The organism is Pseudomonas sp. 3JA (assembly GCF_036961705.1).
Taxonomy (GTDB): Bacteria; Pseudomonadota; Gammaproteobacteria; order Pseudomonadales; family Pseudomonadaceae; genus Aquipseudomonas; species Aquipseudomonas fluorescens_Q.
This window is the reverse complement of sequence record NZ_JBAMDJ010000047.1, coordinates 1-45,938: the sequence shown is the minus strand read 5'-3', so window position 1 is coordinate 45,938 and position 45,938 is coordinate 1. Positions and strand designations below refer to the sequence as shown.

The following is a 45,938-nucleotide window of genomic DNA, read 5'->3' as shown; positions in this document are numbered from 1 at the left end:
CAGCCCAGCGGGAGCAAGCTCCCTCGCCACAAAAGCAGGCTCAACCCAGGTGGGGATCAGACGTACTGCGCGGCGGCATACCCCGAAGCCCACGCCCATTGGAAGTTGAACCCACCCAGGTGCCCGGTGACATCCAGCACTTCGCCGATGAAATACAGGCCGGGGCTTTTCAGCGACTCCATGGTCTTGGACGAGACTTCCCGGGTATCGACGCCGCCCAGGGTGACTTCTGCGGTGCGGTAGCCTTCGGTGCCAGCGGGGACGACGTTCCAGCTCGCCAGTTTTTCGGCGATGTCTGCCAGCTCCGCATGGGTGTATTGCTTCATGGGTTTGGAGACGAACCAGGTGTCCGCCAGCAGGTTGGCCATTTTCTTGGTGAACAACTCGCCCAGCAACGTCTTGAGCTCGCTATTGGGGCGTTCGCTCTGCTGCTGTTGCAGCCATTGCGGCACGTCGTGGTCCGGCAACAGATTGATCTGTACCGTGTCCCCCGATTCCCAGAACGAGGAAATCTGCAGGATCGCCGGACCGCTCAGGCCGCGATGGGTGAACAGGATGTTCTCGCGAAAGCTCTGGTCGTTGCAGCTCACCAGGCAATCCACCGAGGTGCCTGACAACTCGGTGCACAGCGCCTTGAGCTGATCGGTGATGGTGAACGGCACCAGCCCGGCGCGGGTGGGCAGCAGTTCATGGCCAAACTGTTTTGCCACCTGATAGCCGAAACCGGTCGCCCCCAGGGTCGGGATCGACAGCCCGCCCGTGGCGATCACCAGGGACTGGCAGGTGATGGCGCCAAGGGTGGTTTGCAGCAGGTAGCCGCCGTCGGCTTTTTCGATCTGTGTAATCGAGGTGTCCAGATGCAGGCTGGCGCCGGCTTGGTCGCATTCATCCAAGAGCAGGCCGAGGATGTCGCTGGATTTGTTATCGCAGAACAACTGGCCGAGTTTTTTCTCGTGATAGGGCACGCCGTGCTTGGCCACCAGGGCAATGAAGTCCCATTGGGTGTAGCGGGCCAGGGCCGATTTGCAGAAGTGCGGGTTCTGCGAGAGGAAATTGCCTGGCTCGGTGTACATGTTGGTGAAATTGCAGCGTCCACCGCCCGACATGAGGATTTTCTTGCCGGCCTTGTTGGCGTGGTCCAGCAACATCACCTGCCGCCCGCGCGCGGCGGCGGTCAGCGCGCACATCAACCCTGCGGCGCCAGCGCCAATGATCACGACTTCGGTAGAGCGCAAAACGGTGTCCTCTGCATATCTGGGGTCTGACAGGAGTTCGCTCTTGTGGCGAGGGAGCTTGCTCCCGCTCGAGCGCGAAGCGGTCGAAAAGCCAGCGAACTGTCTGAAGCATCGCGTTCATGGTTTTCAGGGCTGCTGCGCAGCCCAGCGGAGCAAGCTCCCTCGCCACAGGGTGAATCAACAGCGGTCAGAGGATCCGCACCCGCAACGACCGGCCCTTGATCTTGCCATCGTTCAGGCGTTGCAGGGCCTGTTTGGCGATGCCGCGTTCCACGGCCACGTAGGCCTGGAAATCGAAGATCGCGATTTTGCCAACCTGGGCGCCGGGGATGCCGGCCTCGCCGGTCAGGGCGCCGAGGATGTCGCCGGGGCGGACCTTGTCCTTGCGCCCGGCGCCGATGCACAGAGTGCTCATGGCCGGCAACAACGGGCCGCCGCCCTGAGACTTGAGGTTGTCCAGTTGGTCCCAGCTCAGCGGTGACTTCTGCAGTTGCTCGATGGCCTGGGCGCGGTGGGCTTCGGACGGCGCCACCAGGCTGATGGCGATGCCTTTCTCCCCGGCACGGCCAGTGCGGCCGACACGGTGGATATGGATTTCCGAGTCCCGGGCCAGTTCGACGTTGATCACCATGTCCAGTGCATCGATGTCCAGGCCGCGGGCCGCCACGTCGGTGGCTACCAGCACCGAGGTGCTGCGGTTGGCGAACATCGCCAGTACCTGGTCGCGGTCGCGCTGTTCCAGGTCACCGTGCAGGCCGACGGCCGAGATGCCCTTGGACGTCAGGTGATCGACGGTTTCCTGGACCTGCTGCTTGGTGAAACAGAACGCCACGCAGGAGGCCGGGCGGAAATGCGCCAGGACCTTGACCACTGCGTCCATGCGTTCCTCGGGGGCGATCTCGTAGAAGCGCTGCTCGATCTGCGCGTCGGAGTGAAACGCCTCGGCTTTGACTTGCTGCGGGTTGCGCATGAACTTGGACGACAGTTGCTTGATGCCCACCGGGTAGGTGGCGGAGAACAGCAGTGTCTGGCGGCGTTCCGGGGTCTGCTGGATGATGTCTTCGATGGCGTCGTAGAAGCCCATGTCGAGCATGCGGTCGGCTTCGTCGAGGATCAGCGTGTTGAGGCCATCGAGCACCAGCGAACCCTTGCGCAGGTGTTGCTGGATACGCCCTGGCGTGCCGACGATGATGTGGGCGCCGTGTTCAAGGGAGGCGATCTGCGGGCCGAAGGACACGCCACCGCACAGGGTCAGGACCTTGATGTTGTCTTCGGCGCGGGCCAGGCGACGGATTTCCTTGGCCACCTGGTCGGCCAGCTCGCGGGTCGGGCACATCACCAGTGCCTGGCAACCGAAGAAGCGCGGATTGATCGGGTTCAGCAGGCCGATGCCAAAAGCCGCGGTCTTGCCGCTGCCGGTCTTGGCCTGGGCGATCAGGTCCATGCCCTTGAGAATCACCGGCAAGCTCTGCGCCTGGATCGGCGTCATCTGGGCATAACCGAGTGATTCGAGGTTAGCCAGCATGGCGGCGGACAGCGGCAAAGTATTAAAAGCGGTGGCAATGGTGGTCACGGGACTGGCCTGCAAAACAAAATGTCGCGCAGTGTAGCAGCCTCGTGCCACTTTCTTCGAAAGTTCTGGACGAGCGTGGTGTGCCCCCTGTGGCGAGGGAGCTTGCTCCCGCTCGGCTGCGCAGCAGTCGTAACCCAGGCGACGCGATATTTCAGGTACACCGTGTCGACCGATTTTGGGGCGCTTCGCACCCCAGCGGGAGCAAGCTCCCTCGCCACAAGAGCCAGCATGTCCCCCGGTTCGGACAGCGCCCCAAGCGCCTGGCTTAGTGCTCGATATGCTCGTCGTGACGCTTCTGCCGCCGCCCATCCTGCTTGGACAACTGGGAAAAAATCGTCGCCGCCAGCATCGCCATGACCCCCACCGTTACGAAGGTCAGCTGGAACGCGCCCAGCACGGTATCGACCCCGTCGTTACCCACCTGGGCGGTAAAGCCGCCGAGCAGGGCGCCGGCGCAGGCCACGCCGAGGCTCAGGGACAGCTGCGCCACCACCGACAGCAGGCTGTTGCCGCTGCTGGCGCTGGCGTCGTCCAGGTCGATCAGGGTCACGGTGTTCATCGCGGTGAATTGCAGCGAGTTGATCGCGCCCAGCACCGCCAGTTGCGCCAGCAGCAGCCAGTACGGCGTCTGTTCGCTGACCAGGCCCATGCTTGCCAGCATCAGGCCCAGGGCCAGGGTGTTGCCGGTCAGGACGATGCGATAGCCCAGGCGTTCGATCAGCGGTCGGGCCACGGACTTGGCGACCATGGCCGCCGCCGCCAGGGGCAGCATGCTCATGCCGGCCTGGGACGGTGAATAGCCCAGGGCGACTTGCAGCAGCAACGGCACCAGGAACGGCAGGGCACCGCTGCCCAGGCGCGCGAACAGGTTGCCAAGAATGCCCACGGCGAAGGTCCGGGTCTTGAACAGCGATGGCGGGAACAGCGCATTCTCGACGTGCCCGGCCCGCAGCCAATAGGCCGCCAGGCAGGCCATGCCGCCGAACAGCAACAGCATCACCCGCAGGTGCGGCAGGTGCAGTTCACCCAGGCCTTCCATGGCGATGGTGATCAGCACCATCGCCGCACCGAACAGCAGGAACCCCAGGCCATCGAACCGCGTACGCTCGCTGCCGCGCAGGTCGGGGATGAACTTCCACACCGCATAACAGCCGATCACGCCCACCGGCAGGTTGATGATGAAGATCCAGTGCCAGGTCAGGTACTCCACCATCCAACCGCCCATGGTCGGCCCGATCAGCGGGCCGAGCAGGCCGGGGATGGTGATGAAGCCCATGATCCGCACCAGTTCCGAGCGCGGATACGCCCGCAGCACCACCAGCCTGCCCACCGGCAGCATCAGCGCACCGCCCAGGCCCTGGATGACCCGGGCGCCGATCAGCATGCTCAACGAATTGGATAAGGCGCACAGCAACGAGCCGAAGCTGAACAGCAGGATCGCCCCGAAGAAAATCTTCTTGGTGCCGAAGCGGTCGGCGATCCAGCCCGAGGCTGGGATCAGCAACGCCACGGTGAGCATGTAGGCGATGATCACGCCCTGCATGCGCAGCGGGTTTTCCGCCAGGTCGCTGGCCATGGCGGGCAGGGCGGTGTTGAGGATGGTCCCGTCCAGGGACTGCATGAAGAAGGCAATCGCCACCACCCACGGAAGCCAGCGGGCGGTGACGGCGTCGAGCGGTGCGCGGTTGGGCATGGGACCTCTTGTATGAAGTGTTGATCAGGAACAGGTATCGCTGTTGTGGCGAGGGAGCTTGCTCCCGCTGGGTTGCGAAGCAACCCTAAAACCAGACACCGCGGTGTTTCACATGCGTTGGGTCAGCAAGGTTTTGCGACTGCTGCGCAGTCGAGCGGGAGCAAGCTCCCTCGCCACAGGGGTACAACTCCGGTCATTACAGCGTCAAGGTCAACCGCTTCACCAGCGCCCCCGGCAACAACATCGAGGCCGTGGCCCGTTGGCTGTAGGTGCTGGCCGAGAGCAGCAGTTCCCGCTCTCGGGTCAGGCCTTCGAGTTGCGAGCCGAGCAGGCTGTAGACGCTGTCGTCGAAGCGCATGGTGCTGACCGGCGCTACGATCTGGCCGTTCTCGACCCAGAACGTGGCGAAGCGGGTCATGCCGGTCAGGCGGGCGGCCGGTTGGTCCGAGTAGTTCAGGTACCAGAGGTTGCTGATGTACAGCCCGGTGCCAAGTTGTTCGAGGATGTATTTGTGCTCCAGTTGTCCGGCCTGCATGTCCAGCGCCGTGGGGTATTCGTAGCTGCTGGCGCCGTTGGCGGCGAGGCCGTATTCAGCGGCGCTGCGGGAGTTGACCAACTGCGCATTGGCCGTGCCCTTGGCGATCAGCCCCAGGTCATTGCGGGGATAACCTTCGTCGGAAAACGCCGGGCTCAAGGAGCCGCTGACCTGCTCGCTCAGCCACACGTTGGGGCTCAAGCTTGCTTCGTTGGCGTAGAACTTCTGCAACGGGCTCTGCTTGCTGGCAATCGCCCGAGCCGAGAACCCACCCCAACTGAGCATGCCCATGATCTCTTCAAGGGCGGCCGGCGCCAGGTAGGCGCGGTATTCGCCGGGCGGCAACGTGCGCAACGGCAGGCCGAGAAACGCCAGTTGCTCGCGGGCCTGCTCGAAGCGCCGGGAAAATCCCTCACTGCTCCATTCATGCCCGGCGTAACTGGCTTTCACGGCCTGGCCGTTTTCATGGAACAGGCTGAAATCGAAGTTGAAGCTGTTGGCCTGGTGCCAGCCGAACGCCCCCGCAGAACTGGCGAAACCTCGACTGATGGGCCCGGCGGCGTAGAACCCCACCAGGTCCAGGCCTTCGGCGGCGCGGCTGATTTCGGCCACGGCCTGCTCGGTGTCCGGCAACGGATGGTCCTGTACGTTGTGGCTCTGCCAGTGGTTGTGGTTGAGCAGCAGGTACGGATCGCGGGGCAGCAGCGGCAGGGTTTCGCGCAGTTGTTGCAGGCCTTCGGCCAAACGTTGCAAATCCGTCTCGACGTCGCCGGACAAGGTGATCTGCAAGTCGGCGTGGCGTCCGTCGTCGATCAGTTTGAAGCTGACATTGGCTTGCTGCACCTGGCCGGCCTGGCGGACCTTGCCATGGTTGAAACGGACGAAGGCCGAGGACTCGGCGGCGTAGCCCAGGGTGAACTGTTCAGGCTCGTGCAAGGCATCGCGCAGCCAGTCGACCAACGCCTTGAATGCCTCGGCCTGATTCTTGACAGTGCTCATCAGGCATCTCCCCCAAACACATCGACGTTGCTGAACACGCAGGCCGGCGAGGCATGGCCGACGCGGATGACCTGGTTCGGTTCGCCCTTGCCACAGTTCGGCGTGCCCAGGACCTGGAAGGTGCTGGCATCGCCCACGGCGCGCAGGCTCTTCCAGAATTGCGCGGAAATACCCCGGTAGTTGGGGTTCTTCACCACGCCCTTGAGCTCGCCGTTCTCGATCAACTGGCCCCATTCGCAGCCGAACTGGAATTTGTTGCGGGCGTCGTCGATGGACCAGGAACGGTTGGTGCGCATCAGCACGCCGTGCTCGGTGCCTTGGATCAGTTGTTCCAGGGATTGGTCGCCGGGTTCGATGTTCAGGTTTGCCATGCGGTCGATGGGCGGGCGATTCCAGCCGCAGGCGCGGCTGTTGGCGACACCGTCCAGGCCAGCACGGAACTGTGACAGTGCGCCGCCCAGTGGACGCAGCAGCAGGCCTTCACGAATCAGGAACTGTTTGCTGGCGGCGCTGCCATCGTCGTCATGGCTGTAGCTGGCCAATTCTTCGGGAATGTTCGGGTCGAAGGTCACGTTCAAGAGGTTGGAGCCGTATTGCAGGTGTCCGAAGTCGCTGGCCTTGACGAAGCTGGTGCCGGCGTAATTGCGCTCGTCCCCGAGGATGCGGTCCAGTTCCAGCGGATGGCCGATGGATTCGTGGATCTGCAACATCATCTGGTCCGGCATCAGCAGCAGGTCGCGGGGGCCTTGCGGGGTGTTCGGCGCCAGCAGCAGTTGCAGGGCCTGGTCGGCGATTTTCAGCCCGGCGCCGAGCAGGCCGCTGCGGCTGATCACATCGAAGCTGCCTTGCTGGCCGAAATTTTCCCGGCCCAGGGTGCGGGTCTGGCTGTCGTTGCCGTCGAAGGCGGTGACTTCCAGGGCCGGGTAGATGAAACGTTGGGCCTGGCGCAATTCAGCGCCGGCACTGTTGAGGTAGATCTGCTCGACCTGGGTCAAGCCGATGCTGGCTTGCCAGTTCACCAGGCGCTCGTCCTGAGGCACTGCGGCTGACTCGTCGCCGAGCAATTGGTAGCAATCGCTCAGTGGCGGAAAGGCCTGGTCGAAATTCGGCGAGAAGTAATCGGCGCGGTCGCTGGACACCGCTTGCTCGCGCAGGTCCAGCAGGGCGTGGGGCTTGAGCCGGCGGGCCTGTTGCTCGGCTCGATCCAGCGCCGCTTGCAGGCCGGTTTGGGACAGATCGTTGGTAGCGGCATACGCCTCGACCCCGTTGACCCGCACCGTGAGCATCGCCCCTTCATCACGGCCCAGGCTGGGCGGTTCGGCGACATTCTTGCGCACCGACAAATGCTGGCCGGACTCGCGCACGTAACGCAGGGAAAAGAATTCAGCGCCCGTGCGCAAGGCAGCAAAACGCTGCTTGAGCTGGGGGTGGAAGTCGAACATGGAACCTCCTTGTCTGGAGCGAGGGTGCGGCGCAGTGCGGTGATTTGACGCGGCGGCTCTAGATTAGGCCTGGGGTGGGGGTGGGATCAAGGTAGAAGGGAATTTGAGGGCCTGGTCGAGCGCCATCGCGAGCAGGATGCTGCTGTGGAGATCGTTCCCACGCTCCGCGTGGGAATGCATCCCGTGACGCTCTGCGTCACATCCCGAAGGCGGAACGCAGAGCGTCCCTGGCAGCATTCCCACGCAGAGCGTGGGAACGATCTTTATCCAAGCGAGCTTGAGTCTTACTGGGCCATAGGCCCGACTTCCCGCAGTGGCTTGCCGCGCACCGGCGCATCGCCAGCCACGTAGTACGGGGCAGTGCTGCGTGGCAATGGCTTGCGACCACGGATCTTGTCGGCGATTTTCTCGGCGATCATGATCGTCGGCGCGTTCAGGTTGCCGGTGGTGATGATCGGCATGATCGAGGCATCCACCACCCGCAGGCCCTGCATGCCATGCACGCGCCCTTCGCCATCCACTACCGCCATATCGTCGGTGCCCATCTTGCACGAGCAGGACGGGTGGAACGCGGTTTCGGCATGCTCGCGGATGAACTGGTCCAGTTGCGCGTCCGTCTGCACCTCGATTCCCGGGCTGATCTCGCGGCCACGAAACGGATCGAGCGCCGGCTGTTGCATGATCTCGCGGGTCAGGCGGATGCCATCGCGAAACTCCTGCCAGTCCTGCTCGGTCGCCATGTAGTTGAACAGGATGCTCGGGTGCTGGCGCGGGTCCTTGGACTTGGCCTGGATCCGGCCGCGGCTTGGCGAACGCATCGAGCCCATGTGCGCCTGGAAGCCGTGTTCCTTCACGCCGTTGCTGCCGTTGTAGTTAATCGCCACCGGCAGGAAGTGGTACTGGATGTTCGGCCAATCGAATTCCGGGCGGGTGCGGATGAAACCGCCGGCCTCGAACTGGTTGCTGGCGCCGATACCGGTGCCGTTGAACAGCCACTCGGCACCGATGGCCGGTTGGTTGTACCAGAGCAGCGACGGGTACAGCGAGACCGGTTGGGTGCAGGCGTATTGCAGGTACAACTCGAGGTGATCCTGCAGGTTCTCACCGACACCCGGCAGGTCGTGGACCACCGGGATGTCGAGGCTCTCCAGCAATTTGGCCGGACCGACCCCGGAACGCTGGAGGATCTGCGGCGAGGCGATGGCGCCGGAGCACAGCAGCACTTCCTTGCGCGCCCGGGCTTCGACCCGCTCTTCGGCGGCGCCCACCAGGTAACGCACGCCGACCGCGCGCTTGCCTTCGAACAGGATCTTGTCGGTCAGGGCGTGGGTGACGATGGTCAGGGTCGAACGCTTCTTGGCCACGTCCAGGTATCCGCGCGCGGTACTGGCACGACGGCCATTGGGGGTGACGGTACGGTCCATCGGGCCGAAGCCTTCCTGCTGGTAGCCGTTGAGGTCTTCGGTGCGCGGGTAACCGGCCTGTACGCCGGCCTCGACCATGGCGTGGAACAACGGGTTGTTGCCGGCCTTGGGGGTGGTCACGCTGACCGGACCGTCGCCGCCGTGGTAATCGTTCGGACCGATGTCCCGGGTCTCCGCTTTCCTGAAGTAGGGCAGGCAGTCCAGGTACGTCCAGTCCTCGAGGCCAGGCAGTTTTGCCCAGTTGTCATAGTCCAGGGCGTTGCCGCGGATGTAGCACATGCCGTTGATCAGCGAAGAACCGCCCAGGCCCTTGCCTCGACCGCACTCCATGCGGCGGCCGTTCATGTGCGGCTCCGGGTCGGTCTCGTAGGCCCAGTTGTAGCGCCGGCCTTGCAGCGGGAACGCCAGGGCGGCGGGCATTTGCGTACGGAAGTCGAGGCGATAGTCCGGGCCGCCGGCTTCGAGCAGCAGGACGGTGACGCCTTCGTCTTCGGTCAGGCGGGTGGCCAGGGTGTTACCGGCCGAGCCGGCGCCGATGATGATGTAGTCGAATACGTGGGACATGAAATGCACCCTCTTTTGAATTGGGTTCAGGTCGCGGTCGCCGAGTGCCCTTGTGGCGAGGGAGCTTGCTCCCGCTCGGCTGCGCAGCAGTCGCATGCAGAGCGACCGTGTTCTGTCTGGATGACCTCGGCGCCTGGTTGGGGGCCGCTTCGCGGCCCAGCGGGAGCAAGCTCCCTCGCCACAACAGCGTTCACTCAAGGCCTGGTGTCAGATCAGAACACCGACGCGTAATCGCCCAACTCGACCTGTACCGATTTGATGCGGGTGAAGTTGTTCAGCGAACTGATACCGTTTTCCCGGCCCACGCCCGATTGCTTGTAGCCGCCCACCGGCATCTTGGCATCGGACTCACCCCAGGCATTGATCCAGCAGATGCCGGCTTCGAGCTGGTGGATCACGCGGTGGGCGCGGTTCAGGTCGCGGGTGACGACGCCGGCGGCCAGGCCGAAGTCAGTGTCGTTGGCGCGGCGGATCACTTCTTCTTCGGTTTCATAAGTGAGGATGCTCATCACCGGGCCGAAGATTTCTTCACGCACGATGGTCATCTCGTCGGTGCAATCGGTGAACACGGTCGGGGCGACGAAAGCGCCCTTGGCCAATTCACCGTCGGTCAGGCGACTACCACCGCACAGCAGGCGCGCGCCTTCGGCTTTGCCTTTCTCGATGTAGCCCAGCACGCTTTCCATGTGGGCGAAGCTCACCAGCGGGCCGAAGTTGGTGTTTTCGTCCTCTGGATTACCGATGCGGATGCGCGCCACGCGCTCGGCGATCTTGGCTTCGAAGGCAGCCTTGAGGTGGCTCGGCACGAACACGCGGGTGCCGTTGGTGCAGACCTGGCCGGAGCTGTAGAAGTTGGCCATCATCGCGGTGTCGGCGGCGCGATCCAGGTCGGCGTCGTCGAAGATGATCAGCGGCGACTTGCCGCCCAGTTCCATGGTCACGTCCTTGAGCGAAGAACTCGAGGCGCTGGCCATGACTTTCTTGCCAGTGTCGGTGCCGCCGGTGAAGGAGACTTTCTCGATGCGCGGGTGCTCGGTCAGCCAGGTGCCGACTTCACGGCCGCTGCCGGTCAGGACGTTGAAGACGCCTGGCGGAACGCCGGCTTCGGTATAGATCTCGGCCAGTTTCAAGGTGGTCAGCGAGGTGACTTCGCTCGGTTTGAAGATCATCGCGTTACCGGCTGCCAGGGCCGGTGCGGATTTCCACAGGGCGATCTGGATCGGGTAGTTCCACGCGCCGATACCGGCCACCACGCCCAGGGGCTCGCGACGGGTGTAGACGAAAGACGTGTCGCGCAACGGGATCTGCTCGCCCTCGATAGCGGGCACCAGGCCGGCGTAGTATTCCAGCACATCGGCACCGGTGACGATGTCGACATAGCGGGTCTCGGAGTAGGCCTTGCCGGTGTCCAGGGTTTCCAGGGCGGCCAGTTCATCGTTGCGCTCGCGCAGGATGTCCACGGCGCGACGCAGGATGCGCGAACGCTGCATGGCGGTCATGGCGGCCCAGACTTTCTGGCCCTTCTCGGCGCTGACCACGGCGCGCTCGACGTCCTCGAAAGTCGCACGCTGCACTTGGGCAAGGACCTCACCGTTGGCAGGGTTGATGGCTTCGAAAGTGGCGTCGCCGCTGGCATCGCTGTACGCGCCATCGATGTAGAGTTTTTGCAGTTCGAAACGGGCCATAAAGTCCTCGCAAGTGCATAAGTGGTTGGCTGGCCACCGGAGCGTGTCGTTTATAGCTGACTACGCGGTTCGGCGGCGGTTCAGGAGTCGAGCGGTTCTGTGTGCTCTGGTGCCCCTGCTTTGGTCAGTTGGAAATCCATGTATTCGTAAGCGATCCGGTGCGCCTGGGCGGTATCGAAAGCGTCTCCCGACAGCGCTCCGCGCAGCCACAAACCGTCAATCAACGCGGCCAGGCCCCTTGCTGCGCTGCGCGCCTGATCGACGGGCAACACGCGGCGGAACTGGCTACACAGGTTGGAATACAGGCGGTGATCGTTGATCCGCTGCAACCTGTGCAAAGACGGGTGGTGCATGCTGGTGGCCCAGAAGGCCAGCCAGGTTTTCATTGCCGGGCCGTTGACCTGGCTGGCGTCGAAGTTGCCTTCGATGATCACCTTCAGGTGAGCCCGGGGGCTTGTGTCCTCCAGCGCCTGGCGGCGCGCGGTGACGTTCTCGCTCAGGACAGTCATCAGGTACTGGGCCGTGGCCGCGATCAGGCCATTCTTGTCCTGAAAGTAGTGACTGATGATGCCGTTGGAGACACCGGCCAAACGGGCGATCAACGCAATGCTGGCGTCCCCCATGCCGACTTGATCGACCGCTTGCAGCGTGGCTTCGATCAGTTGTTGGCGGCGGATGGGTTGCATACCGACCTTGGGCATCTAGCACATCTCCTTAGGCCATCCGGCGGGCGAGAGTCGTCTGCCGGAATGAAAGCCAGTCTATTTTGTTTTGATTGAACGTTCAATCAACAAAAAACAGGTTCTATGACAAGTCGTCGCTGTCTGTCGGGATTTCCATGCGTAAAGGGCGCTTGAAGGCACATGGGAAACCCGCCGTGCGGGGCGAGGACTTTTTCGGGATGTCTTTATAACACTCGTCGGTCGGTTGCCGGGCAAACGGTTGTGGCGAGGGAGCTTGCTCCCGCTGGGTTGCGAAGCGACCCCAACCAGGCACCGGGGATTTTCAGGTGTACCGAGTCAACCGGTTTACGGCTGCTGCGCAGCCGAGCGGGAGCAAGCTCCCTCGCCACAGGGGGCAGTGTCAAGGCTGCAAGTCTGCACAAACAAAAACGCCGCGATCATCTCGCGGCGTTTTCGTGTGCAGGCTTAGCCCAGGTTCTTGCCCAGCAGTGCGTGGTACAGCTCGCTGTCGCCCAGGATGCCGACGACTTGCTGGTTATCGTGGAGCACCAGTTTGTTGCCGGTCTGGTAGCGGATCTGCAGCGCGTCGCGCATGCCGATGTTGGAATCAACCAGGGTCGGACGGCGGCCCAGGTCTTCGACGGCTTGGCCCGGTACCCAGTTCTGCAGGTCCAGCGCCGCGCCATTCTGACGGGCGCCCTTGATGGTGTTGCCTTCGGCCAGGTCGAGCCAGGAGTCGCCGCCTGGGTCCAGGCACACCGAACCGTTGATGCGCTTGCAGTTGTCCAGGGTGCGCATCAGGCTGCGACCGCACAGGACGTTGAGTGGGTTGGTGTGGGCGACGAAGGTGCGCACATAGTCGTCCGCCGGGTTGAGCACGATCTCTTCCGGCTTGCTGTACTGGATGATCTTGCCGTCTTTCATGATGGCGATCCGCGTGCCCAGCTTCAGGGCTTCGTCCAGGTCATGGCTGACGAACACGATGGTCTTTTGCAGTTTGCGTTGCAGTTCCAACAGTTCGTCCTGCAAACCCTGGCGGATCAGCGGGTCGAGGGCCGAAAACGGTTCGTCCATCAGCAGGATGTCGGCGTCCATCGCCAGGGCGCGGGCCAGGCCGACCCGTTGCTGCATACCGCCGGACAGCTCGTCGGGTTTCTTGTTGCGCCACTGGGTCAGGCCCACCAGCTCAAGCTTCTCATCCACCAGCTTGCGCCGTTCCTTCTCGGGACGGCCCTGCATTTCCAGGCCGAAGCTGATGTTCTCGCGCACGGTCAGCCAAGGCATCAGGGCGAACTTCTGGAACACCATGGCGATGCGCTTGGTGCGCATCATCTTCAGTTCGGCAGGGGAGCAGGAAGCGATGTCGATCTGCCGCCCTTCATGCTCGACGAACAACTTGCCACGACTGACCGTGTTCAAGCCGTTGATGCAGCGCAGCAGGCTGGATTTACCGGAGCCGGAAAGGCCCATCAGGACGCAGATCTCACCCTTCTCGATGGACAGGCTGGCTTTTTCCACGCCGACAATCAGGCCGGTCTGCTGCAGGATCTCGGGTCGCGATAGGCCCTTGTCCAGCAGGTCCAGCGCGGCCTTGGGGCGGTTGGAGAAAATAACATCGACGTCTTCGAAACGAATGATGCTCATGCGTCACCCCCTACTTTAGCGTCGGGTTGTTTGCAGATTCGGTCGAGCATGATCGCCAGCAATACGATCGCCAGGCCGGCTTCGAAGCCCAGGGCGATATCGGCGGTGTTCAGTGCGTTGACCACGGGTTTGCCCAGGCCATCGGCGCCCACCAGTGCGGCGATCACCACCATCGACAACGACAGCATGATGCACTGGGTGATACCGGCCGCGATGCTGGGCATCGCATGGGGCAGTTCAATGCGCGACAGGAGCTGGCGACGGGAGCAGCCGAAGGCTTTGCCGGCGTCCATCAGTTCGTCCGGTACGTCGCGGATGCCCAGGTAGGTCAGGCGGATGGGCGCGGCAATCGCGAACACCACCGTGGAGATCAAGCCTGGGACCACACCCAGCCCGAAGAGGGTCAGGGTAGGAATGAGGTAAACGAAGGTCGGTACGGTCTGCATCAGATCGAGTACCGGACGCATCATTGTGTAGAACATCGGCTTGTGCGCGGCAACAATGCCCAGCGGCACGCCGATCAGTACGCAAACCAGGGTCGCGAACAGCACCTGGGCGAGGGTTTCCATGGTTTCTTGCCAGTAACCCAGGTTGAGGATCAGCAGGAAGGACGCGATGACGAATACGGTCAGGCCCCATTTGCGCTGGATGAAGTGCGCCAATAGCGCAATGAGGCCGATCAGGGCCAGGGGGTTGAACCAGGTCAGCGCGAACGTCACGCCGTGAATCATCGTTTCCAGGAACAGCGCGATTGCGTCGAATGTGTTGGCGCCGTTTTGCGTCAACCATTCGACAAAGCCCGCGATGTACTGGCCCAAAGGTATTTTCTGATCAATAAGCATGGTAGTGAACGTCCGCATGCAAGGGAATAAACAGCCCGGGCGAGCGAACTCGCCCGGCATAACATCAGCAGTTATTGCGCAAGTTTGGCTTTCACGGCTTCCAGGCCAGGTTTACCGTCAATGGTGGTCACGCCAGCGAGCCAGGTATCGAGTACCTGTGGGTTTTTCTTCAACCAAGCCTTGGCGGCGGCCTCAGGTTTCATCTTGTCATCGAGCACGTTGCCCATCAGCTGGCTTTCCATGTCGACGGTGAACTCCAGGTTTTTCAACAGTTGGCCAACGTTGCTGCATTCCTGGCTGTAGCCCTTGCGGGTGTTGGTCGCCACGGTAGCGGCACCGAAGTCGGGGCCGAAGAAGTCGTCACCGCCGGTCAGGTACTGGATCTTGAAACGGGTGTTCATCGGATGTGGTGCCCAGCCGAGGAACACCACGTCGGTGCCACGCTTGGCGGCACGGTCGACCTGCGAGAGCATGCCCGCTTCACTCGACTCGACGACTTTGAAACCGGCGTCCTTCAGGCCGAAGGCGTTCTTTTCGATCATGCTCTGGATCAGGCGGTTGCCGTCGTTGCCGGGTTCGATGCCGTAGATCTTGCCGTCCAGCTCTTTCTTGAATTTGGGGATATCGGCGAAGTCGTGCAGGCCTTTGTCATACAAAGCCTGAGGCACGGCGAGGGTGTACTTGGCGCCCTTGAGGTTGGTGCGCACGGTTTCCACGGTGCCGGCTTCGCGGTAGGCCTTGATGTCGTTTTCCATGGTCGGCATCCAGTTGCCGAGGAATACATCCATGTTCTTGCCATCGGCCAGGGACTTGTAGGTCACCGGCACGGAAATCATGGTGGTCTTGGTCTTGTAGCCGAGGGCGTCGAGCACCACGCTGGTGGTAGCGGTGGTCACGGTGATGTCGGTCCAGCCGACATCGGAGAAATTGACGGTGCTGCACTGTTCGGGTTCAGCAGCGTTGGCCAGCATCGGAAGACTCAGCATGGCGGCCAACAACAACGATGTGGAACCTTTCATGGGTGGACTCCTGGTGTTTTATCGGCGGTGTCCGGTCAGGACAACCGCGCTTATTGGATGTTGCGGTTGGTGGCGCGTGGGCACTCTCTGACACGCGGCCTTGCAAACGAGCCGTAACCGATCATGTACCAGTGCAAATCTGACGCCTACAGGGTGGGTCGTATCCAGTACAGGGAGGGTCGCATCCAGTGTCGGTGACGTCGTTTACAGATTTTTTCCGCCCCTGGCGGGCCTCTGATACGCAGAAAAACGGCGCAAAACCGGGGCCAGGACGGGACGGCGTTGCTGGGCATGATTGCGTCGGTGTCAGACGTCGGACCCCAAGGCAAAAACCGGATGATGCGGCCATCCCGGCGTTGAGCGTAGCAGCTCCGTCACCGGACGCTTCTGCGCCCGGATGTGCCTGTTCTGGAGGTTTTCGGCAATGGCAATCAGCGTTTTCGACTTGTTCAAAATCGGTATCGGCCCGTCCAGTTCCCACACCGTGGGCCCCATGCGTGCCGCGGCGCTGTTCGTTGAAGCGCTGAAGGCAAAGGTCCTGCTCAATGATGTGCGCCGGGTCGAGGTGCAATTGTTCGGTTCGCTGTCGGCCACCGGCATTGGCCACGGCAGCGACAACGCCGTGATCATGGGCCTGATGGGGGAGTGGCCGGACGCAATCGACCCGTCGCAGATCGGCCCGCGTATCGAGCTGCTGCGTGAAACCCAGACCCTGCTGCTCGATGGTCGCCTGCCGGTGCCGTTCGTATGGTCCCGGGACATGCGCCTGATCGACGAGAACCTGCCGTTCCATCCCAATGCGATGACGCTGGTGGCCGAGGGCGCCGACGGCGAGCTGCACCGTGACACGTATTACTCGGTCGGCGGTGGCTTTGTCGTCGATCAGGCCCAGGCCTCCAGCGGCGTGGTGGATCTGGACAGCACTGAGCTGCCTTACGATTTCTCCAGCGCCGAAGAATTGCTTGAGCTGTGCCGTACCCACAACTTGCGAGTAGCCGAGTTGATGCTGGCCAACGAAAAGGTCTGGCGGTCCGAAGAAGAGATCCGCAGTGGCCTGATGAAACTGTGGCGGGCCATGCAGGATTGCGTCGAGCAGGGCCTCAAGCACGAAGGCATCCTGCCAGGCGGTTTGAATGTGCGTCGGCGGGCGGCCAAGTTGCACCGCAGCCTGCAAGAACTGAACAAGCCCAATGTCATCGGCTCGACCCTCAGCGCCATGGAGTGGGTCAACCTGTTCGCCCTGGCGGTCAACGAAGAGAACGCCGCCGGCGGACGCATGGTCACGGCGCCGACCAATGGCGCGGCGGGGATCATTCCGGCGGTCCTGCACTACTTCATGAAATTCAGCGAAGCGGTCACCGACGCCAACGTTGTGGATTATTTCCTCGGTGCGGCGGCCGTCGGGATCCTGTGCAAGAAGAACGCATCGATTTCTGGCGCCGAAGTCGGTTGCCAAGGTGAAGTGGGATCGGCCTGCGCCATGGCGGCGGCGGGCCTGGCGGAAATCCTCGGAGCCACGCCGGAGCAACTGTGCAACGCGGCGGAAATCGGCCTGGAACACAACCTTGGCCTGACCTGCGACCCAGTGGGCGGCCTGGTGCAGGTGCCGTGCATCGAGCGCAATGCGATTGCCGCGGTCAAGGCCATCAATGCCGCGCAAATGGCCTTGCGCGGGGATGGCCAGCATTTCATTTCCCTGGACCGGGTGATCCGCACTATGCGTGATACCGGTGCCGACATGCATGACAAATACAAAGAGACCTCGCGCGGCGGCTTGGCGGTCAGTGCGGTGGAGTGCTGATCCACTGTGGCGAGGGAGCTTGCTCCCGCTGGGTTGCGAAGCAACCCCAAGGCCTGATCTCGCAGTGCTTCAGAAAGACCGCGTAGACAGGATTTGCGACCGCTTCGCGGTCGAGCGGGAGCAAGCTCCCTCGCCACAGGTGAATTTAAAACCGCTCGTAAAATGCACACCCACCTCGAAACACGCCACCTTTTAGCGCGTCGCAAACAGACAAGAGACGAACGGTCGGCCCCACCGTCGGGTGCCACGCGACCGTCCGTCGCCGCACTTGTGGTGATACCTGTTGCGCAAGCCCCGCAGCCCAGTTCCCACAAGTGCTACCGATCTGCTCACGGTGCCGCGTGACGGGGGCCAGACCCCCGCCAAAGTCCTGATAACCGTCCTTCGAAATACGCCTTGAATAGACAGGCCGCGATGTCGTTTTCAGGATTTATTGAACGCGCATTCAATTTAGGCATGACAATTGCTGTAGCACTGTAAAGCCCGTCTCCCTCGTGGAGAGCAATGGCAAATAACCCAATAAAAAGAGCCTCCGCCTGAGGCCATCACCCGCTTTGTGTGAGGAGATACCGCGATGACGACGTCCAACTCCGGGGCCCAACCCCAGAACCGTGCGCCTCAATCCATCGGCTTTTTGCTGCTGGACAATTTCACGCTGATTTCCCTGGCGTCCGCGGTAGAACCGCTACGCATGGCCAACCAACTGTCCGGTCGCGAGCTATATCGCTGGACGACCCTCACAGTCGATGGCGGCCAGGTCTGGGCCAGCGACGGCTTGCAGATCACCCCCGATGCCTCGATGCACAAGGCGCCGGCCCTGGATACTGTCATCGTTTGTGGCGGCATCGGCATCCAGCGTACCGTGACCCGCGAACACGTGTCGTGGCTGCAGAGCCAGGCCCGCCAATCCCGTCGCCTCGGCGCGGTTTGTACCGGCAGTTGGGCCCTGGCCTGCGCCGGTCTGCTGGACGGCTTCGATTGCAGCGTGCACTGGGAATGCCTGGCGGCAATGCAGGAAGCTTTCCCACGGGTATCGATGAGTACCCGCTTGTTCACCCTCGACCGTAACCGCTTCACCAGCTCCGGCGGCACCGCGCCGTTGGACATGATGCTGCACCTGATCAGCCGTGATCATGGCCGTGAACTGTCGGCAGCGATCTCGGAAATGTTCGTCTACGAGCGTATCCGCAACGAACAGGATCACCAGCGTGTGCCGCTCAAGCACATGCTCGGCACCAACCAGCCGAAGTTGCAGGAAATTGTTGCGCTGATGGAAGCCAACCTCGAAGAGCCGATCGACCTGGATGAACTGGCGGTGTACGTCGCCGTGTCCCGGCGTCAGCTGGAGCGGTTGTTCCAGAAATACCTGCACTGCTCGCCGTCGCGCTATTACCTCAAGCTGCGGTTGATTCGTGCACGGCAACTGCTCAAGCAGACGCCGATGTCGATCATCGAAGTGGCCTCGGTGTGCGGCTTCGTCTCCACCCCGCACTTCTCCAAGTGCTACCGCGAATACTTCGGCATTCCGCCGCGTGACGAACGCGTCGGTTCCAACACCACGCAGCAGGTGGCGATGATGCCGTTGCCGCAGGCGTTGGTACTGTCGCCATTGTCCGGCCCGCTGTCGGCGCTGAGCCAGGCGCGTAATGAGTCGACGTTTGCCAGTGTGAGGCTCTAGCCGCTTTCTGTGGCGAGGGAGCTTGCTCCCGCTGGACTGCGAAGCAGTCCCAAAACCGGCCTATGCGGTGTATCAGTCAAATGGCATTCGCTGGTTTTGCGACCGCTTTGCGGCCGAGCGGGAGCAAGCTCCCTCGCCACAGGGTCAGGCGCTGTGGTTCTGCTGATACTCGGCCAGTGCAGGCAACAATTGCTTATCAATCGCCTGGCGCACGGCTGGCAGGATAGTTGCACTGCTGGTGTACATGTTCTTGACCATCAGGCGCAGTTCATTGGCGCGGGCCCTGTCCAGCCCCCGCACGGCGCACTCGCAGGCCTGCTGGGCGGTGGAGCCGCTGGGTATCTGCAACCCCAGGGCCTTGAGCTGGCCCAGCAGGTCTTCCTGGTCGATCAAATCGGCGTACATCATGACGCTTTTCCTTGTTCAGGGATTGGGGTCGTGTCTCGATTCTGGTAGCCACCCGAAGCGGCGGCAAGGGCAAATGGTCGCAATGTCATGAATGACTATGGAGGCGTCGTTTTCGGCTAACTTGCACGGAGCTGGACTGGGCACACTGACCTCAAGCTGAATCACGATGGTCTGGTCACCCTCGCGCGACAGCTCCTCCAGTAACGCAACCTGCCCCGATCCTGTCACGGCTTGATCGGGGATTTTTTTGCCTGTGAATCAGGGAAAGCTTGGGTGTCTGGCGATGAACGATGACGCGGCCTAGCGCTGCAACACCAGAATCCGCGACAGCAACTCATCCCGATCCACATAGCATCCCTGGAAATGCCGGGCCCCGGAGGCCGGGTCGAAGGCATTGCGGGCGTGGAGGGTGCGGCGGTTGTCGAAGCACCAGAGTTGGCCGGGTTCGAGACGCTGTACCAGGCGAAATTGTGGCTCGCGGGTCAGGGCAATGAAGCGGCGGTAGGCGCGGTAAAGCTTGGGCATCTGCTCGACCGTGGTGTCGAACGGCCCACGCAGGAAGTTCGCCATGCGGATTTCCGAAACCTGGCCGAGGGTGTCCAGCGCGATGATTGGCGCCAGGCAGCGGTAGTCGCTGCGACGGTCCTTGTTGCGAAACTCCACCGGGATCCGGCACAGCGCGTCGAAGGCCTCGGGGTCTTCCTGGCGCAGTGCTTCAGCAATGGCAAACCCGTCGACAAAAATGCTTTCGCCACCGTCGGCGTCATTCACCAGGCAATGCAAGAATTGCAGCCCCGGCTGTAATTCCCGGGTCGGCAAATCACTGTGCAATGGCAGGTTGAAAGCGGTGTAGGCGTTGCTGTCGGCATCGGCTTTGGACTGCACATTGAACAGCACACCGAAGTTGCTCTCGCGAATAAAGGAAATGCGCTGGGCAATCCGTGTCAGCGAGCCGGGTTCGGTGGGTACGCCGCGCACCTGGGTCAGGCCGATGTCGCGCACCGCCAGCAACCATTGCAACAACGCGTCGGCATCGTCCATCAGTGCCGGGTAGTCGAACACTGGCAATTGCAGGTCGTGCCGCCACAGTTGGCGCCGGGGCTTGTTCGCCAGGCGCTCGGCCCGGGACTGATCATCGTAGGCGTGGGCGCGCAACCAGCCCGGGTCGAAACGGCTCTGGTGACCGTCCTGCCAGTCCACGCACAGGCAGCCTTCGTCGTCGAGGTAGGTTGCGCCGGGGGCAATGTCTTCAGGGACGTCGATGATTTCCAGCACCTGCTCGCGGGTGACGCTGTAGACGCATTGAGGGCAAGGGCAGTTGTCCCGCAGCCACGGGTGATGAAAGGGGCTGGCCCGGCCATCGGCCCACGTCACTTGGATCCGGTCGGCCAAGGGTGTGACAGCGGTCAATGGGAAGATCAAGGGGTAGTGGCGGAAGTCGGCAAAGGCGGCGGTGTTCATGCGATCTCCTATGCGAGGCTTATCGGGCGGGAGGTAGGGCGATGACCCGGCCGATATGGGTCGGCGGCGGCAGGTCGGATTGTTGCTCGAGCAGCGCGGCGAGCCGGCCCAGGGTCGGTTCCGTGAAGGGCGCCGAGCGCGGGCCGGCCAGGTCGACGTGCAGTAGCATCTGTTCATTGCCGGCCAGCTCTTTATCACCGCCGACCAGATGCAGGCTGTGGTAGAGGTGCAGGCGTTTGGCGTCGTGGCCGATGATGTGCGTGTGCACCTCGACCTGGACGTCGAGCTTCACTTCGTGCAGGTAGTTCAGGTGCAGTTCGAGGGTGAACAACGAGTGGCCGCTGGCTTCGCGGTTCTGGCTGTCCATGCCGAGCCGGTCCATCAGCGCGTCGGTGGCGTAGCTGAAGATCAGCAGGTAGAAGGCATCGCGCAGGTGGCCGTTGTAATCGACCCATTCGGGGAGGATGCGGGTTTGATAGGTGGTTAGGGTGGGCATGCTGGAACTCCACAAATAGTCGCTGGTGTACACCCTTGTGGCGAGGGAGCTTGCTCCCGCTCGGCCGCGAAGCGGTCGTAAAACCAGCGAATACGATTTGACTGATACACCGCATTTGCCGGTTTTGGGACTGCTTCGCAGTCCAGCGGGAGCAAGCTCCCTCGCCACAAGGGGGGGTTATTCGCTAAAGGCCATGCCATGCTTGGCCTTGGTGGCCTTCACCGCCTCCAGCACCGCCAGCAGGCAATCGTCACGATAGCGCTCCAGGGCCGAGATGCTATGGCTGCCCAATTGCGCGCTCGTGCCGTCCACCACATCGTCGATCAGCTTTTCGGTCAGCTCTGGCGCTGGCAGGTAGGTCCACGGCAGTTGCAGCGCCGGGCCGAACTGGGCCATGAAGTGCCGCATCCCGGCATCGCCGCCGGCCAGGGTGTAGGTCAGGAACGTGCCCATGAACGACCAGCGCAAGCCGGCGCCAAAGCGGATCGCATCGTCGATTTCCCCGGTGGTCGCCACCCCGTCGTTGACCAGGTGCAGGGCTTCGCGCCACAGCGCTTCGAGCAGGCGGTCGGCAATGAAACCGGGCACTTCCTTGCGCACGTGCAGCGGCCGCATGCCAAGGGATTCGTACACCTGCATCGCCGCCTGTACGGCTTCGGGCGCGGTGTTTTTGCCGCCGACCACTTCCACCAGCGGCAACAGATAGACCGGGTTGAACGGGTGCCCGACCACGCAGCGCTCCGGATGGGTGGAGCCTTCGTAGAATTCGCTCGGCAGCAGCCCCGAGGTACTGGAACCGATCAGTGCGTTCGGCTTGGCAGCGGCACTGATCTGGCCGTGCAATTCGAGCTTCAGTTCCAGGCGCTCGGGGGCGCTTTCCTGGATGAAGTCGGCTTCGCGCACACATTCTTCGATGGTCGCGACAAAGCGCAGCCGATCCTGCGAGGCGCCAGGGGCCAGGCCTTGTTTTTCCAGCGCGCCCCAAGCGTTGGCGACGCGTTTGCGCAATGCCGCCTCGGCACCCGGCGCCGGGTCCCAGGCAATAACGTCGAGGCCATGGGCCAGGGCCCTGCTGACCCAGCCGCTGCCGATCACACCGCTGCCCAGGGCGGCGAAGGTCTTGATGTCGGTGATAAAGCTCATGGTGATTTCCTGAAAAAAGTGAAGATCACCTGTGGGAGCGAGCTTGTTCGCGATGACGGCGGTACATCCGACGCCTCTTCGAAGGCAGGAATATCGCTATCGCGAGCGAGCTCGCTCTCACAGGGTTATGCGTAGGTTCGGCTCAGCCGCGCTGGGTCAGCCCCATTTTCTTGCGACCTTCAGCCGGGGTGAGCACGCGGGCGCCGAGGCGGCTGAGGATTTCGCCAGCCCGCTCCACCAACTGACCGTTGGTAGCGAGTACGCCTTTGTCCAGCCAGAGGTTGTCTTCCAGCCCGACCCGCACGTTGCCTCCCAGCAGCACGGCCTGGGCGGCCATCGGCATTTGCATGCGGCCGATGCCGAAGCCCGCCCACACCGCGTCCGCCGGCAGGTTGTCGACCATGGCTTTCATGGTGGTGGTGTCGGCCGGTGCGCCCCATGGGATACCCAGGCAGAGTTGGAACAGTGGGTTGTCCAGCAGGCCTTCCTTGATCAGTTGCTTGGCGAACCACAGGTGACCGGTGTCGAAGATCTCCAGCTCGGCCTTGACCCCTAGTTCGGTGATGCGCTTGGCGCCGGCCCGCAGTTGCGCCGGAGTGGAGACGTAAATGGTGTCGCCGTCGCCGAAGTTCAGGGTGCCGCAATCCAGCGTGCAGATTTCTGGCAACAACTCTTCGACATGAGCCAGGCGGGTCAGCGGGCCCACCAGGTCGGTGTTGGGGCCGAATTCCATTGGCTGTTCGCCCGCACCGATCTCCAGGTCGCCGCCCATGCCGGCGGTGAGGTTGACGATGATGTCCACGTCCGCTTCACGGATGCGCTCCATCACTTCGCGGTACAGCGCCACGTCGCGGCTGAACTTGCCGGTCTGCGGGTCGCGGACGTGGCAATGGACCACCGTGGCCCCGGCCTTCGCCGCCTCGATGGCGGCGGCGGCGATCTGTTTCGGGGTGACCGGTACGTGAGGGCTCTTGGCGGTCGTGTCGCCAGCACCGGTGAGTGCGCAGGTGATGATGACGTCGTGGTTCATGGTGCGGATTCCTTCAGGCGTGGTAAGTCACTGCGCAGCCCTTTGGTGCTGCGCAGATGGATAGCGGTTGTTCAGTTACTGGTCAGTTTCAGGTTGTCGGCGGCGGGCTTGCCGTCGAAGGTGGTGACGCCTTCGAGCCAACGCTGCTTGTCTTGCGGATGATCCTTGAGCCATTGCCGGGCCGATTCGAGCGGGTCCTTGTGATCGAGCAATGGCTGCATCATCCGGCTTTCATCTTCGGCGCTGAACGTCAGGTTGCTCAGCAAGCGACCGACGTTCGGGCATTGTTGGGTGTAGTCCGGCGCGGTGACGGTCCACACGGTGGCCATGCCTTCGTTCGGGCCGAGGGCGTCGTCGCTGCCGGTGAGGTAGGTCATTTGCACGTTGACGTTCATCGGGTGCGGCGCCCAGCCGAAGAACACCACGGCTTCCTTGCGCCGCACGGCGCGGTCCACGGCGGCGAGCATGCCGGCTTCGCTGGACTCCACCAGTTGGAATTTGCCCAGGCCGAATTGGTTCTTGGCGATCATCGCCTTGATCTGGGTATTGGCGCCGGAGCCCGGCTCGATGCCGTAGATCTTGCCGCCCAGCTCTTTTTCGAATTTGGCGATGTCGGCGAAGGTTTTCAGGCCTTTGTCGGCCAGGTAGGTCGGTACCGCCAGGGTCGCGCGGGCGTCCTTGAGGCTGGGCTGCTCTAGCACTTTGACCTGCTTGGCTTCGACGAACGGGGTGATGGTCTGGGTCATCAACGGGTTCCAGTAACCCAGGAACAAGTCCAGGCGCTGGTCGCGGATGCCAGCGAAGATGATTTGCTGGGAGGCGCTGGTTTGCTTGGTCTTGTAGCCGAGGCCGTCGAGCATCACTTGGGTCAGGGCGCTGGTGGCGATGACATCGGTCCAGTTGACCACGCCCAGGCGCACGTTCTGGCACGCGGCGGGCTCGGCAGCCATGACGGCGCCATTGAGGAAAGTAGTGCCGCAAAGTGCAAGTACACAGGAGCTGATCAGTCGTTTCATGTCGGGTTCCTCGGCAGCTTATTGTTATGGGGTCCGGTGTCTGTGCGCCGGTGATGCCAAGTTACGCAGCCCGGCACTTGGCGAAACGCACAGCGGCGACGTGCTCTTGCACTGCAGCGACTCTTGAATGGGCCTTGCAACTGGCGTATCAAGGTCCGCACGCTACCCGCCAACCGAGTGCGCTCCATGTCCCAGGATTTCTACTTTTTGTTGATGCCGGGTTTTTCGGCCATCGGTTTCATTTCGGCCATCGAGCCGTTGCGGGTCGCCAATCGGTTTCGCGGCGAGCTGTACCGCTGGCATGTGCTGAGTGTCGATGGCGGGCCGGTGCTGGCGAGCAATGGCATGTCGGTCAACGCCGATGCCGCACTGGAGCCGCTGAAGAAGGGCGCGACCCTCTGGGTGGTGGCCGGGTTCGAACCGCTCAAATTCGCCACCCCGACGCTGGAGCGCTGGCTGCATCGGCTGGACAACGAAGGTGTGACCCTGGGCGGCATCGACACCGGCAGCGTGGTGTTGGCCGAGGCGGGGCTATTGGAAGGGCACCGCGTGACCTTGCACTGGGAAGCGATCGAGGCGTTCAAGGAGTCTTATCCGCAACTCAGCGTGACCCAGGAATTGTTCGAGATCGACCGTCGCCGCATTACTTGCGCGGGCGGTACGGCTTCCATCGACCTGATGCTGGACCTGATCGGCCAGGCCCACGGTTCGGAACTGGCGATCCAGGTCAGCGAGCAGTTCGTGCTCGGCCGCATCCGCCCGCGCAAAGATCACCAGCGCATGGAAATCGCCAACCGCTATGGCATTCGCAACAAGAAGCTGGTGCACGTCATCGGCGAGATGGAAACCCACAGCGAACCGCCCCTGAGCACCTTGGCACTGGCCGAATCCATTGGCGTCACCCGGCGCCAACTCGAACGCCTGTTCCGCCTGCACCTGAACGACACCCCGAGCAACTTCTACCTGAGGCTGCGCCTGGAGAAGGCCCGGCAGTTGCTGCGCCAGACCGACATGAGTGTGTTGGAAGTGAGCATCGCCTGCGGCTTTGAGTCGCCGTCATACTTCACCCGCAGCTATCGGGCACGGTTCGAGCGATGCCCGCGGGAGGATCGGCGACGGCAGGGGGATGGTCGGGAGCTGGTTTGACAGGCTTTTATACTCAATTATACTCGCGACTATAAATTATACCTGTCGCCATAATTGAGTATAAAACCATGTCCAAGCACCCCGGTTTTGTCTTCCGGCGCCCCGATCTGGCCCGCAATATTGTCGATGGGCTGGCCGGCGCCGGGATCCAGGATTACACCTCAGGCCTGTTCCTGGCCGCGCCAAGGCGTACCGGAAAAAGTACGTTCCTGCGCGAAGACCTGATTCCCGAATGCGAGACGCGAGGTTGGCTCGCGGTCTACGTCGACCTTTGGGCCAACAAGGAGAAGGACCCTGCCGACCTGATCGCCTCGGCCATCGCCGGGGCACTGGTGCCTTATGAAAAGGGCATCCGCAAGCTCGCCAAATCCATGGGCATCGACAAACTCAGCTTCTTGCGCACGTTGTCCTGGGATTTCAGCCAGCCGCAACTGCCCGAAGGGGCGACGCTGACCCAGGCGCTGGAGCTGTTGCACCGTGCCGCGGGTAAAACCGTGGTGCTGGTGATCGACGAAGCCCAGCATGCGTTGACCACCGAGGCCGGGGTCAACGCGATGTTCGGCCTCAAGGCTGCCCGCGACCAGCTCAACCAGGGACGTGAGGGGGATGCCAGCGGCCTGCGGCTGGTGTTCACCGGATCCAATCGCGACAAGCTCGCGCACTTGGTATTAAGCCGCAACCAACCGTTCTACGGGTCCAGCATCACGCCGTTTCCGTTGCTGGGCAAAGCCTTCACCCAAGCCTACACCGCTCATTTGAACGCACACCTGGCCCAGACCAACCAGTTCAATGCCGATGATCTGGATCAGGCTTTTGAGTTGGTTGGGCGCCGTCCAGAGATGTTGCGCAGCGTCATCGGCGAAATTGCCCTGGAACTGGGTGAAGCGAGCCAGTTGGGTGACTTGCTGCGCAACAGCGCTGAAATGCTGCGCGCCGGCGTCTGGACCGAGTTCGAGAGCGCCTGGAACGCCCTGACGGTGCCGCAACGCGCCGTGCTGCAGGTCATGGCCGAGCGCTCGCAAAACAACGAACCCTTCGCGCCCTTCACCGATTCAACGCTGGAGGCGGTGGGCAAGGCGCTGAGGACTATGGGAAGCGAAGTCGTGCCCGGCACCCAGACCATCCAATCCTGCATCGATGCGCTGCGTGACAAGGAACTGGTGTGGAAGTCCAACCGTGGTGGTTATGCACTGGAGGACAAGGCGTTTGCCGATTGGTTGAAGGGGTATCGCAAGCAACATTGAGCCTGGGAATACATTCTGTGGCGAGGGAGCTTGCTCCCGCTGGGTGGCGCAGCCGCCCCAAAACCAGACGCCATGGTGCAACAGGTGAACCCTGCAAACCGGTTTACGACTGCTGCGCAGCCGAGCGGGAGCAAGCTCCCTCGCCACAGGTATTGTGTTCGGCTGGAAAAGGTTTATTTCTTCATCAATGCCGAACACGCCGCCTTGTATGCCTCATGTTGATATTTGTTCAGCGTCGCCGGCAAGGCGAAGTCATGTTTCTTGTGCTGCGCGTTGAGGGTCTGCGGTGACAGCAGCGTCACCGCGCAGCCTTCCAGCAACTGGAATATCCCCTCGATCTTGAACGTGGTCGGTCCGCCGGCGAACTCGCCTTTCTTGCTGCGCTTCTTGATGGCGATGCGTTCGATGCCATTCTCGACCACGAATGCCCGTACCTGGGCGGCAAACGCCTTGACGTTGGCGGCTTCGTCATCGTCGTCCAGGGTGATTTTCTTGGTGTTCAGGGCGACGTGGGTCAGTGTCTGCTGTTCCAGCGAGGCAACGGCGATGATCGCTTCGCTGCCTTTGATTTCGATGCCGCAAATGATCATTGGAACCCTTGATGCCTGGAGGTGTGGAATTGCAGTTTATCCATCTTGGTCTGGAACGCCGCTCTGATTTTTTCATCTGCGGCCCACTCAGTTCATGCTTTGGCGCAGATCGAGCATGATCTTGTCGAAGTAATCGACTCGGATCACGCCAAAGCGGGGGTATTCGAAGTCCAGGATCACATACAGCACGCAGACCATGACCGCCGCGTAACCCAGGCTGTGCAGCCAGTTGCGCCGCTTTGCACCGGCCATGCCATAGCCGATCAGCAGGGCGCTGATCAGGGCCATGGTCACCAACATCAGGTAGATGACCAGCGGTGGGTGGGTTTCATGGGCCACGGCGCGGGTGGTGGTGATATCGATCATTTCATTTTGTGCCTGCAGCACACTGACCCCCAGGGTTGGGGTGGGCATTTGCTGCAGGGCGGCGATCGTGCGTTTCCAGATGATCTGTTGCAAGTCACTGGCACGATCATGGGCGGCTTCGTCGAGTTCGTCTTCGCGCAGGTCGCGGTAATACTCGATGCGGGCGTCGACATAGTCCTTGAACGCCTGGCGCACGGCCGGTTGCTCGCTGGCCGGTAGCAGGTCCAGGCGTAGCCAGGCGGTGCCCATGGCATTGGTTTCGGCAACGATCAGCGCGCGCCGTTGATCCAGGCGTGTGGCTGCGCCAGAGAAGGTAAAGGCAATCAGGAGTGCCAGCAGGCCGAACACCGCGCCTTCTATTGCACCAATGCCTTGGCGGGCGCCCTCCGGGTCTTGGGCCAGGTGACGGTTGCCGATCCGGCGACCGGCCTCGATGCCCGCCACGATGGCGATAAAAATAGCTAACCCATATAAAGGCAAGGCGGTAAGAGAGAGCATACGAAAATCCCTTGAAAGGCGATAACACCGACTAACGTGAGTGCCTGTCATGAGCTGATCCTAAGCCCCTCCTTTCGCTTCGGATACTGTCAGAGTTAACAGTATCCGAAGCCTAATGTCTGTTGGGATATCCCCGTAGGCCTACAGTTCCAACTGGTCAGCATGGATACCAAAGGCAGCGGCAATTTTCTCGCGAGTAGCCCGGCGAGGCTTTGCGACCGATTCCTGTTGGGCAAACGCCGACTGAGAAATACCCAGGCGCCTGGCGACTTCATCCTGAGTCAGGTTCAAGTGTTCGCGCCAGGCGCGGATAGGCGTAGCGCCGTCGACGATACGGCTGACCACTTCATGAGGAATCAGATCGGGCTCCAGTTTTTGCGCAACGTATTGCGCGTACGGAATGACCACAAATGCCGGGTTTCCGTCTGCATCGTTGATGATCTGAATATCAGTAGGTGCGTTCATCATGGAAAAATATAAGTCTTTTATAAGATTTTCGAATCCTGACTTATATTTTTCCCTGGGCCAACGCATGAAGGGTGTCTGGATATTGCTCCGTGGATAACCTTCAATCCTGCCCAATCGACTCCAAAAACTCCGACCGATCATCGCTCACCTGGGCCATGCAGTCGTTCTCGGCGATTTTGTAGGCTTCGCTGCCGGGTTTGGCTGGGAAGGCGGCGATGGCGCAATCGGCGTCGCGTTGTTTGAGCCACAGTTGTTGGGCGGCCTTGACCTTGGCGGTGATGTCGTTGAGCTGGGCCTTGTCGCTGGCGTAGCGGGTTTGCAGGCGTTCGTTGAGGCTCTGCAGGTTTTCGTTGAGCAATTGTTCGGCGGCGGTCTTGCCATAGGCCGAGCAGGCCAGGGTCTGGACGTCGTTTTCAACTTCGTCGCAGGGGTTGGGCTCGGTGTCTTCGGTTGCGTGTGCCAGGGTGCTGATCAGTGCCAAAGCCAGGAAGAGTGATTTCATTGCGTTGCCGCTCGAGTCCAGTGAAAACCAGTGATGCGGCGGATTCTGGCGCAAGCGTCGGGTAAAGAACAGACGGGTAGGATGGGCCTGTTGTAGTCCATTGTCGTGGATTGACGCTTTCGGCAATTCCCCTGTCGTTTTTGCACCGGGTCGCCACGGCCCTCAGGCATATGCTGGCCCCAAAGCGCCGGCAGACGATTCGGCGCATGAAATCCGATAAAAGGGGACTGCCTGATGAGCCCAGCCGAATTGCACGCCGACAGCATCGTTATCGACGGGCTGATCATTGCCAAATGGAACCGCGAACTGTTCGAAGACATGCGCAAGGGCGGCCTGACCGCAGCTAACTGCACCGTGTCGGTATGGGAAGGCTTCCAGGCCACCATCAACAACATCGCAGCCAGCCAGAAACTGATCCGCGAAAACAGCGATCTGGTGATCCCGGTGAAAACCACCGCCGACATCCGCCTCGCCAAGGAGCAGGGCAAGACCGGCATCATCTTCGGTTTCCAGAACGCCCATGCCTTCGAAGACCAGCTTGGCTACGTCGAGATCTTCAAGCAGCTCGGCGTCGGTGTGGTGCAGATGTGCTACAACACCCAGAACCTGGTGGGCACCGGTTGCTACGAGCGCGACGGCGGCCTGTCGGGCTTCGGTCGTGAGATCGTCGCCGAGATGAACCGTGTCGGCATCATGTGCGACCTGTCCCACGTCGGTTCCAAGACCTCCGAAGAGGTCATCCTCGAGTCGAAGAAGCCGGTCTGCTATTCCCACTGCCTGCCGTCCGGCCTGAAAGAGCACCCGCGCAACAAGTCCGATGAAGAACTGAAGTTCATTGCCGATCACGGCGGCTTTGTCGGCGTGACCATGTTCGCGCCGTTCCTGGCCAAGGGCATCGATTCGACCATCGACGACTACGCCGAGGCCATCGAATACACCATGAACCTCGTCGGCGAAGACGCCATCGGTATCGGCACCGACTTCACCCAGGGCCACGACCAGGCGTTCTTCGAGATGCTGACCCACGACAAGGGCTACGCCCGTCGTCTGACCAGCTTCGGCAAGATCATCAACCCCCTGGGCATCCGTACCGTGGGCGAGTTCCCGAACCTCACCGAGACGCTGCTCAAGCGCGGTCACCCTGAGCGGGTGGTGCGCAAGATCATGGGTGAGAACTGGGTCAACGTCCTCAAAGACGTCTGGGGCGAATAACCGCCGCCGCACCGCTGAATCCTTTACCTGCGGCCTTGTGCGCCGCAGGCAATACCACGCATTTCCGGAGTCAAGTTTTCATGGCCAAAATCGCCCCCCAACTGCCTATCGAAGTCGACAGCGAAACCGGTGTCTGGACCTCCGACGCCCTGCCGATGCTCTACGTGCCGCGTCACTTCTTCGTCAACAACCACATGGGCATCGAAGAAGTCCTGGGCGCCGACGCCTACGCCGAGATTCTCTACAAGGCCGGCTACAAATCCGCCTGGCACTGGTGTGAGAAAGAAGCCGAATGCCATGGTCTGGAAGGCGTCGCGGTGTTCGAACACTACATGAAGCGCCTGTCCCAGCGTGGCTGGGGCCTGTTCAAGATCCAGGAAATCGACCTGGACAAAGGCACCGCCAGCGTCAAGCTCGAACACTCGGCGTTCGTCTATGTGTACGGCAAGGTCGGGCGCAAGGTCGACTACATGTTCACCGGCTGGTTCGCCGGCGCCATGGACCAGATCCTCGCCGCTCGTGGCAGCTCGATCCGCACCGTGGCCGAGCAGGTCTACGGCGGTTCCGAAGAAGGCCACGACGACGGCCTGTTCATCGTCAAGCCGTTGTAAGTCGAGGATCGCGCCATGGCTTTTGAAGCAATGTTCCAGCCGATCCAGATCGGCAAGCTGACCATCCGCAACCGCGTGCTCAGCACCGCGCACGCCGAGGTCTACGCCACCGACGGCGGCATGACCACCGACCGGTACGTGAAATATTACGAAGAGAAGGCCAAGGGCGGCATCGGCCTGGCGATCTGCGGTGGCTCGTCCGTGGTCGCCATCGACAGCCCGCAGGAGTGGTGGAGTTCGGTGAACCTGTCCACCGACCGCATCATTCCGCATTTCCAGAACCTGGCCGACGCCATGCACAAGCATGGCGCCAAGATCATGATCCAGATTACCCACATGGGCCGTCGCTCGCGTTGGGACGGTTTCAATTGGCCGACCCTGATGTCGCCGTCCGGTGTGCGTGAGCCGGTGCACCGCGCCACCTGCAAGACCATCGAGCCGGAAGAAATCTGGCGGGTGATCGGCAACTACGCCCAGGCGGCCCGCCGGGCCAAGGCCGGTGGCCTGGACGGCGTCGAGCTGTCCGCCGTGCACCAGCACATGATCGACCAGTTCTGGAGCCCGCGGGTCAACAAGCGTACCGACGAATGGGGCGGCAGCTTCGAAGGCCGCATGAAGTTCGGCCTGGAAGTGCTGAAAGCCGTACGCGCCGAGGTGGGTGACGATTTCTGCGTGGGCATGCGCATCTGCGGTGACGAATTCCACCCGGACGGCTTGTCCCACGAGGACATGAAGCAGATCGCCAAGTACTACGACGACACCGGCATGCTGGATTTCATCGGCGTGGTGGGCTCGGGTTGCGATACCCACAACACCCTGGCCAACGTCATCCCGAACATGAGCTATCCACCGGAGCCGTTCCTGCACCTGGCCGCCGGTATCAAGGAAGTGGTCAAGGTCCCGGTACTGCATGCGCAGAACATCAAGGACCCGAACCAGGCCACGCGGATCCTGGAGGGCGGTTACGTCGACATGGTCGGCATGACCCGCGCCCACATCGCCGACCCGCACCTGATCGCCAAGATCAAGATGGGCCAGATCGACCAGATCAAGCAGTGCGTCGGTGCCAACTACTGCATCGACCGCCAGTACCAAGGCCTGGACGTGCTGTGCATCCAGAACGCCGCGACGTCCCGTGAATACATGGGCGTGCCGCACATCATCGAGAAGTCCACCGGGCCCAAGCGCAAAGTGGTCGTCGTCGGTGCCGGCCCGGCCGGGATGGAAGCGGCGCGTGTGGCCGCCGAACGTGGGCACGACGTGACCTTGTTCGAGAAGAAGGAATTCATCGGCGGGCAGATCACTACCGCCTCGAAAGCCCCGCAACGGGACCAGATCGCCGGTATCACTCGCTGGTTCCAACTGGAACTGGCGCGGCTGAAAGTCGACCTGCGCCTGGGCGTGGCAGCTGACGCGGCGACGATCATGGACCTGCGTCCGGACGTGGTGGTGCTGGCCGTCGGCGGCCATCCGAACCTGGAGCAGAACGAGCACTGGGGCGCCGCCGAAGGGCTGGTGGTCAGCAGCTGGGATGTGCTCGACGGCAAGGTCGCGCCGGGCAAGAACGTGCTGGTCTACGACACCATTTGCGAGTTCACCGGCATGTCGGTGGCCGACTTCCTCGCCGACAAAGGCAGCCAGGTCGAGATCGTCACCGACGACATCAAGCCGGGCGTGGCCATTGGCGGGACGTCGTTCCCCACCTACTACCGCAGCATGTACCCCAAGGAAGTGATCATGACCGGGGACATGATGCTGGAGAAGGTCTACCGCGAAGGCGACAAGCTGGTGGCGGTGCTGGAGAACGAATACACCGGGGCCAAGGAAGAGCGCGTGGTGGACCAGGTGGTGGTGGAAAACGGCGTGCGGCCGGACGAAGAAATCTACTACGCGCTCAAGGAAGGTTCGCGCAACAAGGGTCAGATCGACGTCGAAGCCCTGTTCGCGATCAAGCCCCAGCCGTGCCTGGAGCAAAGTGGCGATGGCTACCTGCTGTTCCGCATCGGCGACTGCGTGGCCCAGCGTAACACCCACGCCGCCATCTACGACGCCCTGCGGTTGTGCAAGGATTTCTAACGGATTACCACCATTACCTGTGGCGAGGGAGCTTGCTCCCGCTGGGCTGCGAAGCAGCCCCAATCATCAGTCGAGAAGCATCAGGTTTACGCCTGGGGCTGTTTTGGGAGCGCTTCGCGCTCCAGCGGGAGCAAGCTCCCTCGCCACAAGTAGGTGCGTCGCTCTCACTGGCGCGCACATGATCCTGCGTCTTTGGGAGCAACACCTATGCTGAACACCCTTCTTCCTATCCTGCTGTTCGCCGCTTTGGGCCTCGCGGTCCTCGGCGCCTTGCGGCGGGTGAATATGTGGCGCCGGGGGCGACCGTCCAAGGTCGACCTGATCGGCGGCCTCTTCGCCATGCCCAAGCGCTATATGGTGGACTTGCACCATGTGGTGGCGCGGGACAAATACATTGCCAACACCCACGTGGCCACGGCCGGTGGTGCGGTGGCGTCGGTGGTGCTGGCGATACTGGTCCATGGTTTCGGCCTGCATAACCGCTTCCTCGGCTATGCGTTGCTGTTGATGTCGGCCGTGATGTTCGTCGGTGCGATCTTCGTTTACCTGCGTCGGCGCAATCCGCCGGCACGTTTGTCCAAAGGGCCGTGGATGCGCCTGCCGAAGAGCCTGTTGGCGTTTTCGGCGTCGTTCTTCCTGGTGACCCTGCCGGTGGCGGGGATCCTGCCGGAGAACTTTGGCGGTTGGCTGGTGGCGGCGGTCCTGGGTGTCGGTGTGCTGTGGGGCGTGTCGGAACTGTTCTTCGGCATGACCTGGGGCGGGCCGATGAAGCACGCCTTCGCCGGCGCCTTGCACCTGGCCTGGCACCGCCGTGCCGAGCGTTTTGGCGGCGGTCGTTCCACCGGGCTCAAGCCGTTGGACCTGAACGACCCAGCGGCACCGCTGGGCGTGGAGAAACCCAAGGATTTCACCTGGAACCAACTGCTCGGCTTCGACGCCTGCGTGCAGTGCGGCAAGTGTGAAGCGGCCTGCCCAGCGTTTGCCGCGGGCCAGCCGCTGAACCCGAAAAAACTCATCCAGGACATGGTCGTTGGCCTGGCCGGCGGCACCGATGCGAAATTCGCTGGCAGCCCATACCCGGGCAAACCCGTGGGCGAACACGGCGGCAATCCTCATCAGCCGATCGTCAATGGCCTGGTGGACGCCGAGACGCTGTGGTCCTGCACCACCTGCCGGGCGTGCGTCGAGGAATGCCCGATGATGATCGAGCACGTCGATGCGATCGTCGACATGCGTCGCCACCTGACCCTGGAAAAAGGCGCCACGCCAAACAAAGGTGCCGAAGTCCTGGAAAACCTCATCGCCACCGACAACCCTGGCGGCTTTGCCCCGGGCGGGCGGATGAACTGGGCGGCGGACCTGAACCTGAACCTGCTCAGCGAGAAGAAATCCACCGACGTGCTGTTCTGGGTCGGCGACGGTGCCTTCGACATGCGCAACCAGCGCACCCTGCGGGCGTTCGTCAAAGTGCTGAAGGCGGCGAAGATCGACTTCGCCGTGCTCGGCCTCGAAGAACGCGACAGCGGCGACGTGGCCCGGCGCCTGGGTGATGAGGCGACGTTCCAGCTGTTGGCCAAACGCAACATCCAGACCCTGGCCAAATACAGCTTCAACCGCATCGTCACCTGTGACCCCCACAGTTTCCACGTACTGAAAAACGAATACGGCGCCTTCGATGGCAACTACCTGGTGCAGCACCACAGCACCTATATGGCGGAAATCATCGACGCCGGCGCCCTGAACCTCGGCCAGCACAAGGGCGACAGCGTGACGTATCACGACCCGTGCTATCTGGGCCGCTACAACGGCGAATACGAGGCGCCGCGCCAGGTGCTGCGCGCGCTGGGTATCGAGGTCAAGGAGATGCAGCGTTCCGGTTTCCGTTCGCGTTGCTGCGGCGGTGGCGGCGGTGCGCCGATCACCGACATCCCGGGCAAGCAGCGGATCCCTGACATGCGCATGGAAGACATCCGCGAAACCGGCGCCGAACTGGTGGCCGTGGGTTGTCCACAGTGCACTGCGATGCTCGAAGGTGTGGTCGAGCCGCGGCCGATGATCAAGGACATCGCCGAACTGGTGGCCGACGCGCTGCTGGAAGACGCGGCCCCGAGCAAACCGGTGATCCCGGTCAAACGTGAACCCGCGGAGGTGCATTAATGAGCGACATCATCCGCCGCGACCCTCGCGCCGAGTGGATCGCCCGCAACCGCCTGCACCCGCTGCACGCGGCCATGCAACCGGTCCAGCACAGCTGGATGGGGCCCAACGGCGTCATTCGCAAGAATGTCCATGGCATCGGTTTCATCGGTCCCAACGGCATCAAGCGCATCGACCGCAGCGGCGCCCAGCAGGGAGGCGCGAGCAAGCGTACTGCCGCTGTGGAAGTGCAATTGCCGCTGCATCAGGTGCCGCAACCGGCGTTCTACATCAGCGTGGTGCCGGACATGGTCGGGGGCCGCTTGAGCAGCCACGACCGCGATCTGTTGGGCCTGGCCCATCAGCTTGCAGGTACGGACGGTGCAGTGCTGGCGGTGGTCTTCGGCGAGCACAAGGAAAACGCCTTCGCTACGGCCGGTGTCGACCGCTTGCTGGTGCTTGATGGCGAGGAATTCAGCGGTTATGCACCGGAACAACGGGTGCAAGGCCTGCGGGCTGTGGATAACCAGTTCAGCCCACGCCATTGGCTGTTGCCTGACAGCCGCACCGGTGGCGGCGAACTGGGCCGGCGCTTGGCGGCGGCCCTGGGCGAACGCCCGGCCACGCGGGTCTGGCAGGTCAAGGGCGAAGAGTGCATCGGTCGCGCCGGTGCCGGCCTGCAAGACCTGGCCCGGCCATTGGCGCGCTTGATCCTGGCAGCGGCCGAATGCGCTGAACCGGTCAGCGAAACCCGCCACGAAGCCTTGCCTGTGGAGTTATCCACAAGCGTGGCCCGCAGCTTGTCGCGTATCGAAGACCTCGGCGCGGTGGCGGTGGACCCGGGGGCGATCCCGATGGCCGAGGCCGAATTCATTTTCTCCGGCGGCAACGGCGTCAAGGACTGGGCACTGTTCCACCAGACCGCAGCGGCCCTGGGCGCCACCGAGGGCGCTTCGCGGGTGGCGGTGGACGACGGCTTCATGGCCCGCGATCGCCAGGTCGGTGCGTCCGGCACTTGGGTTACGGCGCGGGTCTACGTGGCGGTGGGGATTTCCGGGGCGATCCAGCACCTGCAGGGCATTGGCGCCTGCGACAAGGTGGTGGCGATCAACCTCGATCCAGGCTGCGACATGATTAAACGGGCAGACCTGTCGGTGATCGGTGACAGCGCGGCGATTCTCCAGGCCTTGATCGCGGCGGTAGAGGCTTACCGCAACGAAGCCAAGCGCGATGCGGCTTAAGAAGGATAAGTTGATGAGTACCCAAGTGATCAGCCTCGTGTCCATCGGCGCCCACCCCACTTCCGGGCGCCCCCGGCGCGCTGAACAGGACGCCCGGGCCGTGGAGCTGGGCCTGCAACTGGCCGGCAGCGACCTGCAAGTGCTGCACGCCGGCGACGTGGCCGAACCGGCCCTGCGCGCCTACCTGGGCATGGGCCTGGATGAATTGCACGTGCTGGAAAACCCCGTCGGCGCCGACGCCCTGCCGGCCCTGACCGATTACCTGCGTGATGCCGGCGCCCAAGTGGTGCTCACCGGTAGCCAGGCGGAAACCGGTGAAGGCTCGGGCATGCTGCCGTTCCTGCTGGCCGAGAATCTCGGTTGGCCGCTGGTGGTGGGGTTGGCCCAGGTCGAATCCATCGACGGCGGTGTGGCCCTGGTGCTGCAAGCCTTGCCTCGCGGCCAACGGCGTCGCCTGAAAGTGCGCCTGCCATTCCTGGCCACTGTGGATAACGCCGCGCCCAAGCCGCGGCAAAGCGCCTACGGCCCGGCCCGGCGCGGGGCGTTGCACGCTGAAGAGGTGGAGGTGCTCGATGACACCTTGCTGGCAGTGGCGACCCTGCAACCGGCCAAGCCACGCCCCAAACGCTTGAAAGTGATCAAGGCCAAGAGCGGCGCCGACCGCATGAAAGCCGCCACGGCCAAGGCCAGTGGCGGAGGCGGGCAAGTGCTCAAGGGCGTGAGCCCTGAGGCCGGGGCCGAGGCCATTCTCAAGCTGTTGATTGAGGAAGGGGTTGTTCGCTAAGCCCAGGAATACCTGAATCCCTTTGTGGGAGCGAGCTTGCTCGCTCCCACTGGGGGCATGTGTTTGCCCTCCGTTGCTGTGCGCCTCTGTGGATAACCTGTCCGGCCCCGCCGAAAAGGCCATCCAGGCCTGAACTCAAAAACACTCGCCTGACCTGCTGCAACATCCGGCCATAAAACCACTGGCCTGGCGAGTTGCCGCGTCCCAAGCCTGTGGGTAAAAAAGGTCGTTTCATCGCCAATGGAGTCCCCTCAATGGAAGTAGCAATTCGTCCGGCCTTGCCCACGGATACACGCGAGATCGCTCGTTTGTTCCGGATCTCCTCGGAGGGTGCATCGGATTACATCTGGAGCCAGCTGGCGGAGCCAGGCCAGGATCTCCTTGACGTGGGCGCCGCGCGTTATGCCCGGGAAGATGTCGATTTTTCCTACCAGAACTGCCTTGTCGCCGAGGCCTACGGCCAGGTCATTGGCATGATGCACGCTTATGTGACGCGTCATGATCCACAGGCGGCCCCCGTGACAGACCCGGTCCTGGCGCCCTACGCCGACATGGAAATCCCCGACACCCTCTATATCTCCAGTCTGGCCCTCCATGAAGGTTGGCGCAGCAAGGGGTTGGGCGTGCGTTTCCTCGAGCGGGCCCAGCAGCGTGCCGATCAGTTGGAGCTCAAGGGCCTGAGCTTGATCGACTATGCCGCGAACACCGGCGCCCGGCGCTTTTACGAGCGCCATGGCTTTAGCATCGTCAAGACCTGTCAGGTTGTCCCGCACCCGATGATTCAGGTCACGGGCGCCGCCTACCTCATGCATCGGCCTTGACCGGCACGGCGGCCTCACCTGAACCCCTGTGGGAGCGAGCTTGCTCGCGATAGCGGTAGATCAGTGGCATCGATGTTGACTGACGCACCGCCATCGCGAGCAAGCTCGCTCCCACAGGGGCATGTGTTTACCCACAATCCCTGTGCGCGCCTCTGTGGATAACCTGTTCGCCCCTCGCGGTACACCACGCCAATCGGGCCCTCCAGGGCAGTGCTCAAAAAACAGACAGGCTAACCTGCGGTTTTTCCTGGGTTTTTTGTGTGAATAAGCTTGGGTGCATAACCATACTTGCCCCCAATCTCTGTTGGCGCTTCTGTGGATAAGATGTTCGCTGTCCTCTGCACGCCAGGCGGGGCGTGGCCTCCGGCAGATTGCTCAGAAAATGAACAAACTGCTGTTTCCATCCAGAAAATCCCTGTAAACCCGTGATTTACGAAGCGTTAGAGCGGTTTTCCACAGAATCGTCAAAATTACCCCCAAACACTGTTGGCGCTTCTGTGGATAAGGTGTTCGTTGTCCTCTGCACACCAGTCCAGGCAGGGCTTTCAAGCCGTTGATCAATATTTGATCTGTGGCGTCTAAAAACTGTCATTGTTCATAAGTCACGGTTTTTCTTCGTTTTACCCTCAGAAAAATTCCGTTCGTGACGCACTTGTCCCCATTTGCTGTGGGTGGCCGTGTGGATAAGTTGTTTGCGAAAGGCTGCAAGCCACGGCAGGTATAGTCGAAAACGCGATAGATCAAATTTCATACAGTTCTAGGGAGCTGCCTTGACGAGGGTCTGCCACCTGTCTTCACTCATGGCACAAGGACACAGCGCGATTTTATCCACATCAGGTTCAGGGAGAACACATGATGGATAGCCAAACCCCTCGCTCGTATTCATTTTCTCCTGCGACGTGCGTCCCGACGCGTCCCACCTCGTTGCCCAAACGGCCCGCTCGCCGTGCCGTCAATCTGCGTGCGCGGCTATAGCGCCCCAGCAGGTTCCCGCGTTTCCCCGTAACACCGCTGACTGCCGCTCGAACCCGTACGGGATAGTGGCCAGGCGTTCGTGCGCCTGTCGATTTGCAGGCAACCGCAGAGTTGCCCCTTCTGCCTTGAGGACTTGAACATGACACGGATCTCGACCCCCATCAGTGATATCCAGGAGCACTACGACGTCATCGTCATCGGTTCCGGCTACGGTGGCGGCATTGCTGCCTCGCGCCTGTCCCGGGCCGGGCGCAAGGTGTGCCTGCTGGAGCGTGGCCGGGAGATCCAGCCCGGCGAATACCCCAACACCCTGCTCGCGGCCACCGAGGAACTGCAGGTCCATGACCCGGACGGGCATATCGGTTCGCGCACCGGGCTGTTCGACCTCCACGTTAACGCCCAGCAGAACGTGGTGGTCGGTTGCGGCCTGGGTGGCACGTCGTTGATCAATGCCAACGTTGCGCTGGAGCCGGAGCCTGGCGTGTTCGACGATCCGCGCTGGCCCCTGGCGGTCCGTGAGCACCGCGACACGCTGCTCAAGGACGGCTACGCACGAGCCCGGGAGATGCTCAAACCCAACGCCTATCCGGCGTCGGAGCCAAACCTGCCCAAGCTCGATGCCCACAAGAAGTCCGCCGATTACCTCAAGCAAGGCGCGCATTTCTACAAGCCGCCGATCAACGTGACTTTCGACAAGTTGCCCAACAACCTCAACCACGTCGGCGTCGAACAACTGCCGTGCAATGGTTGTGGCGATTGCGTTTCGGGCTGTAACAACAAGGCCAAGAACACCACGCTGATGAACTACCTGCCGGATGCCTGGAACCACGGCGCGGAGATTTTCTGCCAGGCCGAGGTGCGGCACCTGGAGCGCGACGGCGATGGCTGGATCGTGCACTTCCAATACCTGGACAGCGGTCGCGAGATGTTCTCGGCGCCGACCCTGTTCGTGCGTGCCGACATCGTGGTGGTGTCCGCCGGCACCCTGGGGTCCACCGAGATCATGTTGCGTTCCCGGGACAAAGGCCTGGCGATGTCCGACCAACTGGGCGAGCACATGAGCGGCAACGGCGACATCCTCGGCTTCGGCCACAACTGCGACCAGACCATCAACGGTATTGGTTTCGGCGCCCATTCGGCCAAGGAACTGGAGCCGGTGGGGCCGTGCATCACCTCGGTCATCGACATGCGCACCGAGGGTGACTGGCGCAGCCGCATGGTCATCGAGGAAGGTTCGATTCCCGGCGCCCTCGGTCGGGCCATGGTGCCGAGCATGGCGGCGTTTGCCGGGATGATCGGCGTGCCCACCGACACCGGCTTCGGCGCCAGCCTCAAGTACAAGGGGCGCGAAGCCGAGAGCTTTTTGCGCGGTCCCTACTACGGTGCGCTGCATAACATGCAGACCTACTTGATCATGAGCCATGACAACGCCAAGGGCCGTATGCTGCTCGACAACAAGGACCAGTTACGCATCGACTGGCCCGGCGTCGGCGAACAGGAGAACGTCACCCTCGGCAACGAGCGGCTGCACCAGAGCACCAAGGCCCTGGGCGGGATCTGGGTCGAGAACCCGATCTGGACCAAGCTGCTCAAGCACAGCATCGTCTCGGTCCATCCTCTGGGCGGTTGCGTGATGGGCGAGGATGCGACCCAAGGCGTGGTCAACCACAAGGGCCAGGTGTTCAGTGGCGCCAGTGGCACCGATGTCTACCCGGGCCTGTACGTGACCGACGGTGCGGTGATCCCGACGTCCCTGGCGGTCAACCCGTTGCTGACCATCTCGGCCGTGAGCGAGCGCAACATGGGGTTGCTGGCAGCCGACCGCGGCTGGACCATCGACTACACGCTGCCCTCGGCCCCGCGCAAGCCGGTGGCCGCGCCGACCCTCGGCGTGCAGTTCACCGAAACCATGAAGGGCTACTTTTCCACTGCCTTCATCCAGCCCCAGGGCACCGATCTGAGCCTGTACGAAGCAGCGGCCAAGCGGGGCAGGGCTGACAACTCGCCCATCGAATTCACCCTGACCATCACCGCCGCCGACCTCAACCGCCTGATCAAGGAGCCGGAACACGCCGCGACCCTGGTGGGCACTCTCGATGCACCGCTGCTCTCACCGCAACCGCTGGTGGCCAGCAATGGGGTGTTCAACCTGTTCGAGCAGTACCAGGAACAGGTCGGCGTACGGCACATGAACTACGACATGAAGCTGACCGCCGAGGACGGCAACGACTACTACTTCAGCGCCTTCAAGACCGTGCCCGAGGACAACGGTGTGCTGAACATCTGGCATGACACCAGCACGCTCTATGTCACGCTCTATCGCGGGCCGGACAAGACTGGCGCGGTGATCGGTTCGGGGGTGATGCACATTCTGCCGACCGACTTCGCCAAGCAAATGACCACCATGAAAGTGCTCAATGCCCGCAATGAACGTGAGCGCGTGGAGGCGCTGGCGCGGTTCGGCAAGTTCTTTGCCGGCATCTTGTGGGAGAGCTACGGCGGTGTCTTCGCCGGCGACGTCTACTTCAACCCGGACGCGCCGCCCCGGTTGAAACGGCCGTTGGATGCGCCGCCACCGATGGTGCATTTCTTCCAGACCGAAGACAACGTCGAGCTGCGCCTGACCCGTTACCAAGCCGGCACCAAAGGCCCGGTGATGTTGGTTCATGGCCTGGGCGTGGGCTCGAATATTTTCTCCACTGACACCATTCACACCAACCTGCTGGAATACCTCTGCAAGCACGAATACGACGTCTGGCTGTTGGATTTGCGGGTGAGCATCCTGCTGCCGGCCAGCAAAAACGAATGGAACGGCGACCAGGTGGCCCAGTACGATTTCAAGGCCGCCATCGAGCAGATCCAGCAAGCGACCCTGGCCCGTGACGTGCAGTGCGTGGTGCATTGCTACGGCGCGACGACGTTCTTCATGTCGATGCTGGCGGGGTTGCAGGGCGTGCGTTCGGTGGTCTGCTCGCAGATCGCCGCCGACACGGTGGTGGCCACCGCCACCGGTCTGAAGGCTGGGCTGCACCTGCCGGGCATGCTCGACGCCATTGGCATCAAGTCCCTCACGGCCTACGCCGACACCAAGGAAAGCTGGTTCAACAAACTCTACGACAAGGCCCTTAACGGCTATGCCCGGATCGAGGCCCAGGGCTATTGCACCAACCCGGTCTGCCATCGCATCACGTTCATGTATGCGTCGCTGTACCGCCACGACACCCTCAACGAAACCCTGCACGACAACCTGCATGAGTTGTTCGGCGAGTCGAACATCCAGACCTTCGAGCACCTGGCGCTGATCGTGCGCAAGGGGCACCTGGTGGACTTCAAGGGCAACGACGTCTACATGCCGCATTTCGATCGGTTGAAATTGCCGATCTGCTTCATCAGCGGCGCCGATAACCAATGCTACCTGCCGCAGAGCACCCTCAAGACCTATGAGCGACTGTGCGATATGCACGGCCCGCAGTTGTTCAGTCGTCACGAGGTGCCGGGCTACGGCCACATCGACTGCATGTTCGGCAAGGATGCGGTGGTGGATGTTTATCCGATCATTCTTGAGCACTTGGAGAAGACCGCCCTCGGCTAGGCGCGCAACTGACCCGTGGCGAGGGAGCTTGCTCCCGCTCGGCTGCGAAGCAGTCGTCGCTTCTGAAATCTGGGGGCCGCTGCGCGACCCAGCGGGAGCAAGCTCCCTCGCCACAAAAGCATCGCTCTGAGCCAAGAATAAGGAAAAGGATGCCATGAACGCTTACATCCGCTGGTTCCAACGCATCATCTGGGTGGGCATTGTGATGAACATGGTCTTCGCGATCCCGGCGCTGTTCGCGCCGGCATTGCTGACGTCCATGCTCGGCTTGCCGCCCGTGTTGTCCGATCCCTGGCTGGAAAACACCGGCATGTTGCTGGTGGGGATCAGCCTGTTCTACATGCCCTCTGGGTTCAACGCGCCGCGTTTCGTCGTGCATTCTTGGTTGTGCGTGCTGTCGCGGCTGGTGGCGGTGGTGTTCTGGATCTACCTGATCAACACCAACAACCAGGGCCAGTTGTTCGTGCCGATGTTGATGGGCGACCTGAGCATGTTTCTGATCCTGGGCGTGCTGCTGTACCTGGGCAGCCCGCTGGTCAATCGACCACTGGCCTTGCTCTGTGCTGGTTGGCGAGAGTGGCGCGCCGGTTGGGCGCGGCGCTGGCAGAGCCACGCTTTCAAGGTTGGCACGTTGGTGGTGGTATTGCTGCTGGGCTTCATCGGCTACCAGACCTGGTACCAGATGATCCGCGAAGTGCCGCAGCCAGACTTCGCCTCCGATGAAGACCATTACAAATACGCCGCCATCGGCCTGGGCATCGAGGCGCGGATTCCCTACTACCTGTTCGCCGTGCTGCCGCAGATGTGCCCGGAGAAACTGCCCAAGCCGGGCGGTTATGAGGTGTTCGGTTTTCTCTATGAAAATGGCAACGATCTGCCCATCGGCATGGCCAAGCGGCAGCTCGGCTACCCCACGGTGGAACCGAACTGCGCCCTGTGTCACACCGGTTCCTACCGGGCCAACGCCAGCGACGTCGCCGTTCCGGTCGCCAGCGCACCAGCCAATACCCTGCAACTGCAAGCCTTCCAGTGGTTTGCCTACGATTGCGCCAGCGATCCGAAATTCACCCCGGATGCGGTCATGGCGGCGATCAACGGCAAGTTCCAACTGGGCTTTTTCGAGAAGCTGTACAACCGTTACCTGATCATCCCGATGGCCAAGAGTGCGCTGCTCAAGCAGAAGCAGGCCTACGCCTGGCAGAAGCTGCGTCCGGCCCAGGGCCCCGGGCGGACCGACACCTTCAACCCGACCAAAATGGTGGTGTTCGGCTTCCCGGATGACTCCACCATCGGCACCGTGGACCTGCCGCAGGTCTGGAACCAGAAACCCCGCGAGTCCCTGTATCTGCACTGGGATGGCAATAACAACAACATCCATGAGCGCAATTACGCCGCGGCCATGGCCGTGGGCGCGACACCGCAATCGGTATTGCCGCCGAGTTTCAACCGGGTGACCAATTGGCTGTTGGGGCACAAGGCGCCCGCCTGGCCGTTCGCCCTGGATCAGGCGAAAGTCGCCCAGGGCAAACCGATCTGGGAGACAAACTGCGCCGGTTGCCACGACTTCGGTCGCACCGACACGGGCCAGGTTACTACCAACATCGACCAGTTGGGCACTGATCCCCACCGACTCAATTCTTTCACCGAAGGATTGGTGACGGCGTTCCACGGCTTCAAGAAACCGCCGTTCGACTTCAACGCCTACCGCAAGACCCAGAGCTACAGCAACACCCCCACCGACGGCATCTGGCTGCGCGCGCCGTACCTGCACAACGGTTCGGTGCCGACCCTGTGGGATTTGCTGCAACCGCCGCAGCTGCGTCCGCAGGTGTTCTACACCGGCTCCGACATCTACGACCAAGAGAAGGTCGGTTTCATCACCAGCGGCGCGCAGATGAAGGCGTCGGCGGATTTCAAATACGACACCCGTCTGGAAGGCAACCACAACGGCGGCCATCTGTATGGCACGCAGCTGTCGGATGTCGATAAACGGGCCCTGATCGAATTCATGAAGACCCTGTAGCCCAGGGCATTGCGAAGGAGCGTTCACATGTCATTACTGCACCATTGGGAGCATGAGTTCGACAAGGTCAAGGTCCGCCTGCACGGGTTGGTCACGCGGTTGGAAATGTCTTGGAAAAAACTCGTCAACGACCTGGAACCCGAGGAGTTCCAGGCCATCGTCAAGCTGCTGCAGCGAGGTCACGACCAGGCCCGGCATGTCATCGAGCATGGCGACCTGCCGGACGACGAACCGGCCGTGCCATGGGAGTTGTCCCACGGCTTGTCGATCCTCAAGATCGGCAACGTCACGCCCTTGCCGCAAAGCGAGGACGAGCTACCGACCCGGGTACTCAAGGACGGCACCTTGCTCGGCTGCCGCAAATGGGAACTGCTGGACCTGTTGTGGAGCGAGGCGCTGCTCAAGTGGATCGAGAACCTGCGCCACCACGCGCCGTTCGCCACCAACCCGGCGTTGGTGAAAATGGACAGCGACGTGGTGCTGGCTATCGCTGGCGACTGGGGCACCGGGCCGTTCGACAGTCACGCCCCGGCGGTGGCGGTGGCCAACCAGATGCAACTGGCCCTGGCCGATTTCACCATTCACCTGGGTGACGTGTATTACGCCGGCACCCATTCCCAGGAAGACGTCGACATGGTCGGCTGGCCCCAGGGCAAGCATGGCGCGTTCACCCTCAATTCCAACCATGAGATGTACAGCGGTGCCCACGGCTATTTCAAGGAATTGTCCAAGCGTTTCCCGGTGCAGCAAGGCACCAGTTACTTTGCCTTGTACAACGATGACTGGCTGGTGGTTGGCCTCGACAGCGCCTACGCCTCGGACGCCATGAACCTGTACATGGACGGCACCCTCAACACCCAGCAGATCGAATGGATGAAGACCCTGCCCAAGCGCAAGAAACTGATGGTGCTCAGTCATCACCAGGGTTTTGATATTTCCGGGCACCACAAGACGGCGCTTTACCAACCGGTATGCGATGCCTTGGGGCGCGAGCCGGATTATTGGTATTGGGGGCATTTGCACAACGGTATCTGCTACGCGCCCCAAGGCGGATTGCATGCGCGCTGCGTCGGGCACGGAGCGATCCCCTATGGCACCACCAGCGAATTGAACGGGCATGCCGGGGTGTTGTGGTCGGAGACTCAATTGGCGGGTGACGAGGCGTATCCGCAGCGGGTGTTGAACGGGTATGTGAAGGTGCGGCTGAAGGGGGAGGAGATTGTCGAGACGTTTTATGGGGAGGATGGCAGTGTGCGGTGGTCTTCTCACTGACGATCGTGAC

General features: G+C 62.1%; 35 protein-coding genes. 14 read left to right on the top strand and 21 right to left on the bottom strand.

The window, feature by feature from the left end:
• Positions 1–56: 56 nt before the first annotated feature.
• From V7773_RS26460 to V7773_RS26410, 11 genes are all read right to left on the bottom strand, one after another.
• A complete protein-coding gene (locus V7773_RS26460; protein ID WP_336076091.1) occupies positions 57–1,235 on the bottom strand; it encodes an NAD(P)/FAD-dependent oxidoreductase in 1,179 nt (392 codons plus the stop codon).
• 187 nt (positions 1,236–1,422) lie between these two features.
• Complete coding sequence (dbpA, locus tag V7773_RS26455; protein ID WP_233459556.1) at positions 1,423–2,760, bottom strand: ATP-dependent RNA helicase DbpA; 1,338 nt, start codon at positions 2,758–2,760, stop codon at positions 1,423–1,425.
• Positions 2,761–3,073: 313 nt separating this feature from the next.
• A complete protein-coding gene (gene mdtD / locus V7773_RS26450; RefSeq protein WP_336076090.1) occupies positions 3,074–4,501 on the bottom strand; it encodes a multidrug transporter subunit MdtD in 1,428 nt (475 codons plus the stop codon).
• Between the two features lie 196 nt (positions 4,502–4,697).
• Positions 4,698–6,035 carry a TldD/PmbA family protein gene (locus V7773_RS26445; RefSeq protein ID WP_336076089.1) on the bottom strand — a complete coding sequence of 446 codons (1,338 nt, stop codon included), beginning with the start codon at positions 6,033–6,035 and terminating at the stop codon, positions 4,698–4,700.
• The gene (locus tag V7773_RS26440) at positions 6,035–7,477 is read right to left on the bottom strand and encodes a TldD/PmbA family protein (RefSeq protein ID WP_063324020.1); all 1,443 of its coding nucleotides are present in this window, start codon (positions 7,475–7,477) and stop codon (positions 6,035–6,037) included. Before V7773_RS26440 ends, V7773_RS26445 begins: the two co-directional genes overlap by 1 nt.
• A gap of 284 nt (positions 7,478–7,761) precedes the next feature.
• On the bottom strand, positions 7,762–9,465 hold the full coding sequence (gene betA / locus V7773_RS26435; RefSeq protein ID WP_063324021.1) for a choline dehydrogenase: 1,704 nt from the start codon (positions 9,463–9,465) through the stop codon (positions 7,762–7,764).
• Between the two features lie 212 nt (positions 9,466–9,677).
• Positions 9,678–11,150 (bottom strand): betaine-aldehyde dehydrogenase, encoded by a 1,473-nt coding sequence (gene betB / locus V7773_RS26430; RefSeq protein WP_092146278.1) that lies wholly within the window; start codon positions 11,148–11,150, stop codon positions 9,678–9,680.
• Positions 11,151–11,230: 80 nt separating this feature from the next.
• Positions 11,231–11,851, bottom strand: coding sequence for a transcriptional regulator BetI (gene betI / locus V7773_RS26425; RefSeq protein ID WP_063324023.1), 621 nt, complete (start codon positions 11,849–11,851; stop codon positions 11,231–11,233).
• Positions 11,852–12,298: 447 nt separating this feature from the next.
• Positions 12,299–13,477, bottom strand: coding sequence for a choline ABC transporter ATP-binding protein (gene choV, locus V7773_RS26420; protein ID WP_063324024.1), 1,179 nt, complete (start codon positions 13,475–13,477; stop codon positions 12,299–12,301).
• The gene (gene choW / locus V7773_RS26415) at positions 13,474–14,319 is read right to left on the bottom strand and encodes a choline ABC transporter permease subunit (RefSeq protein ID WP_014340605.1); all 846 of its coding nucleotides are present in this window, start codon (positions 14,317–14,319) and stop codon (positions 13,474–13,476) included. The genes choV and choW overlap by 4 nt, the downstream gene beginning before the upstream one ends.
• 71 nt (positions 14,320–14,390) lie before the next feature.
• Positions 14,391–15,338: a choline ABC transporter substrate-binding protein gene (locus V7773_RS26410; protein ID WP_063324026.1), complete on the bottom strand. Its 948-nt coding sequence runs from the start codon at positions 15,336–15,338 to the stop codon at positions 14,391–14,393.
• A 424-nt stretch (positions 15,339–15,762) separates the two neighbouring features.
• On the opposite strand from V7773_RS26410, the gene V7773_RS26405 reads away from it, so the two are divergent.
• Positions 15,763–17,139, top strand: a complete 1,377-nt coding sequence (locus V7773_RS26405; protein WP_063324027.1) for an L-serine ammonia-lyase — start codon at positions 15,763–15,765, stop codon at positions 17,137–17,139.
• 574 nt (positions 17,140–17,713) lie between these two features.
• Complete coding sequence (locus V7773_RS26400; RefSeq protein ID WP_003177576.1) at positions 17,714–18,817, top strand: GlxA family transcriptional regulator; 1,104 nt, start codon at positions 17,714–17,716, stop codon at positions 18,815–18,817.
• Positions 18,818–18,961: 144 nt separating this feature from the next.
• Here V7773_RS26400 and V7773_RS26395 read toward each other — a convergent pair whose 3' ends face one another.
• From V7773_RS26395 to V7773_RS26370, 6 genes are all read right to left on the bottom strand, one after another.
• Positions 18,962–19,225, bottom strand: coding sequence for a hypothetical protein (locus V7773_RS26395; RefSeq protein WP_063324028.1), 264 nt, complete (start codon positions 19,223–19,225; stop codon positions 18,962–18,964).
• 300 nt (positions 19,226–19,525) lie between these two features.
• Positions 19,526–20,686: a gamma-butyrobetaine dioxygenase gene (locus V7773_RS26390; protein ID WP_336076086.1), complete on the bottom strand. Its 1,161-nt coding sequence runs from the start codon at positions 20,684–20,686 to the stop codon at positions 19,526–19,528.
• Positions 20,687–20,705: 19 nt separating this feature from the next.
• On the bottom strand, positions 20,706–21,182 hold the full coding sequence (locus V7773_RS26385; protein WP_336076084.1) for a thioesterase family protein: 477 nt from the start codon (positions 21,180–21,182) through the stop codon (positions 20,706–20,708).
• A 177-nt stretch (positions 21,183–21,359) separates the two neighbouring features.
• Positions 21,360–22,325 carry an L-carnitine dehydrogenase gene (locus V7773_RS26380; protein ID WP_336076082.1) on the bottom strand — a complete coding sequence of 322 codons (966 nt, stop codon included), beginning with the start codon at positions 22,323–22,325 and terminating at the stop codon, positions 21,360–21,362.
• Between the two features lie 142 nt (positions 22,326–22,467).
• Positions 22,468–23,355, bottom strand: coding sequence for a 3-keto-5-aminohexanoate cleavage protein (locus tag V7773_RS26375; protein WP_072342220.1), 888 nt, complete (start codon positions 23,353–23,355; stop codon positions 22,468–22,470).
• 71 nt (positions 23,356–23,426) lie between these two features.
• Entirely contained in the window at positions 23,427–24,371 is a 945-nt protein-coding gene (locus tag V7773_RS26370; RefSeq protein ID WP_336076079.1) for a choline ABC transporter substrate-binding protein, read from the bottom strand.
• 186 nt (positions 24,372–24,557) lie between these two features.
• Between V7773_RS26370 and V7773_RS26365 the strand changes: the two genes are divergently transcribed.
• Positions 24,558–25,517, top strand: coding sequence for a GlxA family transcriptional regulator (locus V7773_RS26365; RefSeq protein ID WP_336076077.1), 960 nt, complete (start codon positions 24,558–24,560; stop codon positions 25,515–25,517).
• Between the two features lie 68 nt (positions 25,518–25,585).
• The gene (locus V7773_RS26360; RefSeq protein ID WP_336076075.1) at positions 25,586–26,761 is read left to right on the top strand and encodes a hypothetical protein; all 1,176 of its coding nucleotides are present in this window, start codon (positions 25,586–25,588) and stop codon (positions 26,759–26,761) included.
• 173 nt (positions 26,762–26,934) lie between these two features.
• Here V7773_RS26360 and V7773_RS26355 read toward each other — a convergent pair whose 3' ends face one another.
• From V7773_RS26355 to V7773_RS26340, 4 genes are all read right to left on the bottom strand, one after another.
• Positions 26,935–27,351 carry a DUF3010 family protein gene (locus tag V7773_RS26355; RefSeq protein ID WP_336076073.1) on the bottom strand — a complete coding sequence of 139 codons (417 nt, stop codon included), beginning with the start codon at positions 27,349–27,351 and terminating at the stop codon, positions 26,935–26,937.
• Positions 27,352–27,438: 87 nt separating this feature from the next.
• Positions 27,439–28,215, bottom strand: coding sequence for a bestrophin-like domain (locus V7773_RS26350; protein WP_336076071.1), 777 nt, complete (start codon positions 28,213–28,215; stop codon positions 27,439–27,441).
• 141 nt (positions 28,216–28,356) lie between these two features.
• Positions 28,357–28,680 carry a helix-turn-helix domain-containing protein gene (locus V7773_RS26345; protein ID WP_060740283.1) on the bottom strand — a complete coding sequence of 108 codons (324 nt, stop codon included), beginning with the start codon at positions 28,678–28,680 and terminating at the stop codon, positions 28,357–28,359.
• Positions 28,681–28,783: 103 nt separating this feature from the next.
• Positions 28,784–29,185: a lysozyme inhibitor LprI family protein gene (locus tag V7773_RS26340; protein ID WP_336076069.1), complete on the bottom strand. Its 402-nt coding sequence runs from the start codon at positions 29,183–29,185 to the stop codon at positions 28,784–28,786.
• Between the two features lie 234 nt (positions 29,186–29,419).
• Between V7773_RS26340 and V7773_RS26335 the strand changes: the two genes are divergently transcribed.
• The 10 genes from V7773_RS26335 to V7773_RS26290 all read left to right on the top strand — a co-directional run bounded on the left by V7773_RS26335 (position 29,420) and on the right by V7773_RS26290 (position 45,928).
• Positions 29,420–30,397: a dipeptidase gene (locus V7773_RS26335; protein ID WP_063324039.1), complete on the top strand. Its 978-nt coding sequence runs from the start codon at positions 29,420–29,422 to the stop codon at positions 30,395–30,397.
• Between the two features lie 80 nt (positions 30,398–30,477).
• Positions 30,478–31,008 (top strand): DUF5943 domain-containing protein, encoded by a 531-nt coding sequence (locus V7773_RS26330; RefSeq protein ID WP_336076067.1) that lies wholly within the window; start codon positions 30,478–30,480, stop codon positions 31,006–31,008.
• Positions 31,009–31,023: 15 nt separating this feature from the next.
• Positions 31,024–33,084: a dimethylglycine demethylation protein DgcA gene (gene dgcA, locus V7773_RS26325; RefSeq protein WP_336076065.1), complete on the top strand. Its 2,061-nt coding sequence runs from the start codon at positions 31,024–31,026 to the stop codon at positions 33,082–33,084.
• Positions 33,085–33,291: 207 nt separating this feature from the next.
• Positions 33,292–35,241 carry a dimethylglycine demethylation protein DgcB gene (dgcB, locus tag V7773_RS26320; protein ID WP_092221465.1) on the top strand — a complete coding sequence of 650 codons (1,950 nt, stop codon included), beginning with the start codon at positions 33,292–33,294 and terminating at the stop codon, positions 35,239–35,241.
• On the top strand, positions 35,241–36,461 hold the full coding sequence (gene etfA / locus V7773_RS26315; protein WP_092221467.1) for an electron transfer flavoprotein subunit alpha: 1,221 nt from the start codon (positions 35,241–35,243) through the stop codon (positions 36,459–36,461). Before dgcB ends, etfA begins: the two co-directional genes overlap by 1 nt.
• Before the next feature lie 13 nt (positions 36,462–36,474).
• Complete coding sequence (etfB, locus tag V7773_RS26310; RefSeq protein ID WP_063324042.1) at positions 36,475–37,245, top strand: electron transfer flavoprotein subunit beta; 771 nt, start codon at positions 36,475–36,477, stop codon at positions 37,243–37,245.
• A gap of 254 nt (positions 37,246–37,499) precedes the next feature.
• The gene (locus tag V7773_RS26305; protein WP_336076060.1) at positions 37,500–38,066 is read left to right on the top strand and encodes a GNAT family N-acetyltransferase; all 567 of its coding nucleotides are present in this window, start codon (positions 37,500–37,502) and stop codon (positions 38,064–38,066) included.
• Between the two features lie 1,114 nt (positions 38,067–39,180).
• Positions 39,181–42,633: a GMC oxidoreductase gene (locus tag V7773_RS26300; RefSeq protein ID WP_336076058.1), complete on the top strand. Its 3,453-nt coding sequence runs from the start codon at positions 39,181–39,183 to the stop codon at positions 42,631–42,633.
• Positions 42,634–42,787: 154 nt separating this feature from the next.
• Positions 42,788–44,656: a hypothetical protein gene (locus V7773_RS26295; RefSeq protein ID WP_336076056.1), complete on the top strand. Its 1,869-nt coding sequence runs from the start codon at positions 42,788–42,790 to the stop codon at positions 44,654–44,656.
• Positions 44,657–44,683: 27 nt separating this feature from the next.
• Complete coding sequence (locus V7773_RS26290) at positions 44,684–45,928, top strand: metallophosphoesterase (RefSeq protein WP_336076054.1); 1,245 nt, start codon at positions 44,684–44,686, stop codon at positions 45,926–45,928.
• The last annotated feature ends 10 nt before the right edge of the window (positions 45,929–45,938 follow it).

Bases quoted from the DNA above. Each gene is read 5' to 3' on its own strand.
- dbpA (WP_233459556.1), bottom strand. From the start codon at position 2,760: ATGCTGGCTAACCTCGAATCACTCGGTTATGCCCAGATGACGCCGATC.
- mdtD (WP_336076090.1), bottom strand. From the start codon at position 4,501: ATGCCCAACCGCGCACCGCTCGACGCCGTCACCGCCCGCTGGCTTCCG.
- V7773_RS26445 (WP_336076089.1), bottom strand. From the start codon at position 6,035: ATGAGCACTGTCAAGAATCAGGCCGAGGCATTCAAGGCGTTGGTCGAC.
- V7773_RS26440 (WP_063324020.1), bottom strand. From the start codon at position 7,477: ATGTTCGACTTCCACCCCCAGCTCAAGCAGCGTTTTGCTGCCTTGCGC.
- betA (WP_063324021.1), bottom strand. From the start codon at position 9,465: ATGTCCCACGTATTCGACTACATCATCATCGGCGCCGGCTCGGCCGGT.
- betB (WP_092146278.1), bottom strand. From the start codon at position 11,150: ATGGCCCGTTTCGAACTGCAAAAACTCTACATCGATGGCGCGTACAGC.
- betI (WP_063324023.1), bottom strand. From the start codon at position 11,851: ATGCCCAAGGTCGGTATGCAACCCATCCGCCGCCAACAACTGATCGAA.
- choV (WP_063324024.1), bottom strand. From the start codon at position 13,477: ATGAGCATCATTCGTTTCGAAGACGTCGATGTTATTTTCTCCAACCGC.
- choW (WP_014340605.1), bottom strand. From the start codon at position 14,319: ATGCTTATTGATCAGAAAATACCTTTGGGCCAGTACATCGCGGGCTTT.
- V7773_RS26410 (WP_063324026.1), bottom strand. From the start codon at position 15,338: ATGAAAGGTTCCACATCGTTGTTGTTGGCCGCCATGCTGAGTCTTCCG.
- V7773_RS26405 (WP_063324027.1), top strand. From the start codon at position 15,763: ATGGCAATCAGCGTTTTCGACTTGTTCAAAATCGGTATCGGCCCGTCC.
- V7773_RS26400 (WP_003177576.1), top strand. From the start codon at position 17,714: ATGACGACGTCCAACTCCGGGGCCCAACCCCAGAACCGTGCGCCTCAA.
- V7773_RS26395 (WP_063324028.1), bottom strand. From the start codon at position 19,225: ATGATGTACGCCGATTTGATCGACCAGGAAGACCTGCTGGGCCAGCTC.
- V7773_RS26390 (WP_336076086.1), bottom strand. From the start codon at position 20,686: ATGAACACCGCCGCCTTTGCCGACTTCCGCCACTACCCCTTGATCTTC.
- V7773_RS26385 (WP_336076084.1), bottom strand. From the start codon at position 21,182: ATGCCCACCCTAACCACCTATCAAACCCGCATCCTCCCCGAATGGGTC.
- V7773_RS26380 (WP_336076082.1), bottom strand. From the start codon at position 22,325: ATGAGCTTTATCACCGACATCAAGACCTTCGCCGCCCTGGGCAGCGGT.
- V7773_RS26375 (WP_072342220.1), bottom strand. From the start codon at position 23,355: ATGAACCACGACGTCATCATCACCTGCGCACTCACCGGTGCTGGCGAC.
- V7773_RS26370 (WP_336076079.1), bottom strand. From the start codon at position 24,371: ATGAAACGACTGATCAGCTCCTGTGTACTTGCACTTTGCGGCACTACT.
- V7773_RS26365 (WP_336076077.1), top strand. From the start codon at position 24,558: ATGTCCCAGGATTTCTACTTTTTGTTGATGCCGGGTTTTTCGGCCATC.
- V7773_RS26360 (WP_336076075.1), top strand. From the start codon at position 25,586: ATGTCCAAGCACCCCGGTTTTGTCTTCCGGCGCCCCGATCTGGCCCGC.
- V7773_RS26355 (WP_336076073.1), bottom strand. From the start codon at position 27,351: ATGATCATTTGCGGCATCGAAATCAAAGGCAGCGAAGCGATCATCGCC.
- V7773_RS26350 (WP_336076071.1), bottom strand. From the start codon at position 28,215: ATGCTCTCTCTTACCGCCTTGCCTTTATATGGGTTAGCTATTTTTATC.
- V7773_RS26345 (WP_060740283.1), bottom strand. From the start codon at position 28,680: ATGAACGCACCTACTGATATTCAGATCATCAACGATGCAGACGGAAAC.
- V7773_RS26340 (WP_336076069.1), bottom strand. From the start codon at position 29,185: ATGAAATCACTCTTCCTGGCTTTGGCACTGATCAGCACCCTGGCACAC.
- V7773_RS26335 (WP_063324039.1), top strand. From the start codon at position 29,420: ATGAGCCCAGCCGAATTGCACGCCGACAGCATCGTTATCGACGGGCTG.
- V7773_RS26330 (WP_336076067.1), top strand. From the start codon at position 30,478: ATGGCCAAAATCGCCCCCCAACTGCCTATCGAAGTCGACAGCGAAACC.
- dgcA (WP_336076065.1), top strand. From the start codon at position 31,024: ATGGCTTTTGAAGCAATGTTCCAGCCGATCCAGATCGGCAAGCTGACC.
- dgcB (WP_092221465.1), top strand. From the start codon at position 33,292: ATGCTGAACACCCTTCTTCCTATCCTGCTGTTCGCCGCTTTGGGCCTC.
- etfA (WP_092221467.1), top strand. From the start codon at position 35,241: ATGAGCGACATCATCCGCCGCGACCCTCGCGCCGAGTGGATCGCCCGC.
- etfB (WP_063324042.1), top strand. From the start codon at position 36,475: ATGAGTACCCAAGTGATCAGCCTCGTGTCCATCGGCGCCCACCCCACT.
- V7773_RS26305 (WP_336076060.1), top strand. From the start codon at position 37,500: ATGGAAGTAGCAATTCGTCCGGCCTTGCCCACGGATACACGCGAGATC.
- V7773_RS26300 (WP_336076058.1), top strand. From the start codon at position 39,181: ATGACACGGATCTCGACCCCCATCAGTGATATCCAGGAGCACTACGAC.
- V7773_RS26295 (WP_336076056.1), top strand. From the start codon at position 42,788: ATGAACGCTTACATCCGCTGGTTCCAACGCATCATCTGGGTGGGCATT.
- V7773_RS26290 (WP_336076054.1), top strand. From the start codon at position 44,684: ATGTCATTACTGCACCATTGGGAGCATGAGTTCGACAAGGTCAAGGTC.